The 57,671-nt window shown below is 44.3% G+C and carries 52 protein-coding genes (1 of these 52 running past the window's edge); 26 read left to right on the top strand and 26 right to left on the bottom strand.

The window, feature by feature from the left end:
* From AC27EZ_RS13875 to cmoA, 8 genes are all read right to left on the bottom strand, one after another.
* A protein-coding gene (locus AC27EZ_RS13875) for an MATE family efflux transporter (RefSeq protein ID WP_487135886.1) crosses the window boundary here: on the bottom strand, positions 1-363 show its 5' end (the start). 1,011 nt of this gene lie to the left of the window's left edge; 363 of the gene's 1,374 nt are visible here — the first part of the coding sequence; the start codon lies at positions 361-363; its stop codon lies off the left edge, out of view.
* Entirely contained in the window at positions 360-1,604 is a 1,245-nt protein-coding gene (moeA, locus tag AC27EZ_RS13870) for a molybdopterin molybdotransferase MoeA (protein WP_487135885.1), read from the bottom strand. Before moeA ends, AC27EZ_RS13875 begins: the two co-directional genes overlap by 4 nt.
* 191 nt (positions 1,605-1,795) lie before the next feature.
* Positions 1,796-3,550: a sugar phosphorylase gene (locus AC27EZ_RS13865; protein WP_487135884.1), complete on the bottom strand. Its 1,755-nt coding sequence runs from the start codon at positions 3,548-3,550 to the stop codon at positions 1,796-1,798.
* Between the two features lie 5 nt (positions 3,551-3,555).
* On the bottom strand, positions 3,556-4,779 hold the full coding sequence (locus AC27EZ_RS13860; protein WP_487135883.1) for a glycosyltransferase family protein: 1,224 nt from the start codon (positions 4,777-4,779) through the stop codon (positions 3,556-3,558).
* 12 nt (positions 4,780-4,791) lie between these two features.
* Positions 4,792-5,601, bottom strand: a complete 810-nt coding sequence (locus AC27EZ_RS13855) for an HAD-IIB family hydrolase (protein ID WP_487135882.1) — start codon at positions 5,599-5,601, stop codon at positions 4,792-4,794.
* Positions 5,601-6,470: a kinase gene (locus AC27EZ_RS13850; RefSeq protein WP_487135881.1), complete on the bottom strand. Its 870-nt coding sequence runs from the start codon at positions 6,468-6,470 to the stop codon at positions 5,601-5,603. The genes AC27EZ_RS13855 and AC27EZ_RS13850 overlap by 1 nt, the downstream gene beginning before the upstream one ends.
* 94 nt (positions 6,471-6,564) lie before the next feature.
* A complete protein-coding gene (cmoB, locus tag AC27EZ_RS13845) occupies positions 6,565-7,548 on the bottom strand; it encodes a tRNA 5-methoxyuridine(34)/uridine 5-oxyacetic acid(34) synthase CmoB (protein WP_487135880.1) in 984 nt (327 codons plus the stop codon).
* Positions 7,549-7,602: 54 nt separating this feature from the next.
* Positions 7,603-8,331, bottom strand: a complete 729-nt coding sequence (gene cmoA, locus AC27EZ_RS13840) for a carboxy-S-adenosyl-L-methionine synthase CmoA (RefSeq protein ID WP_487135879.1) — start codon at positions 8,329-8,331, stop codon at positions 7,603-7,605.
* 173 nt (positions 8,332-8,504) lie between these two features.
* On the opposite strand from cmoA, the gene AC27EZ_RS13835 reads away from it, so the two are divergent.
* A complete protein-coding gene (locus AC27EZ_RS13835; protein ID WP_487135878.1) occupies positions 8,505-9,140 on the top strand; it encodes a response regulator transcription factor in 636 nt (211 codons plus the stop codon).
* Between the two features lie 38 nt (positions 9,141-9,178).
* Here the strand turns inward: AC27EZ_RS13835 and AC27EZ_RS13830 are convergent, their stop codons facing one another.
* The 5 genes from AC27EZ_RS13830 to purM form a co-directional block, all read right to left on the bottom strand.
* Entirely contained in the window at positions 9,179-9,871 is a 693-nt protein-coding gene (locus tag AC27EZ_RS13830) for a CAP domain-containing protein (RefSeq protein WP_487135877.1), read from the bottom strand.
* Positions 9,855-12,317, bottom strand: coding sequence for an acyl-CoA dehydrogenase FadE (fadE, locus tag AC27EZ_RS13825; RefSeq protein ID WP_487135876.1), 2,463 nt, complete (start codon positions 12,315-12,317; stop codon positions 9,855-9,857). Before fadE ends, AC27EZ_RS13830 begins: the two co-directional genes overlap by 17 nt.
* Before the next feature lie 260 nt (positions 12,318-12,577).
* Complete coding sequence (locus tag AC27EZ_RS13820) at positions 12,578-13,333, bottom strand: DUF3108 domain-containing protein (RefSeq protein ID WP_487135875.1); 756 nt, start codon at positions 13,331-13,333, stop codon at positions 12,578-12,580.
* On the bottom strand, positions 13,293-13,943 hold the full coding sequence (gene purN / locus AC27EZ_RS13815) for a phosphoribosylglycinamide formyltransferase (RefSeq protein ID WP_487135874.1): 651 nt from the start codon (positions 13,941-13,943) through the stop codon (positions 13,293-13,295). Before purN ends, AC27EZ_RS13820 begins: the two co-directional genes overlap by 41 nt.
* A complete protein-coding gene (purM, locus tag AC27EZ_RS13810; RefSeq protein ID WP_421134552.1) occupies positions 13,940-14,980 on the bottom strand; it encodes a phosphoribosylformylglycinamidine cyclo-ligase in 1,041 nt (346 codons plus the stop codon). The genes purN and purM overlap by 4 nt, the downstream gene beginning before the upstream one ends.
* A 317-nt stretch (positions 14,981-15,297) precedes the next feature.
* Here purM and AC27EZ_RS13805 point away from each other — a divergent pair, with 317 nt between their 5' ends.
* Together AC27EZ_RS13805 and hda are read left to right on the top strand one after the other, a co-directional pair.
* Positions 15,298-16,554 (top strand): DUF2066 domain-containing protein, encoded by a 1,257-nt coding sequence (locus AC27EZ_RS13805; protein ID WP_487135873.1) that lies wholly within the window; start codon positions 15,298-15,300, stop codon positions 16,552-16,554.
* Between the two features lie 5 nt (positions 16,555-16,559).
* The gene (gene hda, locus AC27EZ_RS13800; protein ID WP_487135872.1) at positions 16,560-17,291 is read left to right on the top strand and encodes a DnaA regulatory inactivator Hda; all 732 of its coding nucleotides are present in this window, start codon (positions 16,560-16,562) and stop codon (positions 17,289-17,291) included.
* Between the two features lie 55 nt (positions 17,292-17,346).
* Here the strand turns inward: hda and AC27EZ_RS13795 are convergent, their stop codons facing one another.
* From AC27EZ_RS13795 to arsC, 4 genes are read right to left on the bottom strand one after another with little or no spacing between them, the layout of a single operon-like run.
* Positions 17,347-19,251: a hypothetical protein gene (locus AC27EZ_RS13795; protein WP_487135871.1), complete on the bottom strand. Its 1,905-nt coding sequence runs from the start codon at positions 19,249-19,251 to the stop codon at positions 17,347-17,349.
* Entirely contained in the window at positions 19,248-19,670 is a 423-nt protein-coding gene (locus tag AC27EZ_RS13790) for a DUF2069 domain-containing protein (protein WP_487135870.1), read from the bottom strand. Before AC27EZ_RS13790 ends, AC27EZ_RS13795 begins: the two co-directional genes overlap by 4 nt.
* Positions 19,671-19,679: 9 nt before the next feature.
* Positions 19,680-20,270, bottom strand: coding sequence for an NAD(P)H:quinone oxidoreductase (gene wrbA / locus AC27EZ_RS13785; protein ID WP_487135869.1), 591 nt, complete (start codon positions 20,268-20,270; stop codon positions 19,680-19,682).
* A complete protein-coding gene (arsC, locus tag AC27EZ_RS13780) occupies positions 20,270-20,623 on the bottom strand; it encodes an arsenate reductase (glutaredoxin) (RefSeq protein ID WP_487135868.1) in 354 nt (117 codons plus the stop codon). The genes wrbA and arsC overlap by 1 nt, the downstream gene beginning before the upstream one ends.
* A 223-nt stretch (positions 20,624-20,846) precedes the next feature.
* Here arsC and AC27EZ_RS13775 point away from each other — a divergent pair, with 223 nt between their 5' ends.
* Entirely contained in the window at positions 20,847-21,317 is a 471-nt protein-coding gene (locus tag AC27EZ_RS13775) for a TlpA family protein disulfide reductase (protein ID WP_487135867.1), read from the top strand.
* Between the two features lie 13 nt (positions 21,318-21,330).
* On the opposite strand, the gene bepA is transcribed toward AC27EZ_RS13775, so the two are convergent.
* Entirely contained in the window at positions 21,331-22,797 is a 1,467-nt protein-coding gene (gene bepA, locus AC27EZ_RS13770; RefSeq protein ID WP_487135866.1) for a beta-barrel assembly-enhancing protease, read from the bottom strand.
* Positions 22,798-23,061: 264 nt separating this feature from the next.
* Between bepA and AC27EZ_RS13765 the strand changes: the two genes are divergently transcribed.
* Complete coding sequence (locus AC27EZ_RS13765; RefSeq protein ID WP_487135865.1) at positions 23,062-24,132, top strand: AI-2E family transporter; 1,071 nt, start codon at positions 23,062-23,064, stop codon at positions 24,130-24,132.
* Between the two features lie 66 nt (positions 24,133-24,198).
* Here the strand turns inward: AC27EZ_RS13765 and bcp are convergent, their stop codons facing one another.
* Positions 24,199-24,669, bottom strand: coding sequence for a thioredoxin-dependent thiol peroxidase (gene bcp, locus AC27EZ_RS13760; protein ID WP_487135864.1), 471 nt, complete (start codon positions 24,667-24,669; stop codon positions 24,199-24,201).
* Positions 24,647-25,210 (bottom strand): glycine cleavage system transcriptional repressor, encoded by a 564-nt coding sequence (locus AC27EZ_RS13755; RefSeq protein ID WP_487135863.1) that lies wholly within the window; start codon positions 25,208-25,210, stop codon positions 24,647-24,649. The genes bcp and AC27EZ_RS13755 overlap by 23 nt, the downstream gene beginning before the upstream one ends.
* A 179-nt stretch (positions 25,211-25,389) precedes the next feature.
* On the opposite strand from AC27EZ_RS13755, the gene dapA reads away from it, so the two are divergent.
* The 4 genes from dapA (at position 25,390) to AC27EZ_RS13735 (ending at position 29,092) form a co-directional block, all read left to right on the top strand.
* Positions 25,390-26,274: a 4-hydroxy-tetrahydrodipicolinate synthase gene (gene dapA / locus AC27EZ_RS13750; protein WP_487135862.1), complete on the top strand. Its 885-nt coding sequence runs from the start codon at positions 25,390-25,392 to the stop codon at positions 26,272-26,274.
* Between the two features lie 12 nt (positions 26,275-26,286).
* Positions 26,287-27,390 carry an NlpB/DapX family lipoprotein gene (gene bamC, locus AC27EZ_RS13745; RefSeq protein ID WP_487135861.1) on the top strand — a complete coding sequence of 368 codons (1,104 nt, stop codon included), beginning with the start codon at positions 26,287-26,289 and terminating at the stop codon, positions 27,388-27,390.
* Between the two features lie 12 nt (positions 27,391-27,402).
* The gene (gene purC, locus AC27EZ_RS13740) at positions 27,403-28,116 is read left to right on the top strand and encodes a phosphoribosylaminoimidazolesuccinocarboxamide synthase (protein ID WP_487135860.1); all 714 of its coding nucleotides are present in this window, start codon (positions 27,403-27,405) and stop codon (positions 28,114-28,116) included.
* 82 nt (positions 28,117-28,198) lie between these two features.
* The gene (locus AC27EZ_RS13735; RefSeq protein WP_487135859.1) at positions 28,199-29,092 is read left to right on the top strand and encodes a DMT family transporter; all 894 of its coding nucleotides are present in this window, start codon (positions 28,199-28,201) and stop codon (positions 29,090-29,092) included.
* Between the two features lie 97 nt (positions 29,093-29,189).
* Here the strand turns inward: AC27EZ_RS13735 and AC27EZ_RS13730 are convergent, their stop codons facing one another.
* Complete coding sequence (locus AC27EZ_RS13730) at positions 29,190-30,287, bottom strand: NADH:flavin oxidoreductase (RefSeq protein WP_487135858.1); 1,098 nt, start codon at positions 30,285-30,287, stop codon at positions 29,190-29,192.
* A gap of 181 nt (positions 30,288-30,468) precedes the next feature.
* Here AC27EZ_RS13730 and AC27EZ_RS13725 point away from each other — a divergent pair, with 181 nt between their 5' ends.
* The gene (locus AC27EZ_RS13725; RefSeq protein WP_487135857.1) at positions 30,469-30,711 is read left to right on the top strand and encodes a DUF2164 domain-containing protein; all 243 of its coding nucleotides are present in this window, start codon (positions 30,469-30,471) and stop codon (positions 30,709-30,711) included.
* 48 nt (positions 30,712-30,759) lie between these two features.
* Here the strand turns inward: AC27EZ_RS13725 and yfaE are convergent, their stop codons facing one another.
* From yfaE to ubiG, 4 genes are all read right to left on the bottom strand, one after another.
* Entirely contained in the window at positions 30,760-31,032 is a 273-nt protein-coding gene (gene yfaE, locus AC27EZ_RS13720; RefSeq protein ID WP_487135856.1) for a class I ribonucleotide reductase maintenance protein YfaE, read from the bottom strand.
* A 12-nt stretch (positions 31,033-31,044) separates the two neighbouring features.
* The gene (gene nrdB, locus AC27EZ_RS13715; RefSeq protein ID WP_487135855.1) at positions 31,045-32,175 is read right to left on the bottom strand and encodes a class Ia ribonucleoside-diphosphate reductase subunit beta; all 1,131 of its coding nucleotides are present in this window, start codon (positions 32,173-32,175) and stop codon (positions 31,045-31,047) included.
* Positions 32,176-32,267: 92 nt separating this feature from the next.
* The gene (gene nrdA / locus AC27EZ_RS13710; protein WP_487135854.1) at positions 32,268-34,589 is read right to left on the bottom strand and encodes a class 1a ribonucleoside-diphosphate reductase subunit alpha; all 2,322 of its coding nucleotides are present in this window, start codon (positions 34,587-34,589) and stop codon (positions 32,268-32,270) included.
* Between the two features lie 504 nt (positions 34,590-35,093).
* Positions 35,094-35,798, bottom strand: coding sequence for a bifunctional 2-polyprenyl-6-hydroxyphenol methylase/3-demethylubiquinol 3-O-methyltransferase UbiG (gene ubiG, locus AC27EZ_RS13705; protein WP_487135973.1), 705 nt, complete (start codon positions 35,796-35,798; stop codon positions 35,094-35,096).
* 381 nt (positions 35,799-36,179) lie between these two features.
* On the opposite strand from ubiG, the gene gyrA reads away from it, so the two are divergent.
* The 10 genes from gyrA to pyrF all read left to right on the top strand — a co-directional run bounded on the left by gyrA (position 36,180) and on the right by pyrF (position 49,018).
* On the top strand, positions 36,180-38,873 hold the full coding sequence (gene gyrA / locus AC27EZ_RS13700; protein ID WP_487135853.1) for a DNA topoisomerase (ATP-hydrolyzing) subunit A: 2,694 nt from the start codon (positions 36,180-36,182) through the stop codon (positions 38,871-38,873).
* Between the two features lie 99 nt (positions 38,874-38,972).
* A complete protein-coding gene (gene serC, locus AC27EZ_RS13695; RefSeq protein WP_487135852.1) occupies positions 38,973-40,058 on the top strand; it encodes a 3-phosphoserine/phosphohydroxythreonine transaminase in 1,086 nt (361 codons plus the stop codon).
* Positions 40,059-40,062: 4 nt separating this feature from the next.
* Entirely contained in the window at positions 40,063-41,343 is a 1,281-nt protein-coding gene (gene aroA / locus AC27EZ_RS13690; RefSeq protein WP_487135851.1) for a 3-phosphoshikimate 1-carboxyvinyltransferase, read from the top strand.
* A gap of 150 nt (positions 41,344-41,493) precedes the next feature.
* Positions 41,494-42,165 carry a (d)CMP kinase gene (cmk, locus tag AC27EZ_RS13685; RefSeq protein ID WP_487135850.1) on the top strand — a complete coding sequence of 224 codons (672 nt, stop codon included), beginning with the start codon at positions 41,494-41,496 and terminating at the stop codon, positions 42,163-42,165.
* Positions 42,166-42,278: 113 nt separating this feature from the next.
* Complete coding sequence (rpsA, locus tag AC27EZ_RS13680; RefSeq protein ID WP_421134577.1) at positions 42,279-43,949, top strand: 30S ribosomal protein S1; 1,671 nt, start codon at positions 42,279-42,281, stop codon at positions 43,947-43,949.
* Between the two features lie 78 nt (positions 43,950-44,027).
* Positions 44,028-44,315 carry an integration host factor subunit beta gene (ihfB, locus tag AC27EZ_RS13675; RefSeq protein WP_421134578.1) on the top strand — a complete coding sequence of 96 codons (288 nt, stop codon included), beginning with the start codon at positions 44,028-44,030 and terminating at the stop codon, positions 44,313-44,315.
* A 143-nt stretch (positions 44,316-44,458) separates the two neighbouring features.
* Entirely contained in the window at positions 44,459-46,798 is a 2,340-nt protein-coding gene (locus AC27EZ_RS13670; protein ID WP_487135849.1) for a PilZ domain-containing protein, read from the top strand.
* 142 nt (positions 46,799-46,940) lie between these two features.
* Positions 46,941-47,141 (top strand): lipopolysaccharide assembly protein LapA domain-containing protein, encoded by a 201-nt coding sequence (locus AC27EZ_RS13665; protein ID WP_487135848.1) that lies wholly within the window; start codon positions 46,941-46,943, stop codon positions 47,139-47,141.
* Between the two features lie 4 nt (positions 47,142-47,145).
* On the top strand, positions 47,146-48,315 hold the full coding sequence (gene lapB, locus AC27EZ_RS13660; protein ID WP_487135847.1) for a lipopolysaccharide assembly protein LapB: 1,170 nt from the start codon (positions 47,146-47,148) through the stop codon (positions 48,313-48,315).
* 7 nt (positions 48,316-48,322) lie between these two features.
* Positions 48,323-49,018, top strand: a complete 696-nt coding sequence (gene pyrF, locus AC27EZ_RS13655; protein WP_487135846.1) for an orotidine-5'-phosphate decarboxylase — start codon at positions 48,323-48,325, stop codon at positions 49,016-49,018.
* Positions 49,019-49,097: 79 nt separating this feature from the next.
* Here pyrF and ald read toward each other — a convergent pair whose 3' ends face one another.
* Positions 49,098-50,231, bottom strand: a complete 1,134-nt coding sequence (ald, locus tag AC27EZ_RS13650) for an alanine dehydrogenase (RefSeq protein WP_487135845.1) — start codon at positions 50,229-50,231, stop codon at positions 49,098-49,100.
* Between the two features lie 148 nt (positions 50,232-50,379).
* Between ald and lrp the strand changes: the two genes are divergently transcribed.
* The 6 genes from lrp to serS all read left to right on the top strand — a co-directional run bounded on the left by lrp (position 50,380) and on the right by serS (position 57,543).
* A complete protein-coding gene (lrp, locus tag AC27EZ_RS13645) occupies positions 50,380-50,865 on the top strand; it encodes a leucine-responsive transcriptional regulator Lrp (RefSeq protein ID WP_487135844.1) in 486 nt (161 codons plus the stop codon).
* A gap of 250 nt (positions 50,866-51,115) precedes the next feature.
* The gene (locus AC27EZ_RS13640) at positions 51,116-53,830 is read left to right on the top strand and encodes a DNA translocase FtsK (RefSeq protein ID WP_487135843.1); all 2,715 of its coding nucleotides are present in this window, start codon (positions 51,116-51,118) and stop codon (positions 53,828-53,830) included.
* A 4-nt stretch (positions 53,831-53,834) separates the two neighbouring features.
* Complete coding sequence (gene lolA / locus AC27EZ_RS13635) at positions 53,835-54,545, top strand: outer membrane lipoprotein periplasmic chaperone LolA (protein WP_487135842.1); 711 nt, start codon at positions 53,835-53,837, stop codon at positions 54,543-54,545.
* A 5-nt stretch (positions 54,546-54,550) separates the two neighbouring features.
* On the top strand, positions 54,551-55,855 hold the full coding sequence (locus AC27EZ_RS13630; RefSeq protein WP_487135841.1) for a replication-associated recombination protein A: 1,305 nt from the start codon (positions 54,551-54,553) through the stop codon (positions 55,853-55,855).
* Between the two features lies 1 nt (position 55,856).
* The gene (gene crcB / locus AC27EZ_RS13625; RefSeq protein ID WP_487135972.1) at positions 55,857-56,240 is read left to right on the top strand and encodes a fluoride efflux transporter CrcB; all 384 of its coding nucleotides are present in this window, start codon (positions 55,857-55,859) and stop codon (positions 56,238-56,240) included.
* A 10-nt stretch (positions 56,241-56,250) separates the two neighbouring features.
* Positions 56,251-57,543: a serine--tRNA ligase gene (gene serS / locus AC27EZ_RS13620; RefSeq protein WP_487135840.1), complete on the top strand. Its 1,293-nt coding sequence runs from the start codon at positions 56,251-56,253 to the stop codon at positions 57,541-57,543.
* The last annotated feature ends 128 nt before the right edge of the window (positions 57,544-57,671 follow it).

Here is a 57,671-nt window from a genome sequence, read left to right as displayed (position 1 = left end):
TTCCATTGGAAAAATAGAGACAATAGACTCGGTAAACGGAAATAGAGCAGCGATAGCGATACCGACAAAAAACACGAGATAACCAGCTTGTTGACTGGCCTGAGCAATTGAACCAAATGATTTATTGCCATGAAGCCGAGAAATGATGGGAGGCAATGCTAGCGCTATCCCCTGAATAAAGCACAGTAAAGGGATAGTAATACTAAAACCTAAAGCGACTGCGGCCATATCGGTTGCACTATAGCGTCCTGCCATGATGGTATCGCTTACCCCCATTAACATCTGCGTAATCTGTGCGATAAGCAGCGGCCATGCAAGCTTAACGATGTTTTTGCCTTCTAGCAGGTATCGTTTGTTTTTCACGCTTGATATTCCATTATCGGGCTATGTAAATCAAAAGGCAGTACCGACACAGTTTCTCCTTGGGCAATCTCACTGATTTGTTCATGAATAACCATAAAACAGTTGGCAGCGGTGATAGAGGTCATCACCCCAGAACTTTGTATTGCTAATGGAGTAACAAATAAGTTGCCTGATGTATCTTGCTGCAGTGTTGCACGTTGGAAATCTCGTCTACCGGCTTTTCGCTTCAATTCACATGTTATTTTGGCATTGAGGGTAAGTGGAAATGTGATGTTTTTTTCACCCTGCATTTTTCTAACAATTGGCAACATCAAGAGCTTGGCGGTAACGAAGGCGGAGACGGGGTTGCCAGGTAAGCCACAAAATAGCGTATTGGCAATATGGCCTAGCGCAAACGGTTTGCCAGGTTTTATCGCAAGCTTCCAAAATGTAATGCTGCCAAGCTCTTCAATGATATCTTTAACAAAGTCGGCATCGCCTACTGATACACCGCCACTGCTCACCATAATGTCAACACGTTCGCTTGCATCACTAAACAATTGGCGTAATGTGGTCTCATCATCTTTTACAATACCAAAGTCTACGACATCAACGTTAAGTTGAGATAAGGTTGCTGATACCCCTAATCGGTTTGACTCAAAGATTTGCGTAGGTAAGCGTTGTGTACCCGGAGCGGCAAGTTCACTGCCTGTAGCCACCACGCCAACACGTACCTTCTTGAACACAGAAATCTCTGCTACGCCTTGTGAAGATAACAGCATTAAATGCTCTGGCCTAAGTCGCGTACCTGCGCTAATTAAACAATCGCCAACGGCAATATCATTAGCTTTTCGCCTAATGTTTTCACCGTCTTTTGGTAGATGGTTAATAAGCACTTTACCGTCTGTACTACTTGATGTGTTCTCTTTCATCACGACGGCATTCGCCCCGTCTGGTAACGGGGCGCCAGTCATAATTTTAATCGCACTGTGCGTCGTTAGTGTTTCGCTTGCATCCATCCCAGCCGTAATAGTCCCTTGAACAGAAAGGGTATTATTCGAGGGCATAGATTGTGTATTAACCGCAAAACCATCCATCGCTGAATTGTCCCAAGGAGGTACATCTTGTGTAGCGATAATGTCGTGAGCGCATATTCGACCATGGGCGTGAAGAATATCTACCTGTTCAGTTTTAGTAACGACAGGCGTAGCACGCATTGCGTTTTCAAGGGCAGCGTCTAATGATAGCCATTTGCTGGACATGTTATGCACTCGTTATGATTGAGAAAGTCGCGAATTATCACTTAAATAAAGCAATAAACCAATGGGTAAAAGACAAAAGTAAAAAGGGTAGTCGGTACGGTGTTTAAAATAAAAAGGCAGCGCAAACCTTCAACTGATTTCACTGCCTTCTTTATGTGTGAGTATTATGCTACTAACACCTTGGGGTGGGTTTATTCGAAGTCTTGATTGCTTATCCACATTACTTGATAAGGCGCAAGCTCCACAAAACCTTGCTCTATGCTTACTTCTTCACGTGTCACTAAGTCAATCCAATTGTCCGTTCCAATCAAATTGATATCGGACAGTAGAATAGATTGTGGTTCGTCTGAAATATTGCTGATGCAAAAAATACTTTGCTTACGATCGAGACTTTGACGCCAATACCCAAATACTTTTTCACCCAACTGTAACGTAAACTGTGTGGCGTTAGGATGAAAAGCGGGCTGTACTTTCCTAATGCGGATAAGTTGCGATACTCTTGTTAGCACTTTATGGTGCTGAGAGTAGGGTGAATCTAATAATGCTTCAAGCTCGCTCAAATCCCAACGTCTGCGATTAATTGAGCGATTCTGCCCCGTATTTGCCACTTTTTCGTAGTCGTTAGAGGTTCCTAATAGACTATGTATATAAATGCCAGGGATCCCCTCCATACCAAGCATAATGGCATGAGCACAAATGAACCTATCGGTTTGAAACTTATCAGGCCCCTTCACCGTGCCTTGCAGGGCATCGAATAGTGTAATGTTTATCTCATAGGGCTTTTGCTGACCATGCTCAGAGGCGCGCCATGAAATCTTTCCTCCGAAGTTTTGCATAGCATGAACGAGATCTGAAATCTCTTCGTCACTAAGTAACCCTTCTGCAGGCCTTAACCCAATACCATCATGAGAAGCAATAAAGTTGAAATACGCTGTCCCGTTTTGTGCAGGAGGCATGCTCATCATCCAGCTTTTCAAATAAGTGCAGTTGCCTGATACCAACGTATTCACCAACAATGGCGGTAACGAAAAGTTATATATAGCGTGAGCTTCATTAGCATTACCAAAATACGTGAGGTTTTCACGATTTGGAATGTTCGTCTCCGTGATAATAATAATCGACGGGTCGACATGCTCAATAAGCGTTCTTAGAAGCCTAATTACCTCGTGAGTCTCGGGCAAATTGATTGATGTAGTGCCAACAATTTTCCATAAGAATGCAACGGCATCAAGGCGGAAAAGTTTTGCGCCTTTATCGATATACAACTTAATTATTTCGACAAACGTCAACAGTACGTTGGGGTTTCTAAAGTCAAAATCGACCTGATCGTGACTAAAGGTACACCATACATGTTGTACCCCATTCGCCGTTGGCGTTTCACGTAGCAGCGGCGACACCCGAGGTCGGGTGACCATGCTTAAATCGTTGCTTGGGTCGCTGGTGAAGAAAAAGTCCTTTCCAGTGCCTTCTCCTTTGACAAAGTTATCGAACCAAATGCTGCGTGCAGAGCAATGGTTGATCACCAAGTCTGTCATCAATCCATAGTCTTTTGCGATAGCCTCAATATCATCCCATGTACCTAATGACTCGTTAACACTCGAATAGTCGATAACCGAGAAACCGTCATCTGAGCTGTAAGGAAAAAACGGCAAAATATGAACGTTATTAATCGTGTTCTTGCAATATTTATGAAGAAAACGATTGAGTGTAACTAAAGGACGCTCATCTTTTTCAATGACACTATCACCGTAGGTGATCATGACAATGTCATCCTGATCCCAATAGTTAAAGTGTGATTGAGGGTTGGCAATATCGCTAGGCTCTACGATACCTATCGCGTTCATCAGTGATGTGGCTATGTCAGATGTGCTGTCATTTAACGGCACATCGGCATAAATCATATCAAGATGGTGTGTGACTTTTTCGTGAAGCACTTGCCATGTCATGTTATTTACTCCATAAACTCTGCGGTATCAGCGTCAACGGCCTCCAACAAGCGATCTAGAATGTCTGGTACTGCGCTAGTTACGCGATTCCAACTTGGAATGAATGGGGTTTCCATTGGATTCGCTAAAAAGTTTTCACCTGCTTTCATTATATTACTTGCAAACATTTCTACTGCTTTTTCTTCGCTATGAATATCCAAGGTAAGTCCGTTCATTACGGCATCGTTGTGATACGTTTCAATGAAGTCTAGCGCAATACGGAAATAGGTAGCTTTAATCGAACGAAACATTTCGTTACTGAAGGTATAACCTTGTGTCGCAAGTTTCCTAAATATTGCCTTGGTGATATCGATAGACATCTTCGATAACCCACCTTCATCATTGTTCAATGATAAATCTTGATGTTTATGGTCATAGATATCACAGATGTCAGCTTGGCATAAACGGTTGTGAGAGTAGTTACGGTGCATTTCAGACAGTACGCCAATCTCTAAACCCCAATCACTAGGAATACGAATATCATTGAGCACATCTCGTCTAAATGAGAATTCACCTGCAAGCGGGTAGCGGAAGCTGTCCATAAACTCTAAGTACTCATTATCACCCATGATGCGTTTTAGCGCGCGAAGCAGTGGTGTCACTAAAAGTCGTGAAACACGGCCATTAATCTTGCCATTTGCAACACGGGCATAGAACCCCTTACAAAACTCATAATTAAATGATGGGTTCGCCACGGGGTAAATCAGTTTGGCCAGCAAATCTTTGTTGTACGTCACAATATCACAATCATGCAAAGCGACTGATTCTGCTCGGTTAGAAGCCAGTACATAGCCCATGCAATACCACACATTTCGACCTTTACCCAATTCTTTAGGCGCCAAACCTTGAGCCTGCAATTCATCATCGAGAGCTTTTAAGCGTGGGCCATCATTCCATAATACGCGATGATGTTGTGGGAGTTTCCCAAAGAATTTGAGCGCATGTTTGTACTGTTCTTGTGTCGCTCGGTCTAGACCAATAACAATTTCAGACAAATAAGGCACAGAGGTTAGTTCATTAACAATATGCGGTAGCGCATCGCCTTCTAATTCAGAAAACAGCGATGGTAAAATTAGCGCCATCGGGCGCTTTTGCGAAAAGCGGAGTAATTCGGCTTCTAGTTCCTCTGTTGGTCTGCGAGAAAGGTTATGTAATGTAGTAACCACACCGTTTTGATAAAAGTCAGCCATGTATCCTCCTGATCATAGGGAAAGCAATTGAGTAAGCATTTCGTTCCAGCCTTCAGGGCCGGGTAGGGTGCTGGTATAAACCTCTTCTTTTTTTACAGTAGGCGGAGGGTTTACCGGTGATAAAATTCTAACTGGCATATGCGCAGCTTCTAGCATTGCGATATCGTTCTTGCCGTCGCCCAAAGCAACGGTGGTCACGCGTTCGTTATGTTGTTTTTGATATTCATTAGCCAACCATGTAAGGGCTTGCCCTTTATCACAGTTACCTGAAACATGTATAAATCGGCCTCCTTCTAACGGGTAAGCACCACGCTGTTCAACGGCGTCAATGAAGGCGAGTTTCCTTTCAGTCGTACTTTTCCATAAAATCGGTTCGCCGAATTGGCGCTTGGCGGCAAGCGACGCAGACTGTTCATCTAATCCCGTACAAGCTTGAATCTCTTCAACGCTCATCTTTGAAAACTGGTCATACTCACCCGCAAAGTCTGAGTTAATTTTTTCTAGCAGCTTTATCCAATAATTTTTGTTTGAAATAAAAGCCTTACACCAATATCCATCAACCCATAGTGTGCCACTTGGTTTTTGCTTGAAAAAACCATGGGGAATATAAATAGCGGCGCCGTTTTCAACGATAAATGGGCCATGCAACCCAATCTTTTCTCGCAATGGCTGTAATTCTGCAAAGGTTTTGCTGGTAGTAGGAACAACCGGTATTTGTCTTTTTTCTAATGCGTCGAGCGCTGGTTTTGCCGCCTCAAATGAATAAGTGTGATGGTCTAACAGCGTGCCATCCATATCGGTAAAAACGAGCGTTTTCGTCATTACTTGTTTTCCTGATTGATTATTTGTCTATTGGTATCGAGGCTAAACACCGTATCACAACGCGCCGGCAAGTGTTGAAGCGCATGTTCAGTGAGCCGTTGATGGTGCGCAATAAACCGAGCAATGTCATCATCGCTCATGACATTATTGCCTGTTGTTCCCGCCGACTCAGCAAGCTTATGTTCTTGTTCTAATCGCCATTTATAAACACAATCGAAACTTGGAGCTTTAAGCATAATAGTGTAGTCAGCCAGATCAAATAATGTTTGATAACTGCCCCCTAATTCAGTATTTACAAAGCGACGCCAGACACTCAGTGGATCTTCGTCTTTTTCTAGACTGTTCACTGAACGAGCTAGCGCATCGTCTTTTTGAGGAGGTAATCCAACACACCATCCTTCAAGAATAATAATGTCAGGGGGACTGGTAACAACTGGCCATTGCTCGTGTGGGAGGGGGTCATCGAGCGCTTTTTCAAAGCGAGGTAAAGCCACATTGCCAGGCTCGTTCAACGCGTTCATCGTATCGAGTGCTAACGAGACATTGTGTGTACCGGGAACACCCCGCGTTTGAAGCAGCGGATGAACTTTGATTGCAAGCGCCCGTCTCTCTGACCGACTTAAATAGAAATCATCAATTGAAAGTGAGACGACCGACTTCTCATGTTCGCTCGAAAGGTAGGCACCCATGAAACTTGTAAGCGTAGACTTTCCAGAGCCCTGGCAGCCATTTATCGACACGACAAATGGCTTATTTGCATCCTCTTGGTGCGCTAGGACGCGTTCACACAACGGGATGAACCAATGTTGTGCAGTTTCTGCGTAGGCGCTTGGTAACTTATGCGTCTTAAGAAACCCGTGAATATCCATGCTGTCACCTTGTTGCGTACTGTTTTAGTACATTTTAACTGTTTAGGGTTACAACATTTATGCCAACATCTACAGTTACGGTGCCGGGAGTTAATTATCTGCGATTGGCAATAATTACGGCTCGTCTTGGTGCAGGGTAGCCCTCTATGGTTCGAGTAATATCTTCAGGCATGAGAAAATCTTTCAATGACTGGGTATCCATCCATTCCGTTGTCCGTTGCTCATCAAGTGTTGTATCGTTAACATCTACAACCCGAATATTTTCAAACCCTAGTCGTGAAAGCCAAACGGTAAGTGCATCGGTACTTGGTAGGAACCAAACATTGCGCATTTGTGCATAACGTTCACCAGCCATCAGTACCGTTGTTTCATCACCTTCCACAACCAGTGTTTCTAGCACCAGTTCACCGCCTTTGCGTAACTGATCTTTCAATTGTGTTAAGAACTGCATGGGGTCTTTTCTGTGATAGAGCACCCCCATAGAAAATACGGTATCAAAAGCGTTTAAAGGTTGCATTTCCTCTATGCCTAACGGCAAAAAGTGAATGTCTTCGTGGGGAATGAAATGCTTAATCGCTTGAAATTGAATAAGAAAAAGCTGTGTGGGATCGATGCCGAATACACGATTAGCTTGTTCACCTAACATACGCCACATGTGATAGCCGCTTCCACACCCTACATCAAGAACATTTCGTCCCTTCAACGGGCTAATATGGTCAACAACACGGTCCCATTTCCAATCAGAACGCCATTCGGTATCAATATGAATATCATGAATATAGAAAGGGCCCTTTCGCCAAGGCATAAATTGTCGGAGCAAACCGGCAATTTGTTTTTGTGTATACTCATTGATGTCCGACAAAGCACCCACTTTCACCGCATTTTCTATATCTACGGATGAAGGGGACGTTTCAGGAAGTTTAGCGAGTAGCTTGCACCATTTATCAAATTCGCCATGCTTTCGTGTCCGTTGCCAGCCATCAAGTTGCGCAGGGAGGGTTTGAAGCCAATGGCTGAGTGTTGTATCTAACAACGAACGGTAGCATTCGTTAAACCATGATTGTTCAGCTTTACTCATGTGATTTTCTTACTCGTTAAATGATTGTTGATTGCTTAGTAACTATTTCTGGTGTTACTTAATCGCTACCAACGAGGTAAAATTAAAGCACTTAAACCACATTACAACATCCGCAAATCCCACGTCTTTCAGTCGAGTTTCGTGTTCTGAAAACGTATCGGTTAGCATGACCTTTTCTAACGATGCACGTTTTTGACTTACCTCTAGTTCGCTATAGCCATTGTTACGTTTAAATTGATGGTGCAAGTCTATTAATAGCTCGTTACCGGTAATAGTAGGGTGCTTTATTTTTTCAGATATCACTAAAACACCGCCTTTATTCAATCCATTATAAATAGACTGAAGTAACGCTTTTCTATCTGATGGAGGAATGAACTGAAGCGTAAAGTTCATAATTACCATTGAGGCATTACTTATTTCAGTGTCTTGTGCATATTGTTGTAGTATTGTGACCGGGTTTGATAGTGCAAATGCTTGAACCATGCGTCTACAGCGGGTAACCATTGCCTCAGAACTATCAACACCAACAATGTTACATGGTATCTCTTGCGTAGCACGAGCAACAGACAAGCTCGCTGCACCCAGTGAACAGCCTAAATCAAAAATATTGCTGTTAGGTGTAGCGAAGGTCTTCGCTAACTCACCAATGGTATGCACGATAGTCTCATAGCCCGGAACTGAGCGTTGAATCATGTCAGGAAAAACATCTACTACTGACTCGTCAAACTTAAAGTCTGCGACTTTCGTTAGCGGCGTAGCGAAAATGTTGTCTTGCTTTTGCACAAATAATACTCAATTTCTGATTCAGAATGGTAATTTTACCGTTACTTGTGTAAATGCCAATGAAAAACGTTAAAAAATAACAATTAACTGACATTTTTTGATTAAAAGGGTTTTCCAATTTAACCTAAAGTATTAACCTATGAGCAGATGAAGAAAAGGAAGCAGTATTGCTGATGACAAAGATATTAGTTGCAGACGATCACCCATTATTTCGTGAAGCGTTAAGTGGTGCATTGGCACCTTACTTTGAAAATGCCCAAATATTAGAAGCAGGTACTCTTGAATCGGCTGTTTCTGCATTGAACGAACATGATGGTGTAGACCTCGTATTGCTTGATTTAAATATGCCTGGTTGTGAATATTTTAACGGCATAATTACGTTGCGAGAGCTGTTTCCTTCCATGCCTATTGCAGTGATTTCTGGCAGCGATACCATTGAGGTCGTAGCGCAAGTAATGAGCTTAGGTGCAGATGGTTTTATTCCGAAGGTAACGGCTACCAGAGAGGTAGCCCAAGCAATCGTTGATATTATTGGTGGTAAAAAATGGCTCCCTGAAGGGACGGATGAGCAACTTGATAAAGTCGATGACGAATTGAAGGTGTTGCTACAACGTTTTCGAGAGCTAACGCCCAAGCAAATCCAAGTGCTATCTTTTCTTCGTTCAGGTTTAATGAACAAGCAAATTGCTCATGAGATGAACGTCACCGAAGCGACAATCAAAGCACATATTAGCGCAATTCTTCGTAAGCTAGAGATTAACACCCGCACGCAAGCGGTGTTATTAATGGACAAGCTTCAGCTAAACTAATCGTAAAGCATGTTAGTAGATAAGCCGTAGACGTTAGTTTACGGCTTTTTTGTAGGTGTCAGTCTTATCTCACCGTCTTTTGTAACAATATCAAGCCCTTTGTCAGGGATCTCACTGTAAACGTTACCGGGCTCATCAGAAAGAAGCTTTGTAACATAAACAGCCCAATATTCAATATGAGGCGTTCTATAATCCTTAAAGAAGGCTACACCAATTTGGTCTTGTTCTCGATAAAAAGGAATTTCAGCCAGCAAATGCTGTCTATGATCCTTTGAAACTTTTAATGCATGCCAAACGCTTTTAGCGGTTCGATAACCACCTGCGAGCGCCTCAACCTGATTGCTCATCGCATTTCCGTAGTAATCTGGAAGCGTTAGTCCAGCGTCACGCAACCGGCTATTTGGACTTCCACCTAAAAAATGTGATACCAGCCCACGCTCTGCCATATCCTCGGCTTTTCGTTCTGCCACCTCTACCAACGTTGGGTTGCAAATAAGGGAAGGGCGTGTCTGCTTTGGGTCGTTGAATATTAACGATGCCAATGCTTTCGCCTCAGGTGTATTACCGCACACAAACGTGCTGTCTCTCTTCTCAGAAGCACCAACTTGCTTTGCTGGTTCAGCATTTATGCAACAAGCCGCTAATCCAAAAAAGAGGGCGGTATTCAGGGTAATAAAAAGGCCGCTAGCGCGGCCTTTTTTAGGAGGTATTGAATTAAGCAGCTTTGCCACCTTGTTTCTTCTTAGCGCTATTTGAGTTCACTTTAGCAATTAACTCTTCATGATCAAAGTCATCCACGTTAATTGTTCTCAAACGACCCGCTTCTGTCTTACGAAGAAGCGACGCTTCATCTTCGTCAATGATGCCATCTTTCAGCGCTTCATCTGCAAGCACGTCTAAGCGAGTAAAAGGTAGCTTCGCTTTTTTGTGTTTACAAATACGCTCAAATACCGGCTCACTAGCAAGAACGTCATCAAGGGTTTGCTCTAAATCGCCGAACAGGCTGCCATCTTCACGTGACAAGTATTGTCCGTAGCCTAGTCGGCTTCGAGCACTCGATGGCGTTTGAAGCATTTGTGCGATAGCATGCTCTGTTTTATCAGATGGCTTACCTACACGACGGCCAAACGGAATAACCATACCACGCAAAACAACCGCGATAGCTTTATTAGGGAAGTTCGCTAAAAAGTCATCTATGGCAGTCTCGATATCATGCAATGTGTTTTGCATCGCCCAATGAAGAAGCGGTAAATCTTCTCGTAAACGGCCGTCTTCGTCAAAACGCTTCAACGTAGTACTGCCCATGTACAAACCACTTAAAATATCGCCTAAACGCGCTGATAAGCGCTCACGACGTTTTAATTCTCCGCCCAGAACGCCCATAGATACATCGGTAAGCAATGCTAGGTTGGCACTGTAGCCTTGAAGCAGCTTGTAGTAACGAGACGTATCATCAGTGAAAGGGGCACTACTAAACGCGCCACCAGTCAATGAGAACCAAATACTACGGACAGTGTTAGAAACTGCAAAACCAATGTGACCAAATACGGCTTTATCAAAAGCGTGCAGTGCGTCTTTTTTGTCTTCAATCGATGCGGCTTGAATTTCTTGTAACACAAACGGGTGACAACGCATCGCGCCCTGGCCAAATATCATCATGTTACGGGTAAGAATATTCGCCCCTTCAACCGTAATGGAAATAGGCACACCCTGATAACCACGACCCAAATAGTTATTTGGCCCAAGCATAACCCCTTTACCGCCATGAATATCCATCGAATCGTTAATGATTTGACGCATTTTTTCAGTTAAGTGGTACTTACAAATTGCTGAAATAACGGAAGGTTTTTCACCCAAATCTACGCCTACGGTAGAAAAGCGAGTAACGCCATCCATTAGATAGGCGTTACCACCTATGCGCGCTAGCATTTCTTCCACACCTTCCATATGACCCACTGGCATGCGGAACTGACGACGAATACGTGCGTATGCGCCTGTCGCGAGCGACACGGATTTAGCACCGCCTGCCGCCGAAGATGGAAGCGTAATACAACGACCTACTGACAAGCATTCCATAAGCATGCGCCAGCCTTTTCCGGCCATAGACGGACCACCAATGATATAATCGATAGGAACGAAAATGTCAGTACCGTGAATAGGCCCGTTTTGGAACGGCGTATTTAAAGGGAAATGACGACGTCCAATCTCTAACCCCTTCGTATCTCGTGGGATAAGCGCACACGTGATACCTGGGTCCTTATTATCGCCCAATAAACCATCTGGATCTTGCAGTTTGAATGCCAGACCAATTACCGTGGCCACAGGCGCAAGAGTGATGTAGCGCTTGCTAAACGTAAGACGCATTCCTAGCACTTCTTCGCCGTTGAACTGGCCTTTACAAACAACGCCCACATCAGGGATTGCGCCAGCGTCAGAGCCAGCTTCAGGGCCAGTAAGGGCAAAGCAAGGTACCTCTTCACCTTTAGCAAGGCGAGGAAGGTAATAGTCTTGTTGCTCTTTAGTACCATAGTGTTGAAGAAGTTCACCAGGGCCTAATGAATTAGGTACACCAACAGTGCTCGACAATACTGCGCTTACACCGGCAAGTTTTTGAAGCACACGAGATTGCGCATATGCTGAAAATGCTAAACCCCCGTATTGTTTTTTGATAATCATGGCGAAGAACTTATGTTCTTTTAAGAATGCCCATATTTCTGGCGGTAAATCTTGATCTTGGTGATTAATTTGCCATTCATCAACCATAGAGCAGACTTCATCAACTGGGCCGTCAAGGAACGCTTGTTCTTCTGCGGTTAAACGCCCTTTAGGGATACGGTGTAATTTCTCCCAATCAGGTTTACCACTGAAAATATCGCCGTCCCACCATACCGTGCCAGCATCAATCGCTTCTTGCTCAGTGGTCGACATCTCTGGCATAACCTTACGGTAGAATGCCAAAAGCTTGGTGGTAATGTATTGCTTACGAACATTTGCCACAGCGAATGGTACTGTAAGGGCAAGGTAGACTACCCATCCAAATAAACCAATGTCGCCGAATAATGTGCCTAACACCATGACGCCGCCACCTAACATGACTGCTGTCATTAAACTGGTTCGTTGATAACTGGCAACGGCCAGTGCCAACACGACCAGTAAAAACCATATAAAATCTGCCATACATCACTCCTGAAAAGGCGTTTAAATAAAACGCAGGTCACCCCTAATTGTGGGCTAAAATCTACAAATAAGCCCACTTTGTGGCTCAGGTCTGACCAGCATCTGTAAAACTATTATTTAATGCAGCAAAGATCAAGATTTTTACATGAAATTTGCATTAATTTACAGCGTACACGTGTAACTATTAATTGATTGAAAACTATGAGAAAAGAGGGGAGGCAATACCGATCATTGTACCGCCTTCGCTGTTCATAACATGACTAGAGTGTGGTGTATTTCTTCAATCTGATATCGCCTTGCTCATCACCATCTTTGAACTGTTGCAAGCGAACTAACGCGTAATCGAGGGATGGCGCAAACCATGCGAAGGTTTCGCGGGTTTTGGAGGCTCTGATTAGTTTTACTTTTAACGCCTGAATGTCACCGTAGGGTAATGACACGACTTCTGAATCGACCACTTCTACGCCGTATTCGCGCTGTTGGCCGCGATAGTTGATAAAGCGGTAAGAGAATGTCGTTTCTCCTCTAGCAAGTTGTTGCGCGAGATCTAAACGGTAAATTTGATTGTCAAATTCGCCAGAATAAGTAAAGCGAGCCTCGTCACCAACCACGATATTTCCGTTATTACTCGTATCAAACGTGACGTCTAACGACTTGTCGGGACCGGTACCAGAGCGTGAGTAGTAATACTTTGATGGTATTACTTCACCTTCTTTCACAAAGAAAATAGAGTGTTCGGTACGTTTATCCGACAGAAAAAACTTAGACACTTTTGAGGAGTAATGCAGCGAATATTGATCATTACCCAAAGATGTCAAAGTGATTGATGCGCTCCCAACGTCATCCCCCCATTTGTAAGCGGTGTAAAGCGCTTCGTAGGGAGAGAGAAGGGACCCGCTGTCGACAGGCTCGTTGTCTTCTGAAAATGCTGTCATTGGCGCAACACAGAGTGTTAGCGCCACAAGAAATGAGCGTTTAGTCGTTCGCATAACCTGATTCAGGAAGCGTTTTGTCATCAAGTATTGCCTTATTATTTTGCATCTTCAACCTGCCTTCACTAAACCAGCGTAAAACAAGAGGATAGATACGACGTTCTTGTTCTTGAACACGTTCTGCGAGGTCTGATGGCACGTCATCTTCAAAGACCGGCACACGGCTTTGTATGATAACAGGGCCACCATCTAACTCTGGTGTGACAAAATGAACGCTTACGCCGTGTTCCTCGTCACCACTGTCAATTGCTCGCTGATGCGTATTCAACCCTTTGTACTTAGGCAACAAAGACGGGTGAATGTTCAGTAGTTTTCCAGAAAAACTATTCACAAATTCAGGGGTTAAGATGCGCATAAACCCAGCAAGCACAATACAGTCAACATCAAGTTTTTCAATCTCGGCCCGTAATGCTTTGTCATAGGCGTCACGATCGTCAAATGTATGATGGTCTAGCGTGATTGCTTTAATGCCCGCATTCTCGGCACGGGTTAATCCGTAGGCATTAGGGCGGTTGCTGATAACGGCCGTAATCGTTGCATGTAATCTACCGGCTTCGATATCGTCGATTATTGCTTGTAAATTACTGCCGTTACCAGAGATGAGAACACAGAGTTTTGTTACTGTATCTGTCACGCGATTATCTCAACTTGTTCTTCGCCGTCTTTCGCTTCAATGTGGCCAATCAACCATGCATTTTCGCCGTGTGCGTTCAGTATAGAGATGGCGTCATCGGCTTTATCTTCATCAACCACAATAACAAGGCCTACGCCGCAGTTGAACGTTCTATACATTTCATGTTTTGTTACGTTGCCAGACGCTTGAAGCCAGTTAAAAATAGCAGGCCACTGCCAGCTGTTTTCGTTTACCACGACTTTTGCGTCGTCTGGTAAGACGCGGGGGATGTTTTCCCAAAAGCCGCCGCCCGTAATATGAGAGATAGCACTAACCTTTACTTCTTCAAGCAGCGCGAGTACCGATTTTACATAAATTTTCGTAGGCTCAAGCAAGTGCTCGATGAGAGGCTTACCTTCAAGTAGTTCATTAACGTCGGCGCCACTTACTTCGATAATTTTTCGTACTAACGAGTAACCGTTAGAGTGAGGGCCTGATGAACCCAACGCGATAAGCTTTTGCCCAGGCTTTACCGTTGTGCCGTCAATAACATTGTCAGCTTCTACCACGCCAACACAGAAACCCGCGATATCATAATCACCACCGTGATACATACCCGGCATTTCAGCTGTTTCACCACCAATAAGTGCACAACCCGCTTGCTGACACCCTTCGCCTATTCCAGAAACCACCGATGCAGCTACGTCAATATCGAGTTTGCCGGTTGCATAGTAGTCTAAGAAGAAGAGCGGTTCCGCGCCTTGTACAATAAGGTCATTAACGCACATGGCGACAAGATCGATACCTACGCCATCGTGTCTATTTGCGTCCATAGCAACGCGCAGCTTAGTTCCCACTCCGTCAGTGCCTGATACAAGCAACGGCTTTTTGTATTTGCTTGGAAGCTCGCACAACGCGCCAAACCCGCCTAAATTGCCTTTCACTTCTGGTCGATGTGTTTTCTTTGTGACAGTTTTGATTCTTTCGACTAGCTGATTACCAGCATCGATATCAACGCCAGCATCTTTGTAACTAAGAGAGGTTTTATTTTCGCTCACGGTTGTGCCCTAGAACTAAGAGGTAGAAAAACGCGAATTCTACCAGTATGTCGCCACATGTCCAATTTTCAGCGCATTAAACAGGGTGAATAGTTCATGTTTTTTTGCTCCGGCGGCCTGTTTGACCCGTAACAGAATGTTATTCGCTTTATTTTTCACTTGTTGCTGAAAAAAACAGTAATATAGAGGACAATGGGTGAATGATGTGTTTTAAGCTTTCGTGCGCTAAAGGGGCATGTAATAGATTGATGATTATTAGAAAAGGACGACTTGCATTGATAAACGCTCGCAACATAATAAGCATGGTTATTTGTCTCATGGCATTAATAGGCCAATCGGCACAGGCCGTTGAGCGTTTTAGTACTAATGAAGCTAAGATCGCGGTTGATAATCAAACCCAAGCTACGCAAAAAACGGCGCTGAAAGCGGCGTTTAAACAAGTGTTGGTTAAAATGTCTGGCTTATCTACCGTTATTGATAATGAAGGAGTTCGTGCCGCACTTCGTAGTCCCGATGCTTACTTGCGTTCATATCGTTTCAGTTATGAAAACAATCAACCTTATTACATTGCAGAATTTGACCGTAAAAAGATCACTGCATTACTTCAAAAAGAACAGTTGCCGCTTTGGGGAGATAGACGTCCAGAAACCTTGATATGGCTTGCGGTTGAGGATGAAAACGAAGTAAGGACGATACTCGATGAGAGTACCCAAAACGAGATAATGCTCAGTTTGAGTGACACTGGTAGAATGCGAGGCGTACCCATTAGCGTACCCTTAATGGATTTGACCGATAGCGTTGCGATAAGTATCTACGACGTGTGGGGTCGATTTGTCGAGCCATTGTCTAGGGCGTCGTCGCGTTATCTTGTTGATAACATAATTGGCGCTAGACTCTACAGAAATGTCTTGGGCGATATACCGGATATTGAGTCTGGTGAAGTCACAACCGTAGATGCTGCAATCAGTGAGCAATCTGGGTTGGAAAATGAAAATATTCAAGATAGTTCTGTTGACGGCGGTACAAGCCAGTTGGATGGTATGGCGACTGATGCAGCACAAGGTGAGTTTAATAGCGGCAAAAACGAAACAGCTAAAATTGCACCATTTTCTATCGAGGAATTCAGTGACTACGCACAACGCGCCGAGGCCGGTGATTATGCGTTAGATTGGGTTTTTATCGGAAATGGTAAAGTCAGCTATGGCTCTATTTATGATAACGATCCCGCCATACTTGCAACCAGGCTTGTTGATGCCTATGGGAACTACTTATCATCGCTTTACGCCGTTGTCGCTGGCGCATCTAATGCGGAAAAAGTCTCAATATCTATTTCTGTTTCAAATATTAATTCGATAGCCAGTTACGCCAAAGCGACTGAATACCTCAACAGCCTGAGCGTAGTGGACAATGCAATGTTAACGTCTCAGTCCGGTTCAGTAGCAACATTTGATGTCACACTATTTGGCACAACGGAAGACCTATTAAACACGGTACGGCTTGATAAGTACCTGAAGCCCGTTACTGATGCTTATGGGCAGGTTGTCGATCAAAACACGTTTTATTGGAATCAATAGACACTATGCAATTGCCGCTTCCTATTACTTTACCGACTGATGAAACCTTTGATAGTTTCGTCGTTGGCGGTAACAGTGAAATAGTCGCGACACTCAAAAACGTATCGGCGCACCAAGATTGGCGTTCGTGCTTGCATTTGCAAAACCTCCAGGGGTTACAACTGCCTCTGATTACGCTTTTAGGTGGCGAGGGGATTGGTAAAAGCCATTTGTTGTTTGGGTTGTGCCACCAATTATCTGAACAGAACGTAAGTTACCTCTATCTTAACTTAAATGACCACCAGCAATGGTCACTTGCGATTTTCGATGGCTTAGAAAATGTGTCGGTTATTTGCTTGGATAACATACACGCGATAGCAGGCAAGGCGGATTGGGAAGAAGCACTATTTGACTTATTTAACCGTGTTATCGAGCGCCCAGGCGCGTTAGTCATCTGCAGCAGTCAATTAGGACCAGCCAGTCCCTTATTTTTATTACCTGACCTTAAGTCGCGCCTCGCGTGGGGTGTCATTTATCATATTCATTCGTTAGACGACGAGTCAAAGAAAGAGGCGGTACGATTAAGGGCGCAGCAACGTGGGCTCAAACTTTCTGAGCATGCTTTACAATTCTTACTGACCCATAGTGAGCGAGATTTAAGAAGCCTACTGGCGTTACTTGCACGTCTTGACACACGCTCGTTACAAGAAAAAAAGCGGCTTTCGGTGGCGATGGTCAAACGCGAATTATGCCTTTAAAACTAAAAAGCCATCGTGATGATGGCTTTTTTGTGCGGTAGCAAGGGCGTTGTTCCTACTGAAATTGGTGACGTTCTAGCTGTTTATGCTTTTCAATCAAGGCTGCTTTTACGCCATCAGGCATGTTAAGTGGTGCGCTATTCTCGTCCATCCCCAATACCAAGGTTTCAAACCAATCGCTATTTAACGGAAAGAGAGTAGGGCCGGGAAGTTGTGATTGAATTAATGGTACATTCAATGAAGGTAATACCCGACTCACCGCGTAATCCACTCTCATCACCGTATTATCATCACTGACTCTATTTCGTTGTCCCCATGTCACGGTGTAATCACGGCTGTTGATAGTATCACGGGTAAATACCGCAACATCCGAACTTACTCCGAGTCTATATAGCATCATAAAACGCTCGACTAATGTGGCGAAGTCCTCCCGTCTTGTGTAATAAGAATAAAAACTAACAGCGCCATCTTCTTCAAACCAATTGGCAACTTGTGAGGCAGTATAACTTTGCTGGGTAGCAGAGGCGGTATCACCTCCATATCTCACATCGGCGAGCGCGTGTAGCTGAGCAGACGTCAATGGTAAGGCATTTTCAAGCCCGTCAGACAGTTGTGCATTTCGATTTACAAAAGCCAGAGGAGAGTCTGAAGGAGATAGGCTACCCCACGTTGTGTAATCAAAAAAATCATTCGCATGGGCCAACTCGTGATACATCAACCACGTGAGTGCGGCTTCAACCCCTTCTTGTGTGCGCGTTACCCGTGATGCGGCTGAAAGGCCTGGCTGTGGAAAGTAGTATTCTCCTTCCTTAACGTAACGCCAGAACGATGAAAAATTAAGGGCGTTACCAAAACCGCTGCGGTAGTCTGGGCGCGTATTCAGCGTATCTCGCTCAGCTGGCGTACGCCAAAAGTTATTGGCATCTAGATAAATGGCACCGGTTACCGCCCAGTAAAATGAGGGCCTTACCTCATATGAAATCACTACTGCGGTGGTCGCTCGTAACAGTTTTCGCATGTCTTCACTGCTAGCCGATGTTTCTAAAAACGATTTAAATGCATCTCCCATCCACGGGTGGGAAACGTACGTCCTGTCCAATACATCATCAATAGATGGGTTCTCGGTGACCTGGCCTAGCAGCGGCAACGTTGCAAAACTGCAGCTTTGCGTAAGGACGTTATTATAAACACAGGACGAAAGTGCGTTAGCATAGGGACTATCGGCGCGGTATGGTTGCATGTGTGTCGTTACGGTTTCAACAACGCCGTTAGACGTATTGACAAAATAGGCGTCGGTGTCCACAGGCGTATCTTTAACGAGCACTTGGGCGGTATCAGATGCGGTTGTGCCATCTGAGTAGAAAAGTGTCGCTCGCATTTCTACTATACTGTCTGACGTAACACGGGGAGCCTGAAAAAATACGCTGTAAGAAAAGTCTCCGTCATCATAGGCAATGTCAGCAACAGTGGGCCCAGACACCTGCTCCCACGTAATGTCCGTCACGTCTTTCAATGTATTATTGTCTACGCGAAGCGATACTCTTCCGCCCTCACTCGTTTCGTGACCCAATCGCAAAATAGCTTGAGGTTGCTCTGAATCAGAAACGGTAAGGGTGGCGGAATCGCTTACTGATTGACCGTTATTAAGCGTTGCTTCCACCGTAATCGCGTATTCGCCAGCGTTATTAGCATCAAACCCAATTACTTGTGTATGTGAGGAGAGCGGCGATATCCCGCCTGAAACGGTCCATGAAATGTCAGTTATTCGCGTATTGACGGGAGCAGCAACCGCAAAGTCTACCGATTCGCCTGCTGAAACATTCGTTATGCCCTGTATTTCGAATGATGCTGGCGGTGTAGGTGTAGGTGTAGGGGAGGGAGTACCAGTGCTTTCACTTCCACCCCCGCCTCCACAGCCATAGAGTGTAAGAAGCGATACCGACAATAGCCATGGTTTCATTGTTTGTCTCCTTCGAAATACGCTTTTTCGTCTTGCATTTCATCTTTAAGTTTCCGCAACCCCAGCCCCAATTCTCGCCCCCGTTTTCTTGCAAACGCACTACAACCGACAAACATACCTGTACACAGTATAATTTCGATAATGGCATAAAAACGCTCTGCCGGAATTGCATAAGCAACGGTACACCCGTGAATTAAATAGAATAAAACAACAAAGTTAGCCCAAGCATGGGTGTAAGGCTTTCCTTGAATTACGCCTTTAAGCGGCAACACCAACGGAACAACATATATCAAGGTGATGAAAAGCGGTGAATAGGCGGTAGTCTTAGATAGAAAAAATTGCCACAACACAATCCATGCCAGTAGTAAAATATGGCAACTTAGTGCCAGGTATCTCACTGTTTTTGTATCTGATCCCATTTAAAACTCCTAATCGGGCAACGACGAAAGTGCTTCAGCCATTGTGGCAAGGCGTTTACCTTGCGCAATACACAGTACACGTTCATCGTTACTTAAGTCGGTTTGTTGGTTATGTGATACATGAGTAACTCCGTATGGCGTTCCGCCAGTGGTGGTAGTATGTAGCTCAGGCTCACTGTAAGGCAACCCGCAAAGCACCATGCCATGATGCAGTAAAGGAAGCATCATGGAAAGTAGCGTAGACTCCTGCCCACCGTGCATTGAAGAGGTTGAAGTAAACACGCACGCGGGTTTGTTAATAAGAGCGCCTTTTAACCACAACGAACTGGTTGAATCCAAAAAATGCTTCATTGGCGCAGCCATGTTTCCAAACCGAGTTGGACTACCTAGCGCAAGCCCACTACAATTTTTCAGTTCATCATGAGTCACCACTGAAGGTGCATTTTCAGCAGGCGCAAAACTGGTTCCACTGTCGTCTAGCTCCGCCACTGTCCGCACAATAGCCTCAAGCCCCTTAGCGGCGACGCCCTGAGCGATAGCATCCGCTATCTTTTTTGTGCTACCATGTTTACTGTAATAAAGCACAAGAATGGGTTTCATTATAAAATTTCCAATACCGATTCAGGTGGACGCCCTAGTCGCGCTTTGTCATCCTTTATGACAATGGGACGCTCGATAAGTTTTGGTATTTTAACCATGGCTTCAAATAACATTTGATCTGATACGGTGTTATCCATCAGCCCAGCCTCTTTAAACTCTTTGTCCTTTGTACGCATCATTTCCCGTACTGTATTAACATTAAGTTTTTTAAATACGTCTTTAAGCTCATCTTCAGTGAGCGGTGTTTTGAGATATTCAACAATGACAGGGGTTATCCCGTTTTCTTCGAGCAACGACAATGTCTGCCTGCTTTTAGAGCAACGAGGGTTATGAAGTAGTGTAATAGTAGTCATTATTTATCCAATAGTAGAATTGCAGTAGCGCATGCGCGGACTATTGCCTTTTTAAAACGAATTTTCAAGCGCTGTGCATGGTAAATGTAAATCACTTGCGATAATTGCGCTAAATAGGCATGTTATACATTATGGGTAGAGGCGTATAAAAGCGAGAATAGGTGGCTTATTGGTCATGGCACATTAAGCTCCCATTACTAAGTGACCAAAGGTAAATGTCGATATGCGAAAACTAGTGTTGTTATTGCTCTTTCTTGTACCGCTTGCGGTGGGCGTTTTGGTGTACCAGTCGCAACAATTTGATTTTGAAACAGTGGAGGGAAAAACACATTCGTGGTCTGATATGCGAGGGGAGTGGGTAGTCATCAACTACTTTGCTCCGTGGTGTGCACCGTGCCTTCGAGAAATGCCCGAACTTAATGCATTAGCCACTGCACTGCCTTCGAATACTCGCCTTTTTGCAATAAACTACGACAGATTATCACGGGAAGATTTAGCTGACCTCATTACTAAGTACGACATTAAGCTTGATGTTATTTTTGCGCAACAAGACACACTGCTACCGATAAGCAAGCCCGCTTATTTACCCGCGACCTTTATTATCGGCCCTGATGGTGAAATTAAGGAAACCATTATGGGAGAGGTAACAGAACAAGGCCTCAAGAACCGCTTGCGCGTGTTAAAAGAAACATAGCGTATGCCATGAACTACAACCGTTCTAGACGCTCTTCTTGGTCTCTAAACTGTTTGATACGGGCTCTTATACGCTGCTTCTGTAAGTGATCATCACCGGCAAAATTGTAAGCAAATTGCAGTTCATCAACCGCACGACTATAGGCCCCATAGAGGGCATAAACTTCCGCTTTACTCTGATGCATCTGAGAGAACCGTTTCGCTTTTTGATAGGCTTCACTCATCAACTGATGCGCAATTTGATAGTCCTTTCTTACTAAAAGAAAATCTTTAAGCAACGTAACTGCGTCGTCATACATGCCTGCGCTTATCATGGCGTTTGCTTGGTTAAGCGCTAATACTTGATTTCGAGGGCTATGCTCAATATGCGGCGCTAACATATCAATGGCTTTTTTAGGCTCGCCCGCTGCAATATAGATGTCAGTGGCGGCATCTAGATAAAATAGGTTACTGGGGTCGTTTTTAAGCAGATTGTTAACAATAATTTCCATTGCCTTATCGTTCTTGTCGTCACGCATATATGCTAAAGCTAAGCCATAAAGGGCCGCTTTCTCACTGCGTTTCACCTGCGCTGCTACCGCCGCTTCAAAATATTCTACCGCGTAATCGGGTTCAAACGAGTAGCGTGCCATGATCCTCGCTTTCGCTAATTCAAAGCGCTGACTAATAGGTAAATAACGACGTGGGTAATCTGCTGCTCGCGCTCTTGCGTCTGCAATACGAGTTTCAGTTAACGGGTGAGTTAACAACCGTGCTGGAGGACGCGATACCATGCGGTATTCCTCAGCCAGGGTAGAGAAGAAACCTGCCGCAGCGGTAGGGTCAAAGCCAGCTCTCGCTAACATCGCTATGCCGATGCGATCCGCTTCTTGTTCGTTTGTGCGGGTATAATCTATTTGCATTTGCGCGTTGGCTGCAGAACCGGCTTGCATAGCCGCGATACCCGCTTGAGGGTTAGCCATCGCAATAAGCACACCGCCAATTAGCGACGCAAGAGCCAAAGGAGATGAGCGTTGTTGAGCTTGCATGCGTCTGGCAATGTGGCGTTGTGTAACGTGAGAAATTTCATGGGCCAGAACAGAGGCCAGTTCACTTTCAGTGTTTGCTCGTCGCATTAGGCCAGCGTGCACACCTATGTGTCCACCGAAAAACGCAAAGGCATTAATGGCGTCGTTATTTACCCAGAAAAATTCAAAAGGAAATTTTGCGCTATCTGCATGAATAACTAACCGATTTCCTAAATCTTGAAGGTATTCATCAAGTACCGGATCGGCAATAAGCGGGCTTTGGCTGCGCATTTGACGCATAACGGCATCACCGACAATCATTTCTTTATCTAATGAAATTGCATCAGAGGCGACAACACCAATCTCTGGAAGGGTATTCTTATTGTCATATGTTACGCTTTGTGCAACCGCGGAGAGACTCGTGGTTACTAAAAAAGAAAACGCAGCAAGATGTACAGAAAATATATTTTTCATCTACCCGTATTTTTACTCTTTGCCATAATAGTTATTAGAGCATGAAAGTAACGAATGAGTTTCAATTATTTATCGTTAAATTATGCAGTTGGTCGAGGATATCAATGTTTCTGTTGTTTTTCACTCTGTCCAATTCAATGTAGATATTGATGCACTACACCTACCAGTACCTATTTCGTAAAATCCGAGAGGCATTATATTGCTATAACCTACACCTTTACTTATGATGCGTGTTCTATTTTCTTGTATTCCTTGGATGTTTTTATGATTAATGTGTTTGGTCGTTGGTACCAGCGCAAGTTTTCAGATCCCGATGCGGCGATGCTGCTTATTCTTATAATAATCACGACCACAGTGTTGTTATTGTGGGGCGAACTGATAATGCCGGTGCTCGTTGCAGCGGTTATTGCTTATCTCCTAGATTGGCCCGTAACGCGTTTGATAAAAATAGGTATTGGCCGAGGAATAGCATGCGGTGTGGTGTTACTTGGCTTTCTATCCTTAAGCATACTAACTCTAATTGGCCTTGTTCCTATCATATCGAAGCAAAGCGTTAATCTCATTCAAGAAACCCCACTCATTTGGCAAAAAGCACAAGACTGGATTTTAACGTTACCCGATAAGTATCCTGACTATGTTCAGGTTTATCAAATTCATCAGATGATGGAAGGGTTGAACGATAAATTGGTTGAAGTAGGGGAAACGCTCCTCACTGCATCATTTAGTAATATAGCGAACGTTGCCGCCTTACTCGTGTATGTTGTCCTCGTACCGTTAATGGTCTTTTTTATGTTGAAAGACAAGATGTTTTTCTTGGAGAGTATTTCTCGAGTATTACCAAAAGAGCGTCGACTTATTACTCAGGTTGGCCACGAGATGAATTCACAAGTCGCGAACTATATTCGCGGAAAGGTAATAGAAATCATTATTGTAGGCGTAGCAAGTTGTGTAACGTTTGCACTAATGGATTTACGCTACGCCATATTACTTGGGGTACTGGTTGGCATTTCAGTACTTATTCCGTATATCGGTGCCGCTGTTGTCACTATACCTGTCGCCGTTGTAGCGTTATTCCAGTTCGGGCTTACCCCAGAATTCTGGTACTTAATGACAGCGTACATGATTATCCAAGCCTTAGATGGAAACTTATTGGTACCGCTATTATTTTCTGAAGCAGTCAGTCTTCATCCGCTTTATATCATTATTGCAGTGCTGGTTTTTGGCGGTCTATGGGGCTTTTGGGGCGTTTTCTTTGCAATACCCCTTGCAACATTGGTAAAGGCTGTAGTGACCGCATGGTCTAGTAGTCCGATGGAACCCATAGAGAAAACGTAAAACAAAAAAGCCCCAATCGAGGGGCTTTTTTTATGTGCTACTACACCAAAAATTAAGGCGCGTAAATTAGGCGTTGCCGTTTATATAATCCAGCACGACTGTGTGGTGATCTTTGGTTTTGAATTTAGTGAAAACATGTTCGACCACGCCATTCTCATCAATAAGAAATGTAAGGCGGTGGATGCCGTCATATTCTTTGCCCATGAACTTTTTAGGCCCCCATACGCCAAACGCGTCAGCAACAGCATGATCTTCATCAGACAGTAGCGTAAAGTTGAGGCTTTCCTTGTCTACGAACTTAGGAAGGCGCTTAACGGCATCAGGGCTAATACCAATGACGTCTACATTTTTAGCGGCAAGTTCATCTTTAACATCTCTAAGCCCTTGGGCTTGAACGGTGCAGCCAGGTGTCATCGCTTTAGGGTAGAAATAAACTAATACTTTTTTACCGGCGTAATCAGCAAGCGATTTGGTCTCATCGTTTTGGTTTGAAAGTGAAAATTGTGGTGCTTTATCACCAGCCTGTAACGTTTTCATTTGCGTCCTTTTTGTGCGTGTCTATTACTTTGCCTGTTACGTTTAATGAAGCAAATAGCGCCATTAGTTCGGTCTCGAGTTTTTCGAAATCTTCCGACTCGGCCATATTAACAACAAACTTACAACGCATCGATTCTTTGGTCGACGTTGATGCCTTAAATGTTCGTTGACGAAATGCGCTTATGGACGCATTACGCTCAGCGAAAAAGCCAGTGACTGATTTAATCAGCCCTGCCGTATCCTCTCCGCTAAATTCAACATTAAACAGATGTTCTAAATTTTGCTTTTCGTGGTGGCTGGTACGCTTCATCATTGATAGAAGATCAAGCCGCTGACAGACAGACGGTAAAATACATTCCGCTTTAGTGATAGCGCTCTGACCGCCTTCGATAATCATAGTAAGAGAAAACTCTTTACCATATATCGCTTGACGGCTATCAAGAATATTGCACTGTGCTTCAGAAACCGTGCTTGCAAGTTCACTCAGAATCCCGCTTTTATCTGTACCTAAAATAGTCACGATAAGTTGATGTTGAGACATGCAGTTTCACAATAAAAAGTAACATGGCGCGATGTTAGCACAGAGTTTTTTCCCAAGTTAGTGCCTTTTTAACCACTTTCGTCACCTTATTCATAAAATCTTGTCATTTACCCCGCATGACTGCTTGTGTTTAAGCACTGAGATATTTAACATGTGCGCTCAGATTTTGCGGAGAGATTATGTTTACTGGCAGTTATGTAGCACTTGTCACGCCGATGTTCGAAAACGGCGATGTTGATTATAAGTCACTTGAAAAGCTAGTTCGCTTTCATATAGAGCAGGGAACCCACGGCATTGTCTCTGTTGGCACTACTGGCGAGTCGGCCACGCTACCATTCGATGAGCATGTCAACGTTGTAAGAGAAACGGTTGCGATGGTTTCTGGACACATTCCCGTTATCGCGGGCAGTGGAGCAAACTCGACCGCTGAAGCAATCTTCCTTACCAAACAACTTGGCGTACTGAACATTGATGGTTTTCTCAGTGTAGTGCCTTATTACAATAAACCTCAACAAGCGGGTATGGTGGCGCACTTTAACGCAATTGCCGATGCCAGTGACCTTCCAGTGGTTTTGTATAATGTTCCTGGCCGAACGGTTGCAGATATGCTTCCTGAAACGGTCGCTGAACTTTCTGCTCACAAAAACATTGTGGGTTTAAAAGATGCGACAGGTGATATCTCAAGGTTGAAGGCGACGCAGAAACTCGTTCCTAACGACTTCGTTCTGCTAAGCGGTGATGACGGCACAAGCTGTGAGTTCATGTGTGAGGGTGGGCATGGCGTAATATCTGTGACCGCAAACATTGTGCCTGGCGCAATTTCTAAAATGTGCGACGCCGCATTGCAAAAAGATTTTGTGGCATGTAGAGAGATAGATAAGTCTATTGAACTGCTCCACAGCACACTGTTTATAGAACCTAATCCAGTGATGCCGAAATGGGCATTATATAAAATGGGGCTGATGAATAGCGCCCAAATGCGACTACCGATGGTTTTACCGGAACTTGCGAGCCAAAAACATATCGAAGAACTATTACAAAAATACGCATTGATATCTGGTTAATAAGGAATGCAGATGAAAAAATCGCTGGCTATAGCAAGTTCATTGGCTGTAATTGTACTTGCGGGATGTTCGAGCCAAACTGATAGAAAGACAGCTTCAGGTAGTTACAAGTACTTAGAAACAAAAGAACAGGCCCCCTTAAAGGTTCCCGAAAGTTTAGATGCGCCTGCGTTTTCTCGTGAGTTTGCATTGCCGGAACTAGGCGACAATGCCGACCCTGAAATCGTAGGAAAGAAGATGGTTATTCAGTCGCCATCATTAGTGCTACCCATCGTTACCGGCTCAAGCGTACAAGAAGGGAAAAGCTCAGCAACAATTACCTTTGACCAAGTTGACGATAGCCAACCGTTGAGCCAAGCAATCTGGAATTCGTTATTGAGTTTCCTTGATGAGCAAGGCATCGGTGTAGACTCGTTTGATGCTGAAAGGCAAGTATTGATCACAGACTGGATGGTGATCACCAAAGAAATAGAAGGCCCTTGGTATAGCATGACGTCTTCTGAGAGCGAAATTGGTCGCCGCTTCGAATTTAGCCTAGAAGTGAAACCACATGGTAGAAGTGCAGCACTTACCGTAGATTTGAAAGACTATCTCGAAACCCAAGGTAACGACGTTATTGCTGAAGTGTCATCGATGAAAGAGCGTCGTGAAGAAGTTGACGTATTGAATCAAGTTATTGTTCATTACGAATACCAAGTGCAGCTTGCTAAAACGCGACGCGTTGCTCAAATTAGACAAGGCCTTCAGACTGAGATGGGGTTCAATGCCGATGGCGATGCCGCGTTTATCGTTGCGTCACAATATGACATTACTTGGCCTAGAATGCTGTTGGTACTGCGTAAACTTGGTTTTGATGTAAAAGATTTAGATAAGTCGAATGGCCTTTTGTTTGTAAGCTATAATGGGGCAGACAATAGTTGGTGGGATGGTCTGTTCTCAGGTAACGGCGACCTACTTAAGAAAGGCGACTATCGCTTGAAAGTTGAAGCTGCCGGCAGTGACCGTACTTCTGTTACTTTTATGAATAATGAAAGTGTACCTTTTGAAGCCAATCAAGTTTCCGACCTATACAGCACTTTTGCTGAGGTCATGTCAGAAGATAACCTTGATATTTAATTGAGACTGAGCATGGAAAAACGTGATGAGCTTTACCGCGGTAAAGCAAAAACAGTGTACTTTACTGATGATAGCGAAAAGCTGATCCTTCATTTTCGTAATGATACGTCAGCCTTTGATGGTGAAAAAATTGAGCAGCTCGATCGTAAAGGTGAGGTGAACAATAAGTTTAACCACTTCATTATGACTAAGCTTGAAGAGGCGGGTATCAAAACACAAGTAGAAGCGCTCGTGTCTGACACTGAGTCGCTTGTTAAAAAGCTTGATATGATCCCTGTTGAATGTGTGGTAAGAAATCTTGCTGCTGGCTCTCTTGTGCGCCGTTTAGGTGTAGAAGAAGGCCAAGCATTGACGCCGCCAGTGTTTGAGTTTTTCTTGAAGAACGACGCATTGCACGACCCAATGATTAACGATTATCACATCGCGTCATTCGGCTGGGCAACCGAAGAACAAATCGAACAAATGAAAGCGATCACCTTTAATGTGAATGCGGTGCTTAAAGCGTTATTTGATGAAGCGGGTATGTTATTGGTTGATTACAAACTAGAGTTTGGCGTCGACAATGCGGGTAACATCGTATTGGGTGATGAGTTTACACCCGACGGCTGTAGATTGTGGGATAAAGAAACCCGCAAGAAAATGGATAAAGACCGTTTTAGACAGGGTCTTGGTTCAGTGGTAGAGACGTATATTGAAGTGGCTCAACGTTTAGGTTTAGCGCTTTAATTTTATTACTTCACTACATGCGATAATTGAAAGAAAAGAGGACCATCGAAGGTCCTCTTTTTTTTGATAAAAGGATAGGTTAATGAATCGTTCACTCTTTCTTGTGAGCCTTGCCATGGTGGCGTTTGCCGCCAATTCTTTGTTGTGTAGAATGGCGCTTGTGAACACGAGTATAGACCCTGGTTTATTTACGATAGTCCGCTTAATGAGTGGCGCACTGTGTTTACTTATTCTGGTTACTATTACCAGGCAGCGAGTGTTGCCGTCGAATAATTCACCGACAAAAAGGCAATCTATTACGTCAATCATTACCACCCATGGCACGTTACGGGGAGGGTTATCACTGTTCGTTTACGCTATTACGTTCTCATACGCGTATGTGTCTTTAAGCACAGGCACGGGGGCGTTATTATTGTTTGGTGCGGTTCAGCTTACGATGATTGCTTACGGTCTACTTCATAAAGAACGTTTTACCTTGCTGCAGTGGACAGGGTTTGTTATTGCAGTTAGTGGTGTAGTGACACTGCTTCTCCCTAGTGCCTCTGCGCCTAACCCAGTAGCGGCCTTGTTAATGGTAATTGCTGGTATAGCGTGGGGGGCATACTCCATATTTGGTAGAAGGAGTGGTGCGCCTTTACTGTTGACGTTCGGAAACTTCGTATATTCAAGCTTACTGCTTATTCCGCTGGCGTGTTGGCTGTGGTTATCTGATGGGGTTAACTATGATAGTGCTGGCGTAATGTATGCGCTTATGTCGGGTATTTTAGCATCTGGTGCGGGTTATGCCGTTTGGTATAGTGCGCTTTCGCTTATTCGAGCGACTACCGCGGCAACGGTGCAGCTATCTGTACCCGTAATTGCTACGTTGATGGGCTGGGCCTTCCTAGCAGAACCACTAACATTACAAGTTATGCTCGCTTCTGCATTAACACTCGGTGGGATTAGTTTGGTTATTCGTTACGGTAAAAAAGCGTGAAAATTAATGAATACGGGCAACGCAGTCTTTATATTTAAAGAATGCGTTGCCCGTTATACCATGGCGCTCAATACAGCGTTTGGGGTTTATATTTGAATTAGCTTAACGTCGCGAGTGCGTCCGCAGAATACTCTTTCAGTTCATCCATACGCTGTTCTTCTATTTTACGTGGCCAATTTGGGTCTTGAAGAAGTGCTCTTCCTACGGCAACCAAATCAAATTCGCCTTGTTCTAGGCGCTCAACGAGGTCATCAATAGAGCGCATGTCTGAGCCTTTGCCCTGGAACGCGCCAAAGAAATCACTGTTTAGCCCAACAGAGCCGACGGTAATTGTTGGCTTTCCTGTAATTTTTTTGGTCCAGCCAGCAAGATTAAGCTCGCTGCCTTCAAATTCACTTTCCCAATAACGGCGTTGGGAGCAATGGAATATGTCTACACCCGCGTCGCTCAATGGGGTAAGGAATTGCTCAAGCTCTTGTGGTGAATGTGCTAGTCGAGCAGTATAGTCTTGCTGTTTCCACTGGGAGAAGCGCAATACAATAGGGAAGTCTGGTGAGGTCGCTGCACGAATAGCTTTAATAATTTCTACTGCAAAACGCCCACGGTTTTGCATGTTGCCGCCCCAGCTGTCGGTACGTTGGTTCGTTCCTTCCCAAAAGAATTGGTCAACTAAATAACCATGTGCACCGTGGATTTCTATGCCATCCATTCCTATTGCCTTGGCATCTGCCGCGGCCTGCGCAAATGCCGCGATAACGGCTTCAATATGCTCAACGGTCATAGGCTCAGCCCCTTGCTTGCCAGGCTTAAATAGTCCAGATGGGCCAGCGCTTGGCAATTCAGGGTAGGGCGCTTTTTCAGCAACTCTTGCCATGCCGACATGCCATAACTGAGGCATAATTTTACCGCCAGCACCGTGTACATCTTGGACCACTTTTTTCCAGCCGGCTAATGCATCTTCACCATGAAACTTAGGAATATTAGCGTCCATCGTCGCGACGTTGTCATTTACAGTGGTGCCTTCAGTAATGATCAGCCCGGTACCGCCTTCTGCGCGTCGTTTATAGTAGCCTGCAACATCGTCGGTCGGGATGCCATTAGGTGAAAACTGACGCGTCATAGGGGCCATAACAATACGGTTATCTAGTGTAAGGTTACTGCTGTTAAACTTTGAAAATAAGGTGGTTTTCGACATTGTAGTTCCATGTTTAATTACGAAATACGATGGCAAAATAGTAAGGCCAAACCTTATGAAGTCAATTTTCTATTAATGATAGTGATGCATAACCATTGATTGGGTGGCGTTATTCCCACCGCGCTGTAATAAGCAATGTGAATTTGATAGCGTTACTATAAATGTACCAAGGACAATAAGAATGCGTGAAATTATCTTTAATACCGATGAAAAAGCTAACCTAATCGAAAAACTTCAACACTATGTCGATAGAGAGTTAGGTATTGAATTAGGACAGTTCGATGGTGATTTTTTATTAGACTTCATCAGTCGTGAGATGGGCCCCCATTTCTATAATCAAGGAGTCCATGATGCTAGGGCGGTGTTTGATTCGCGTTTAGAAACAATAGATGAAGATTTGTATGGAATTTTAAAAGAAGTGTAGCGCAATAGGGTTATCGCTACGTTTCGGACATTTCAATTTAAGTATCGTTTATAGCGGTACTTTTATTTTTAGCGGACACTTAGCCACACAACAGCAGGGGAGTATTTCGTCATCGTCGATAAATGCAAGTGGATCGGTGGTATATTCAACTTCCCCATCGAGTAACTTAGTTCGACATGCACCACAAAACCCTTCTCTACAATGAAAATGGATATGGATATTTGCGGCTTCAAGCGCGCTAAGAAGGGTTTTTTCGGGTGAGGCCTGAATCGGGCCCACATCGACTACGTCGATGCGAAGCCCTTTACTGTCGTTCGTCATTGAGCAGTATAACTACAGCTCGAAATCGGCAAATTCATCTTCGCTTACAGCAGAATCAATCTGACCAACAAGGTACGAACTTATCTCAGATTCTTGAGGAGCAACTTGCACATTGTCTGAGTTAAGATAGTTGTTCATCCAAGGAAGAGGATTACTGCTAACATCAAACGGAGCGTCAAATCCTATGGCTGTCATGCGCTGATTCGCAATATATTCGACATACTGACAAAGAATTTCTTTGTTAAGCCCAATCATTGACCCATTTTGGAACAAATAGTCGGCCCATTGCTTTTCTTGCTCTACCGCATTTAGAAAAATATCACGGGCTTCGTCTTTACATTCTTCAGCAATCTGCGCCATCTCTGGGTCGTCCTTGCTCTTTGCCCACAGATTTAAAATGTGCTGTGTTGAAGAAAGGTGTAGGTTCTCATCACGCGCAATAAGGCGAATGATTTTTGAGTTGCCTTCCATTAGCTTACGCTCAGCAAATGCAAAGGTACATGCAAAAGACACGTAGAAGCGGATAGCTTCTAGCGCATTAACTGAATTCATACACAAGAACAGTTTTTTCTTAAGTTCATACATATTGATGGTATGCGCTACACCATCAATGGTGTGGATCCCTTCACCCTGAGTCTGCCATAGCTGAGTGGCAAAAATAAGGTCATCGTAGTATTTAGAAATATCAGCGGCTCTTCGCTTTATCTCGTCATTTACAACGATATCTTCAAAAATTTCACTTGGATCAGAGAAAAGGTTGCGCAATATGTGCGTGTAAGAGCGAGAGTGTATGGTCTCGTAAAACGACCATGTTTCAACCCACGTTTCTAATTCAGGTAATGAAATAATTGGCAAAAACGCGATGTTTGGACTGCGGCCTTGGACCGAGTCTAATAGCGTTTGATATTTCAGATTAGAGATAAAAATGTGCTTTTCAGGCTCAGTAAGCTTCTGAAAGTCAACGCGATCTCGTGTCACATCTACTTCTTCAGGGCGCCAGAAAAAGCTAATTTGTTTTTCAATAAGCTTCTCGAAAATAGCGTGCTTTTGTTGGTCATAACGAGCAACGTTAACGGGATTGCCGAAAAACATTGGCTCGACCAAAGGATTAGTGCTTTGCTGATTAAACGTAGTGTATTTCATGGTGACCTAACTGAAAACTTAATGATAAACGCGTTTATTAATTAGTGTTCTTGCTGCGATTTGTACTTGCGGAAAACCCGCTAGGGTGCGCGCTATATTTTGCACGCACCGCCAGCACAATCATCGTCTTCTTCTATGACGACTTCTTCTTGTCTAGGTAATGGAACATTTGCCTTTGCATCTAGCGCAGAAGTATCCGACGCTCCATCCCTGGTATTATGGTAATACAAGGTCTTTACGCCCAGCTTATAGGTGGTAAGCAAGTCTTTCAGAAGTAACTTCATCGGCACTTTGTTACCGTCATAGCGGCTTGGGTCATAATTGGTGTTTGCAGAAATCGTTTGATCGATAAACTTCTGCATAATACCTACTAGTTGAAGGTAACCGTCGTTAGACGGAATGTCCCATAACAACTCGTAGTTATCTTTTAACGTTTCGTATTCTGGAACAACCTGCTTCAGTACACCGTCTTTACTTGATTTAATGCTAATAAAGCCACGCGGCGGCTCAATACCATTTGTTGCATTTGATATTTGCGACGATGTCTCTGATGGCATAAGTGCCGATAGCGTAGAGTTACGCAAACCGTGTGTTTTTACTTCTTCGCGAAGGGCATCCCAATCGTAGTGAAGAGGTTCGTTGCAAACGCTATCAAGATCTTTCTTATAGCTGTCGATTGGCATAATGCCTTGAGAGTAGGTGGTCTCGTTAAATTTAGGACACGCGCCTTTCTCTTTCGCCAAATTGTTCGATGCTTTCAGAAGGTAATACTGCATAGCTTCAAATGTACGATGCACTAAGGCATTTGCACTATGATCTGAATACTTCACACCATTTTTGGCCAAGTAGTATGCAAAGTTTATAACACCTACACCCAATGTACGACGACCCATTGTGGCGTTATAAGCCGCAGGAACGGGATAGTCTTGGTAATCGAGTAAGTTATCAAGCGCACGTACCGCAAGGTCGGCTAATTCTTCGAATTCGTCTAGAGACTTAATTGCACCTAGGTTAAATGCAGAAAGCGTACAAAGCGCGATTTCGCCATTTTCATCGTTAACATGCTGCAAAGGCTTAGTTGGCAGCGCAATTTCAAGACAAAGGTTGCTTTGGCGAACAGGTGCTACTTCTGGGTTGAAAGGACTGTGCGTATTACAGTGATCAACGTTTTGAAGATAAATACGACCGGTACTTGCGCGCTCTTGCATGAACAAGCTGAACAATTCCATCGCTTTTATCTGCTTTTTACGAATACTGTCATCGTTTTCATACTTTACGTAGAGTTCTTCGAATTTTTCTTGATCAGCAAAGAATGCGTCATAAAGTCCAGGCACATCTGAGGGGCTAAACAATGAAATAACGCCATCTTTCATCATGCGCTGATACATCAGTTTGTTAAACTGCACGCCATAATCTAGGTGACGAACGCGGTTTTCTTCTACACCACGGTTATTCTTAAGCACTAATAACGATTCAACTTCCATATGCCATAGCGGATAAAACAACGTCGCTGCGCCACCACGAACACCGCCTTGAGAACAGCTTTTTACTGCTGTTTGGAAGTACTTGTAAAATGGGATACAACCGGTGTGGAATGCTTCACCACCACGGATAGGACTACCAAGCGCTCTGATACGGCCCGCATTTACGCCAATGCCCGCACGTTGGCTGACGTACTTAACGATTGCACTTGCTGACGCGTTAATAGAATCTAGGCTGTCACCTGTTTCAATCAATACACAAGAGCTGAACTGACGAGTAGGGGTACGTACGCCTGCCATAATAGGCGTTGGCAATGAAAGCTTGAAGGTTGATGCAGCATCGTAGAAACGACGAACGTAGCTCATGCGTACGTCTTTGTCGTAATTTGCGAATAAACACGCTGCAACAAGAATATAAAGGAACTGAGCGCTTTCATATATTTCGCCAGTTACACGGTTTTGAACGAGATACTTGCCTTCTAACTGTTTAACCGCCGCATAGCTAAAATTCATATCGCGCCAATGGTCGATATAAGTGTCCATCTCAGCAAATTCTTCCGGCGTATAGTCTTCTAGAAGATGGGCGTCGTATTTACCCATTTCTACCATCTTAGTCACGTGATCGAGTAATGCGGGCGGCTCAAATTGGCCATAGGCTTTTTTGCGAAGATGAAATATCGCAAGGCGCGCAGCGAGGTATTGGTAATCTGGCGCTTCTGTAGAGATAAGATCTGCCGCTGACTTTATAAGCGTTTCATGAATCTCACTGGTTTTAATACCGTCATAGAACTGAATTTGCGCTTTGATTTCGACTTGTGAAACGGAGACATTATTCAAGCCTTTTGCGGCCCACGTCACCACTTTGTGGATTTTCTCTAAATCGATGACTTCTTTTTCGCCGTTGCGTTTGCTGACGGATAGATTGTTATTCATTGCTACTGGCCGTTATTTGTTAGCGCTTAATGCGTGGGCTTTAGCCCTGTTCTATTTATAATAATTAGTATTGAGCAACGTATTAGCGTATTGCCACTCACTACTAACCAGACGATACCGCTATCCTAATAATGGACGTGATATCACCTAGGTAATCAAACGTGTATTTTTGTTCAACAGAGTGATCGCAACTTCATTAATGCGATCTTCACGATCACTAAAAAGTGCGCTGCGGATCATGCGTTGGACTCAGCACAAGATAGTGAGGTTTTGGTATTAATGCAACCCAATATCTGGTGCTTTATCGAGCACTTAAACTGGCATGAAATTTACGTTAGTGGAGACTAACTTTTTAGCTTTCTACAAACCTCTAACATCGCAATTGCAAGCACTATTGTAAAAAATTGTTTCTCTTTAAATTAATTTATTACAAGAATCTATTTTTTATAAAAACACGATATATAGTGCGTAAAATATCTACATAACCCTAGATGTAGTGTTAATTTATTCTGGCAGCACTGTATATAGTAGGTAATTTACGTCGACGTTTTTGTTAGAGAGATAGAAGCCTTGCGACATCGGGTCCATATGCAAGCCCGTCATATCTCGAGGAAGTAACCCAGCAGCATCGGTCATCCTAAGCAGTTCAGAAGGCTTTATAAAGCGAGAGTGATCATGGGTCCCTTTAGGGACTAACTTCAAGATATGTTCAGCGCCTACGATCCCCATTAAATATGACTTAATATTCCGATTTAATGTTGAAAAGAAAACTTTTCCACCAGGCTTTACAAGCGATGCACATGCTTTTACGACTGATGCAGGATCGGGAACATGTTCAAGCATTTCCATACACGTAACAACATCAAAGCTATTAGCATGAGACTCAGCGTAGGCTTCTGCGGTTATGCATTGATACTCTACATTTACGCCCGACTCTAATCCATGTAGTTTGGCAACGTCGAGTGACGCTTGTGCCATATCTAAACCGGTTACGTTCGCTCCGGCTTTTGCCATTGCTTCTGCTAAGATACCACCGCCGCAACCGATATCTAATGCGCGCTTGTCAAAAAGTCCTTCGCAGTGTTGGTTAATAAAGTCCAGACGAAGAGGGTTGATTTGATGAAGAGGCTTAAATTCTCCTTCTGGATCCCACCAGCGCGAGGCTAATTCTGAAAACTTTCCAATTTCTTGATGATCAACGTTTGTCATAGCACTTACCATTCCTGGACGAACTCGACGTAGACGTGCCGTGTTCATAATAATTATTCTACATACAAATAGGTAAACATTTGTACATTATGCGTATCTTTATGGCCTTTTAACATACCTGATATTTGTCATACTTTTCAGCATTTTTAGTCGTGCATGATAGGAAAAGTGTGTTGCTTGGATGAAAAATAATCGGTTAAGGTGTGTTACACAAAGAAGGGGAATTAAGCGCTACATAAATGTATCATCAAGTGATACACTCGCAAGAAGATTATGACCCCCATAATAACAATGCGCGCCTTGAAGCCGCTTCTACAGTTGTTGTAAAGTGACTTCGTTGGATAACGCAGAACAAACTAAGATAAAGGGATTAAGCAGTTTATGTCAGATAACGCTAAAGAAATCCTCCCCGTTAATATCGAGGAAGAGTTAAAGAACTCTTATCTTGATTACGCGATGAGCGTTATTGTCGGGCGAGCCTTGCCTGACGTTAGAGATGGTTTGAAGCCAGTGCATCGTCGCGTGTTGTTCGCGATGAATGAACTTAAAAATGATTTCAATAAGCCATATAAGAAATCAGCTCGTGTAGTTGGTGATGTTATTGGTAAATACCATCCTCATGGTGATTCAGCCGTATACGACACTATTGTTCGTATGGCCCAACCGTTCTCACTTCGTTACATGCTTGTAGATGGACAGGGTAACTTTGGTTCTGTTGATGGCGACTCAGCTGCTGCTATGCGTTACACCGAAGTACGTATGGCAAAGATTGCCCACGAACTACTAGCAGATCTAGATAAAGAAACCGTCGATTTTGTACCTAACTATGACGGCACAGAATTCATTCCAGAAGTACTTCCTACGAAAGTACCGAACCTATTGGTAAACGGTTCATCCGGTATTGCTGTTGGTATGGCAACAAATATTCCTCCCCATAATCTGACTGAAGTCATTAATGGTTGTGTTGCACTGATTAACGATCCATCAATCACGATTGACGATCTTATGACGTACATCCCGGGCCCGGATTTCCCTACCGCAGCAATGATAAGCGGTAGAAAAGGAATAGACGATGCTTATCGTACTGGCCGCGGTAAAATTTACATGCGCGCTAAAGCGGATATCGAAACCGATGCGAATGGTAAAGAAACCATCATCATCAATGAGATTCCGTATCAAGTAAACAAAGCACGTTTAATTGAGAAAATCGCTGAGCTTGTTAAAGAAAAACGTATCGAAGGCGTTTCGGCTTTACGCGATGAGTCTGATAAAGATGGAATGCGTATTGTCGTTGAGGTTAAACGCAATGAGTCTGCCGAAGTACTGCTAAACCATTTGTATGCAAACACCCAGCTTCAAACGGTGTTTGGTATCAACATGGTTGCGCTTGATAACGGCCAGCCAAAGGTTTTTAATCTTAAAGAAACCCTTGAAGCGTTTATTCTTCACCGTCGTGAAGTGGTTACCCGTCGTACCGTATTCGAGTTACGTAAAGCACGTGACCGCGCTCATATTCTTGAAGGCTTAGCGATTGCGCTTGCTAATATCGACCCAATCATTGAGTTGATTAAAGCGTCTCAAAGCCCTGCTGATGCGAAGAAATCGCTTGTCGCGCAGGGATGGGAACTCGGCGATGTATCGCAAATGCTAGAACGTGCTGGCGATGATGCAGCGAGACCAGACTGGCTTTTACCTGAGTTTGGTATTCGTGAAGGTAAATACTTCTTAACTGAGCAACAAGCACAAGCGATCCTAGACCTTCGTTTACACAAACTAACAGGTTTAGAGCACGAGAAGATCCTTGAAGAGTACAAGCAACTTCTAGAGGTTATTGCTGAATTACTTTACATCCTGAACAGCCCTGAGCGCTTGATGGAAGTTATTCAAGAAGAGTTAGAAAAAGTACGTGAAGAATTTGGTGACGAGCGTCGTACGGAAATTACTGCGGCAAGCCACGATATTGATATTGAAGATTTAATCGAACAAGAAGACGTTGTAGTCACCTTGTCTCGCGAAGGTTACGTTAAATATCAGAAACTGACCGATTATGAAGCGCAGCGAAGAGGCGGTCGCGGCAAATCAGCAACGAAGATGAAGGATGAAGATTTCATTGAAAAGCTGTTGGTGGCCAATACGCACGACCATATTCTGTGCTTCTCGACCCGAGGACGATTGTACTGGCTGAAAGTCTATCAATTGCCATTTGCTAGTCGTAATGCGCGTGGTCGACCCATCGTTAATATTCTTCCATTAGAAGATAATGAGCGCATTACAGCTATTCTTCCAATTAAAGAGTTTGAAGAAGGTAAGTACGTGTTGATGGCAACAGCGAACGGTACGGTCAAAAAGACAGATTTGAGTCTTTATTCACGTCCACGTTCAAGCGGTATTATTGCTGTTAACCTTAACGATGGCGACGAGCTTATTGGTGTCGATATTACTCACGGCGATGATGACATTATGTTGTTCTCTGACGCGGGTAAGGTGGTTCGTTTTAATGAAAAGCTTCGCGATAGCGAAACGGGCGAAGTTAAACGCGACCCAGAAACGGGTGAAGAGCTTCTAGCACTGAGACCTATGGGTAGAACGGCGACGGGTGTTCGCGGAATAAGGCTTCAGGACGGTCAAAAAGTCGTGTCGCTTATTGTTCCTAAAGGTGACGGCCCTGTCCTAACTGCAACCGAAAATGGTTTTGGTAAGCGTACACCGTTAGAAGATTACCCCGCTAAGAGCCGCGCAACACAAGGTGTTGTTTCAATCAAGGTATCTGAGCGTAACGGTAAAGTCGTTGGTGCTGTACAAGTAGATGATACTAATGAAATCATGCTTATCAGTGACCAAGGTACGTTAGTAAGAACGCGTGTGAGTGAAGTCTCGGTAGTTGGCCGAAATACTCAAGGCGTAAGACTAATTCGTACTGTTGAAGGTGAACATGTTGTTGGCCTGCAACGTATCGACGAAGTAGTTGACGTGCCAGAGTTAGATGAAGATGGAAATCCCATTTTATCTGACGAGGCCGTAGAGCTTGAAGAAAACACCGCACAAGACGGTGAAGATTCAGCGACAGAAGAGTAGGGATATCGCGCTTTAACGAGTGTTACTGCGCGTTATCAGTGTTCTTTCTAACAAGCGGCTTATGCCGCTTGTTACTTTTTACAGGTGTTGAAAAACGCAATGAAAGAGGTTTTTAACTTTAGTGCCGGCCCAGCTATGCTTCCAAAAGAAGTTATGCTTAAAGCACAGGGCGAGTTTACAAATTGGCGCGACTTAGGCTGCTCCGTGATGGAAGTGAGTCATCGTGGAAAAGATTTTATCGAAATTGCTGCGAAAGCAGAGCAGGATCTACGCGACCTATTATCAATCCCAGATAACTACCACGTTTTGTTTACTCATGGTGGTGGACGAGGTCAGTTTGCCGCTGTACCTCTTAACCTTTCATCGAAAGACGATAAAAGCTTACACCTTGTGAGCGGATCTTGGTCAGAAGGTGCGGTTACAGAAGCAAATAAATACAATAACGCTGTGGTAGTGGGAGAGGTATGTGAAAAAGACGGGATGCAGTTCGTTGAGCCGCCTTCAATCTCATCTATTGACCAATCTGCGGCGTATTATCATTTCTGTCCAAATGAGACCGTAGATGGCATTGCATTTGACTGGTTACCTGAGTCTGGAAAGGTACCTCTCGTATCGGACATGTCATCAACGATATTGTCGCAACCGCTTGATGTTGCCAAGCATGGTGTTATTTATGCTGGTGCGCAAAAAAACATTGGCCCTAGTGGTTTATCGGTTGTAATCGTACGAGACGATTTAGTGGGTCACGCTCGCACCGAGACACCGTCTATTTTCGATTATGCGCTTGCCGCTAAATCTGACTCGATGTACAACACGCCGCCAACGTTCTCGTGGTATCTCGCAGGTTTAGTGTTCGAGTGGTTAAAAGATATTGGTGGGGTTGAAGCGATGGCAAAGCGTAACGCTGAAAAAGCGTCGTTGTTGTATGCCGCTATCGATAATTCAGACTTCTATTCCAGCCAAGTACATCCAAGTAATCGTTCTAAAATGAATGTTCCATTTCATCTCGCAAACCCCAACCTTGATGGCCTGTTTTTAGAGCAGTCTCAAGCTGCTGGGTTACTCGCACTGAAAGGGCATCGCTCTGTCGGTGGCATGCGAGCAAGTATCTATAACGCGATGCCGGTAGAGGGCGTAATGGCGTTAGTAGAGTTTATGCGAGAATTTGAACGAGTAAATGGGTAATCACATGGAGCAGTTAACACTAGAACCGATTGAGAAAGTATCTGGCGAAGTCAACGTGCCAGGTTCAAAGAGTTTATCTAACCGTGCACTCCTTCTTGCTGCACTAGCAGAGGGTGAAACAGAACTTACTAATTTGCTAGATAGCGATGATATTTCTCATATGCTTAATGCGCTCACGAAACTTGGCGTGGCTTATCAGTTAAGTGACGATAAAACGCGGTGTGTTGTGCAAGGAAATAATGGCGCGTTCAGCGTAGCTGAGCCCGTTGAGCTTTTCTTGGGAAATGCAGGAACGGCGATGCGTCCTCTGTGCGCAGCATTAGCAGCGAGTGAGGTCGATACTGTACTTACAGGTGAACCTCGTATGGAAGAGCGCCCGATAGGCGACCTTGTTGATGCATTGCGCGAAGCCAATGCTGATATTACCTATTTGAAGAACGATGGTTTTCCTCCGATACAAATCAAAGGCTCGATATTGAATGGCACAGAAATGTCTGTTGATGGCAGTGTTTCTAGTCAATTCCTGACAGCATTACTTATGGCAGCGCCCTTGTTCACTGGAGACGTAGTCATCCGTATTAAAGGCGAATTGGTGTCGAAACCTTACATCGATATTACCCTCGATACGATGGCAAAGTTTGGCGTAACCGTAAGTAATGATAACTATCAAACGTTTACTATTTCGGGTGATGCAAAGTACGTGTCACCTGGGAAGTTTATGGTTGAAGGCGATGCGTCGTCTGCATCATATTTCTTGGCGGCGGGAGCCATTAAAGGCGGCACAGTACGTGTTACCGGTATTGGCAGAAACAGCATCCAGGGTGATATCCGTTTTGCTGATGTATTAGAAGCCATGGGAGCGACTATCACATGGAATGACGAATACGTCGAGGTAACAGGGGCACCGTTAAAAGGTATCGACATGGACATGAACCATATACCTGATGCTGCGATGACTATAGCGACCACTGCCTTGTTTGCCGAAGGCACGACAACCATGACAAACATTTATAATTGGCGAGTAAAAGAAACTGACCGTTTAAATGCGATGGCGACAGAGCTTCGAAAAGTTGGCGCTGAGGTTGAAGAGGGGCATGATTACATCAAGGTGTCACCTCCTAGTACTATTAAGCATGCACAGATTGATACTTATAATGATCACCGCATCGCAATGTGTTTTTCTCTTGTGGCACTAAGCGATACCCCAGTGACGATAAATGATCCGGGGTGTACGCGAAAAACCTTTCCTGACTATTTTACCCGGTTCGCTTCATTGTACCGTTAAGCACGTAAACGCACAGCATACGCTGTGCGTTTCCTATCATCGCTGTTTCTATATTTTGTTACACTAGAGGTTCATTTTACGGCATTGCTTATCTAGCCGTAACGCGTATAATTGCGCGCGTTTTTTATAGTAAATAATTTTGGAGCAGGTATGCATTCCACACCCGTAGTCACGGTTGACGGTCCTAGTGGTGCAGGTAAAGGTACGTTAAGTAGCCTTTTGGCAAAAAAGCTAGGGTGGCACTTTTTAGATAGCGGTGCAATTTACCGCGTACTAGCAGTAGCCACGCTTCACCATGATCTTCCGTGTGATGATGAAGAATGTGTTGTTCCGCTCGCAACTGGCCTTGATGTCAGTTTTGAGACAAACGAAGAAACGACACGAATAATTTTAGAAGGCGAAGATGTCACCGACGATATTCGTACAGAAGACGTTGGAAGCGTAGCATCTAAAGTCGCAGCATTACCTCGTGTTCGTGAAGCCTTATTGCGTCGCCAGCGTGCGTTTCAGCAACTTCCGGGCTTAGTTGCTGACGGGAGAGATATGGGAACGGTCGTCTTTCCAGACGCGCCTGTAAAACTTTTCCTCACCGCTAGCGCAGAGGCAAGAGCAGAACGCCGCTATAGCCAGTTGAAAGCAAAAGGTATGGATGTTAATATTGCGCGCCTTTTGACCGATATCAAAGCGAGAGATGAACGTGATACTCAACGTTCAGTTGCTCCATTAGTACCGGCTCAAGATGCAATAGTGATTGATTCGACGGACTTGGATATTGACCAAGTCTTTGAAAAAGCGATGAATATTATCTCGTCACGCTTATAAGCGTAGAGGGTATTCAGAGCAGTGCTACCACAGGGAGTGGCGGCTTTTACTAATAACCCCACGTTATCCGGATTTGAAGCGTGGATATCAACTTAAAAGTTTATTTGAACCTTATGACTGAAAATTTTGCACAACTTTTTGAAGAAAGCTTACAGGAACTAGAAACACGCCCTGGTTCGATTGTAAAAGGTACTGTTGTTTCTATCGACAAAGACATCGTTCTTGTTGACGCAGGCTTGAAATCAGAAAGTGCTATCCCAGCTGACCAATTTAAAAATGCTGAAGGCGAACTTGAAATCGCAATCGGTGACGAAGTAGACGTAGCGCTAGACGCCGTTGAAGATGGTTTCGGTGAGACAATCCTTTCTCGCGAAAAAGCGAAGCGTCACGAAGCGTGGGTTGAGCTGGAAAAAGCGTATGATGATAAAGTTACTATTAAAGGTATCATCAACGGTAAAGTTAAAGGCGGTTTCACTGTTGAAGTTAACAGTGTACGCGCGTTCCTTCCTGGTTCACTAGTTGACGTACGTCCAGTTCGTGATACTACTCACCTTGAAGGCAAAGAGCTTGAATTCAAAGTAATCAAGCTAGATGCTAAGCGTAACAACGTTGTTGTTTCTCGTCGTGCAGTTATCGAGGCAGAAAGCAGCGCAGAACGTGAATCACTTCTTGCTAACCTTGAAGAAGGCCACGAAATCAAAGGTATCGTTAAGAACCTAACTGATTACGGTGCATTCGTTGACCTTGGCGGCGTAGACGGTCTACTACACATCACTGACATGGCTTGGAAGCGCGTTAAGCACCCAAGTGAAATCGTGAACGTAGGTGACGAGATTAACGTTAAAGTACTTAAGTTCGACAAAGACAAGCAACGTGTTTCTCTTGGTATGAAGCAAATGGGCAACGATCCTTGGCAAGAAATTGCTTCTCGTTACCCAGAAGGCACAAGAATTTCTGGTCAGGTTACGAACCTTACTGATTACGGTTGCTTCGTTGAAATCGAAGACGGCGTTGAAGGTCTTGTTCACGTTTCTGAAATGGATTGGACTAACAAGAACATCCACCCATCTAAGGTTGTTAACCTAGGTGACACGGTAGACGTTATGGTTCTTGAAATCGACGAAGAGCGTCGTCGTATTTCTCTAGGTCTTAAGCAGTGCATCGATAACCCTTGGGAAACTTTCGCTAAGTCACACGAAAAAGGTGACAAAGTGTCTGGTAAGATCAAGTCAATCACTGACTTCGGTATCTTTATCGGCCTTGACGGTGGAATCGACGGTCTTGTTCACTTATCTGACATCAGCTGGAATAAATCTGGTGAAGATGCAGTTCGTGACTACAAGAAAGGCGACGAAATCTCTGCAGTTGTACTACAAGTCGACCCAGAGCGTGAGCGTATCTCACTAGGCGTTAAGCAGATCGAAGAAGACCCGTTCAACAAGTATCTGACAGATAACAAGAAAGGTGCTATCGTTGTAGGTACGGTTACTGCTGTTGACGCTAAAGGCGTTACAGTTAACCTATCTGAAGAAGTTGACGGTTACATTCGTGTTGCAGACTTGTCTGTTGACCGTATTGAAGACGCAACTGAAGCCGCTAACGTTGGTGATAGCATTGAAGCGAAATTTATGGGCGTAGACCGTAAAAACCGCACAGTTAACCTATCTGTTAAAGCGAAAGATCAGGCTGACGAGAAAGATGCAATCGAAAAAGTTAACCAGCAAGAAGACGCTGGTTTTGCTAACGCGATGGCAGAAGCATTCAAAGCCGCTAAAGGCGAGTAATGTTCTTTGTAGGGTGCATGTAATGTGCACCCAGTTCGCGATAGCTGTTTGAACAATATTACTGAGATCGAGGTTAGAATGACCAAGTCTGAATTAATTGAACGGCTCGCGGACCAAGCGCGTCACATTCCTGCGAAAGAACTTGAACTCGCGATTAAGGAGCTGCTCGAGCAAATGGCACAAACCCTACAAAAGGGCGAGCGCATAGAAATTCGAGGGTTTGGCAGTTTCTCATTACACTATCGCGCCCCGCGCGTTGGTCGTAACCCTAAAACGGGTGAGACGGTTGAGTTGGACGGAAAGTACGTCCCGCACTTTAAGCCAGGAAAAGAGCTTCGAGAACGTGTCGATGCTTCAATAGCATAATTTGAAAAAGCCGCACTTGTTGCGGCTTTTTTATTGCTGCTAGAAGGTTAAACTGCGCTTTCAGTCGTAAATTGTTGACCAAGTGAACAATTGCGGCTTATAGTAATCAGTGAGTTAGATAAGTATTGGTATATGGTTAACCAATGGCCGCTGGTGAAGAAGAATTAATAATAAAGCAGTATCAGCCACTTATTCGCGCTTTAATTCCTTACGAACAGCAAAATAGACTGCTTGAAGGGATTAATAAGTTTTCGAGTCGATTACCTAGTAGCGTGAGAAAAGTCGTAAAAGAAGAGGTCGTTCGACTTACTTCTCTCACAGACGCGCCTGCAGATAATTCAGCATTTGCTCAATTCCCCGTAATGAAGTTTAAGCACTTTGGTGTGCAGATGCGCCTTGATAAGGTTGGCGCTACCATTCTTAAAAGTGAAACCTCGCTTTATCAAGACCGTTACACCGTAGGTGTGTTCGAATCGGTAATGAATTCTGATTTTTATCAGACACAAATAAAGAAAGAGCAATTTAAAAAAATTGTTGATGCCTTTAAAGTTGAAAGCCAATCGTTTTCAGATATCGATTTTGGAAGTGATATCGCGGTCAGGCCCAACTTTTCTTTGTCATCGGTAGATTTTGAAAAAGGGCGAAGTTGTACTATTAGCTCTATGTCGTATGGCGCGTTTGCTTTAGAGACAAAGCGACCGCCTAATGCGAGTACTGGGGACGTGCTAACGTTTACACTGCCTGAAGTAAAAGGCCTAACTAAACAACCTACCGAGATAACGCTAGAACTCGATAGTATTAAATACAATAAACACCTTGGAAAATACGAAAGTGTTTTTACGATGCCGAGTGATATTGACCCTGCGTTGTCGGCTGCCATTAAGCGCTATATTGATGCAACGGCATATAAGCAGCCTCTACAACGTGACTTGGAAATCGAACGCGCGATGCAAGACCTAGAGCGCGATAGGATATTAGAAAATAGCCCTTGGCTACCTGTCTTCTTAAAGCCTAAAGGTAAAAGTCTTATTCCTCACATTGCGTTGTTCACCAAAGCAAACGTCGAGCATAATAATACTGACAAGGTTATTGCGAGCCTGCAAGACAAGCCATTGTTTGAACTATTATCGCAAGAGCTTCTTAAATTTAACGAAGCGTATGTGTTCAGTGGCACTATAAAAACAAAGAGTGGTGAAGTGCCTATTACCGCGACGCATCGGCAACTTATTGCGTTAGGTCAACTGAGTGCAATTATTTACCTTCTTGTCAAAAACGGTAACTTTACGTGCACGCAATGCCGACTCGATATGATTTCTACATCTGATAAAGAAAAAGCGTTCGCAATACACGATATCGATAGCAAAAATTTTGAAGACCTAGCCTCAATCAGTCATGTTGTATACTGCCGAGATGTGTCGTCTTATCTCACTAATTTAACGTTGGCAGGGAAGTGTGAGTTTAAGCCGCTGTCCAAAACATTGCGGGCGAGCGGAAAAAATTGGCGTATAGATTACGTGATGGAGGAAGACCTTGATAGGCGCAGTGAAACTCGCTATGTATTAGACAAACCTGCCACAATAAAGTTGGGGATGCTATCATCCATAGAAGCGCGCGTTGCCGATTTGTCGGCCAGTGGAATGCGTTTAATTGTTGCGCCTAATGTTGCGCTACAAGATGAGTTGCGTGTGACCATACCCGAGTTAAAAGTTAAAGGGGAACGTTATCGCGTAGTGAACTATGTACCAGAAACAGGCGTAGTAAGGCTGGCGCTGCTTGTTAACAAAAAAGCCAATAATGGTGTAAACGTTAACGCCATGGTTGAGGAAAATTCTGCCTATTTCAAACTTCGGGATATTGCTCGGATGCAGCGCGCTACACACCGGTTTATTTGGGAGCTCGCTGTTAGGCATATGCCTTCGCTGTCGGTATTGTGTGTCATGAATCGACATATTTTGGATAGATTAAAAACGGTCTACCAGAGCGAAGCGTCCGATGATCTCTATCCTTTTTCCAGGACACAAAATATAATTCCATTGCATGGTTTTTTTGCCGACAAGGCAGAGGCGAAGCCAAAGTCTCAAATGCTTGAATCAATGTTTAAGGGAGATCTCGCGAGAAGTCTTGTTGTTCACTGCGTGAGAAAAAGCGACAATCGCTTAGTATATATAAAAGAAAAAGACTTTTTATATTCAAAACTTAGGCTACAGATAAAGCAACAACTAGAGAGCGAAAAGATACAGGTTAGCGCCACTGATGTGTCGATAGTCCGATGCCATGGTGCGGTGACGCCATTGACGAAAAAGCGATTGGCACAACTTTCAAAAATAGACAAAACAATGTATGACAAGCTTGAAGTGATGCAGGCCGGCTACAGCCACTGTATTTTCGTGACTAATATGTCGTCTCTTCACCATGACTTAGTATTGGCAAATGTTATTGCAAAGGCTGACCTTAATGACAGTGAGGCACAGGCTCAAGGGTAACAATCAACACCGATTCCTTTTTCTTTTGGTGTAATCTAGTTCCGCATTTTGTTATTCTTCTACTATCATTTATTTATAGGGCTTGATATTGAAAGGGATCCTCACGTTTTTGTTTGTTCTATCCGTTCTCGGACTCGCGTTCGTGATAGGTTCTCAAAACGAATCACAAGTAACGGTAAATTACCTCATTGCACAAGCAAACGTTAGCGTTGCGACGTTAATCGCGATTTGTTTGTTTATTGGCATTACGTTAGGCGTACTCATTATGCTTGCAACATGGCTGCGTTTACGCGTTCAACTACTCGCTGCTAACGCGAAAATCAACCGCATACAAAAAGACTGATACTATGCTCGAACTGTTGTTCCTACTTTTGCCCGTTGCAGCCGGCTATGGCTGGATAATGGGGCGTAACAGCGTTCGACAGGCCCAGCGTAAGCAGTCAAGCATTCTTGCAAAGCATTATTATAAAGGGCTTAATTTTCTTCTTTCTGATCAACCTGATAAAGCGGTTGATACGCTTATCAAAATGATAAATGTAAATAGCGATACGGTTGAAACACACATCGCGATGGGGAGTTTTTTTAGACACCGTGGCGAAATAGACCGTGCAATCAAAGTTCATCAAAACCTCGTTAGCCGCGAAGAACTTCAACCCAGTCAACGAGAAAACGCGCTACGCGAACTTGGACACGACTATACACACGCCGGATTTTTAGAACGCGCGGAAAATGCGTTCTTACAACTTCTCAATAGTGAAAAGCATTATTTAGTCGCTCAACAACAACTTTTTAGTATTTATCAAACCACTAAAGAGTGGGAGAGAGCCATAGAGCTTGCAGAGCGTATGGTAAAATGTCATGGCGATAACGATGACGTTAGTGCGCGACTAGCTCACTTTTACTGCGAACAAGCGACCCTAGAGCTAAAACACGAGCGCCAAGGCGATGCATTAAACTTGTTACAAAAAGCGGTAAATGCAGATGAACATGCCGTTCGTCCATGGTTAATGCTCGGCGATATTGCGTTAGAGCAAGAGCGCTTTCACGACGCGGTTGCCTATTTTGTGCAAGTAGCAGAGCGTGATATTAATTGGTTTAGCGAAGCGGTACCCAGCCTAGAGAAGATAGCGGAAGAGACTGGTGATTGGGATAGTTTTGAAAAAACGTTAGAGGCACACTGGCAGGAGTGTGCTACCTCATATCTTGCGATGGTTGATGTGCTCGTCAAAAAAGGTGAGGTGCATCAGGCCGCAGACTATTTACTTGCCCAACTTAGAAAGCGTCCTACAATGCGTGGGTTTAAAACGCTCATGGGGCTTTATATCGATCAATTACACGACAGACACTCGGCGGAAAGTTTACAATTACTTGAAGAATTAGTTGAAAAGCAAATGATGCAGCGCCCCAAGTATCGCTGCCACAGTTGCGGTTTTTCAGGCCGGAAGCTTTATTGGCTGTGTCCATCATGTAAAAAGTGGGGCGTAGTAAAACCCATAAAAGGCTTAGACGGAGAATAAAACAGTTATGCAAGAGTCACAGGTTATTGTTGCGTTAGATTACGACAATAAAGAGAACGCATTAGCGTTTGTAGAACAGTTATCCCCCTCACTGTGTAAGCTTAAAGTGGGTAAGGAAATGTTCACACTGTTCGGCCCAGAGTTCGTAAAAATACTTGTTGCGAAAGGGTTTGATGTATTTTTAGACCTTAAGTTTCATGATATCCCGAACACGGTTGCCAAAGCGTGCAAGGCGGCTGCTGAATTAGGCGTATGGATGGTAAATGTTCATGCATCAGGCGGCGTGCCTATGATGAAAGCGGCAAAAGAAGCAATTGCATCGAGTGCACATCCTTCAACGAAACTTATTGCTGTTACTGTCCTAACCAGCATGGACGACGCACAATTGAGTGACGTCATTGATGGCGTAACGCCAGAGCAGCAAGTGCTTCGCTTAGCAGGGTTAACACAAAAAGCGGGACTAGACGGCATCGTTTGTTCAGCGCAAGAAGCAGAAGTGCTACGTTCATCTTTTGCACCTGAATTCTTGTTGGTTACACCAGGTATTCGCCCGGTTGGGAGTGATGCCGGCGATCAGAAGCGTGTGATGACACCAACACAAGCGATGAAGAGTGGAGTAAGCTATCTTGTGATGGGTAGACCGATTACTAAAGCCGAAGATCCTGTCGCGGTGCTCAATAGCGTAAATAGCGAAATACAGTGACAGTTACTTGAACGCAGGTAATTCGAAAAACCCAGCATTTGCTGGGCTTTTTTATATCAATTCGGTTATCGAAACGATGTTATGCGCCTTTTAGCGCTTCTTCTGCAGGTGTATACGTCAGATTCAACGACTCACCTAGCGCATCGACAACAGCTCTATATGTTACCTTACCTTCGTGTACGTTGAGTCCATTCAGTAGGTGTTTGTCTTGTAGCATTGCATTAACGGGGCCTTTGTTTGCCAAAGCTAAGCCGAAAGGCAGTGTCGCGTTGTTCAGGGCCATTGTAGAAGTTCTTGCCACACCACCAGGCATGTTAGCCACACAGTAATGAACAACATCATCGATTATATAGACAGGGTCTTGATGTGTAGTGGCTTTTGACGTTTCAAAGCACCCGCCTTGGTCGATTGCAACATCGACCAGTACCGAACCTGGTTTCATCGCCGCAATTTGTTCTCTGGTTAATAGCTTAGGTGCAGCGGCACCTGGAATAAGCACAGCACCAACAACAAGATCGGCCTTTGAAGAATAATGTTCAATAGCATCAACCGTTGAATACACCGTTTTTACTTGGCCAGCAAAAATGTCGTCAATCTGGCGTAAGCGCGGTAATGAGCGGTCTAGGATAGTCACATCTGCGCCTAGCCCTAATGCCATTTTGGCCGCATTAATACCAACTACACCACCACCGATAATAAGCACTTTGCCCGGTGCAACGCCCGGTACGCCGCCTAATAGCGTACCACTGCCGCCGTGCGCTTTTTCAAGATAATGCGCACCCGCTTGCACTGACATACGGCCAGCAACTTCACTCATTGGCGCAAGCAAAGGCAAACCGCCTCTGTCGTCTGTCACTGTTTCATAAGCAATGCATGTTGCACCAGATTCTACTAGTAACTTGGTTTGCAGGGGGTCAGGGGCAAGGTGTAAGTAGGTGTAAAGCGTTTGCCCTTTCCTCAGCATTTTACATTCGTTAGGCTGAGGTTCTTTTACCTTCACGATCATTTCTGCATCGGCAAATACTTTTTCAGCAGATGAAGCAATAGAAGCCCCAGCTTCTATATACATTTCGTCAGTAAAACCAATAGCAGTACCTGCGTTACTTTCAACTACTACGCTGTGGCCATTGTTCACAAATTCTTTTACTGCAGCGGGCGTAAGACCTACACGATACTCATGGTTTTTTATTTCTTTTGGTACACCGACTAACATGTCATTTCCTCATTTAAAGCGATACCCACTGCGGATAGCGCGGTAATTAATTGCGCGCAGTATACGTGAATCGAAAAAGAACTATGTGCTGAATTATTGAGTTTCTTGGTATATAATTTTTTAATACAATTTTGATGCGGAATTTTATATGTTAGTGAAAACGCCAAAGCACCTTGACCGAATAGACAGGAATATCCTTTATCACCTGCAAAAAAACGGGCGTATTTCAAATGTTGAATTGGCAAAAGAAGTAGGGCTAAGTGCAAGCCCATGCCTAGAGAGAGTAAAGCGTCTAGAGGGGCAGGGTTACATTAAAGGCTACCATGCGGTAGTCGATCCTGAAAAGCTAGGTGCCGCAATGTTGGTGTTTGTCGAAATTACATTAACCAAGACCTCGGTCGATATCTTTGAAGAATTTTCTGCTGCGGTGAGACAACATGACGATATTTTAGAATGTCATCTTGTTTCAGGTGATTTTGATTTTTTACTTAAGGCCCGTGTTGCAGACATGTCGAGTTATCGTCGGTTACTTGGTGACACATTACTCCGCCTTCCAGGCGTAAGTGAATCTCGTACTTATGTTGTGATGGAAGAGGTCAAAAGCACGACGTCACTCAGGATTAATATGAAGTAACGAAAGAATGGTTTAGGTATAGTAAACTGTGGTACGCTGTGGAAAAACACAGTATCTTTACTTGTGCGGTACTAGCTATTCTATTGTTCGAATTTTCAACGACTTATTGATAATAAGTTGGATAAAAATTTATCGCACAGCACAATATTGACATGTTAGTTAACAAGATTGAGCCTTTAGAAAAAGCAACCATGAATACAAAGCTCAACGTTACGTTTTCAGCAACGAATTTTATAAGTGATTTAGGGTTATGGCACGACTAACAGGAATCCAGCGAGCGTGGGAAGCAGGCATGATAGTAGCTTGCGTTTTCGCCTTTTTCTTATTGCTGGCATTGGTATCATTTCATCCGGGCGATCCGGGCTGGAGCCAGGCCGGCTTGCAGCTTGATGTGCATAATTGGGTAGGGGCGACGGGCGCGTGGGTTGCCGATTTACTGCTTTTCTCATTTGGCTTCATCGCCTACCTGCTGCCATTTTGTGCGGCTTTTTTAGGCTGGTTCTTATTTCAACACATCAAAGAACTGGATGAGTTTGACTACCTAACGATTGGCCTTCGAATTATTGGAGGTTTACTTATCACGTTAGGAGGCGCCGGCATATTGAGTTTGAATTTTAACGATATATATAATTTTTCAGCCGGCGGCTTTTTAGGCGATGTAATTAGTTCTGCGCTTGTACCGTATTTCAATATACCTGGCACTATTTTACTTCTGTTGTGCTTCTTTTGTACCGGTTTCACACTACTAACAGGCGTAAGCTGGCTTTCAATTATTGATTGGGTTGGAGCCGGCTCGCTCTGGGTGGGACATAAAACGATAACATTACCACAGCGGCTTTTGACATTTGAAATGCCGACGCTAGCGCTGCCTCAGCGAGCTCAGAAGGCAACGAGTAGCGAACTTGATATAACCAGTATGCGCGCTGAACCAGTGGCTTCTGATTATCAAAACGACACACCTGCCGACATAGCACCTACCTCAGATAAGTACTTTTCAAGCCCCTTAGAAGAGGATGATGAGACACCGATTATCTCGCGCCGTAATGAAGCGGGTGAAGAAATAAGTAGTCTGGAAGAAGATAATACAACAAAAAGCGCCAGCGCATTCTCGCTAGCAGCGATGCGTGCAGCAGTTAAAAATAAAATAAGCACTGAAAAGCCGGTCGAAAGTGTTGCCACTGATGATAGTAGAAGTAAAGAACAGAAAGAACCGGTAATTAACTTAGATGATGACGGTCTATTTGGCGATAACTTTGCTGATAAAGACGATATGCCTTATGCGTTGGACGAGAATAACACGGCACCAAACGCTGATAACCAACACGAAGATAGGTCGTCGTATAATACCGAACCCAGTATGAATAGCGAGGCATCATCAACCACGAGCCAAGCTGAAGTTAAGCCATTTACACCGGTTGTTATGGGCGCAAAACCGGTTAAATCGAGAGCAGGGCAGGGGGCTGAAGCGTTAACGCCTATGCCATCGTTCGACCTACTAGAGCGCGCTGATAAACACGAAAACCCGCTTACTCAAGAAGAAATAGACGCTATTTCTCGTTTAGTGGAAGAAAAGCTTGCCGATTTTAATATTGAAGCGGTTGTTGTGGGTGTGTATCCAGGGCCGGTGATCACACGTTTCGAGCTAGATTTAGCACCAGGCGTGAAAGTGAGCAAAATCACTGGATTGTCTAAAGACCTTGCTCGCGCCATGTCGGCAATTTCAGTTCGTGTCGTAGAAGTCATACCTGGAAAGTCTGTGATTGGACTTGAACTACCAAATAAAAAACGCGAAATGGTGCGGTTAAGTGAAGTTATTTCTTGTGATGCATTCCAATCACATAACTCGCCGTTAACCATGGTACTAGGTGCCGACATTTCAGGTAAGCCAGTTATTGTTGATCTTGCCAAAATGCCACATTTATTGGTTGCGGGTACGACAGGCTCGGGTAAGTCCGTTGGTGTAAACGTGATGATCCTAAGCTTGCTATACAAAAGCACGCCAGAAGATGTACGAATGATTATGATCGACCCCAAAATGTTAGAGTTGTCGGTATACGAAGGTATTCCGCACTTGCTCGCAGAGGTCGTGACCGATATGAAGGAAGCTGCCAACGCATTACGTTGGTGTGTCGGTGAGATGGAACGTCGTTATCGTCTAATGAGTGCTTTGGGTGTGCGGAACCTTAAGGGTTACAACGCAAAGGTCGCGGAAGCCATCGCCAACGGCACGCCAATAAAAGATCCACTGTGGAAGAGCGAAGAAAGTATGGACGCTCAAGCGCCCGATCTGGAAAAGTTGCCGGCTATTGTTGTGGTAGTCGATGAGTTTGCTGACATGATGATGATTGTGGGCAAGAAAGTTGAAGAGCTCATCGCCCGTATCGCACAAAAGGCGCGTGCTGCAGGTATCCATTTAATTCTTGCAACACAGCGTCCATCGGTAGACGTTATAACCGGTCTTATTAAAGCCAATATCCCTACCCGAATTGCGTTTCAAGTTTCAAGTAAAATTGACTCTCGTACTATCTTAGACCAACAAGGTGCTGAAGCGCTGCTAGGCATGGGCGATATGCTTTACCTTCCTCCAGGCAGCCCTGTTCCTACCCGTGTTCACGGCGCATTCGTTGACGACCACGAAGTACATGCCGTTGTCGCTGATTGGCAAAAACGTGGAGAGCCCGAATACATCGATGAAATCTTAAACGGTGAAGCCTCTGCAGAAGTACTGCTACCAGGTGAACAACCTGAAGGAGAAGATCAAGAGTATGATGCGTTTTACGATGAAGCGGTTGCGTTCGTTACTGAAACACGACGCGCAAGTGTATCCAGTGTTCAGCGCAAATTTAGAATTGGTTACAATCGTGCTGCAAGATTAGTTGAACAAATGGAAGCCAGTGGCGTCGTAAGTGCACAGGGGCACAACGGAAACCGTGAAGTACTTGCCCCGCCAGCTTCAAAGGATTAGTAGTATGATTACAAAATTGTTGGTTACAGTCAGTGCATGTCTAACGCTTGGTTTTTCGTCTGTCGCGTTGGCCGACACGAATGCGAATACAGAAAATAACGTCCCAGATAACTTGGCTCAACAGTCTGCCCCTGACAACGTGGTGGGCAAGGATACGCTTGCTGCGGCATCGCTCAAAATGCACCTTGAAAAAATGGAGCAGTATAAGGCCATGTTCAGTCAACGGGTGTTAGATGCCGAAGGCGATGTTGTGCACGAAGCTATGGGAACATTGACCATGGCCAGACCGAATAAACTGCGCTGGGAGACAACCTTCCCTGATGAAACATTACTGGTTGCTGATGGAAGCACGGTGTGGAATATCGACAGCTTTGTCGAACAAGTGACTGTAATAAGTCAGTCGCAGGCGATTCAAAATAATCCAATAGTTCTGCTCACGTCTGAAGATGACACTACTTGGAGTGATTTCATGATAGAAGCCATCAGTGATACTGATGCCACGTTTCTCATTAGACCCGTTATGAATGAAGGCAATATTCAATCACTAACGCTGTCTTTCAATGAAGTAGGGCTGTTAACATCGTTGACGATGCTTGATGCGCAACAACAAGTCAGCCAATTAACCTTCAACGATATCGACACGGTTTTCGATATTGATGACATGACCTTTATGCCAAACATTCCTGACACTTTCATTGTAGACGATCAGCGTTAATCTCTATGTCTGTAGACCGCTTTGCGCCACTTGCTGCTCGATTACGTCCTGTTTCAATTGATGAATACGCAGGCCAAGAGCATTTGTTCGCAGCGGGTAAACCGCTGCGTAAGATGTTAGAAGCTGGTCATTGCCATTCAATGATTTTATGGGGGCCACCAGGCACGGGCAAAACCACACTTGCCGAGCTAATTGCGCAATATACAAACGCCGAAGTTATCAAGCTTTCTGCAGTGACCTCTGGCGTAAAAGAAATACGCGCCGCGATGGAAAAGGCAGAAGAAAACAAGCGATATAATCAACGAACCTTACTGTTTGTTGATGAAGTCCATCGCTTTAATAAAAGTCAGCAAGATGCATTTTTACCTTTTGTTGAATCAGGTGTTGTAACGTTTATCGGCGCGACAACAGAGAACCCATCGTTTGAACTAAACAACGCATTGCTGTCCCGAACGCGCGTATATGTGTTGAAGCCTTTGTCTGACAGCGCGCTTGCGTCTTTAATTGATAGAGCGCTGAGCGATATAGAAAAAGGATTAGGTAATCAAACATTAACGATAGACGATGATGCGAAAGCTGCGCTCATTGGGCTATCGTCAGGTGACGGACGACGAGTGCTCACTTATTTAGAGCTATCAGCCGATTTTACCGCTACCACATCGATTTCCCTTCGCGACGTAGAGCAAGCGGTGGGTGAAAAAGTTGCTAGCTATGACAATAAGGGCGATACTTTTTACGATTTAATTTCTGCCTTTCATAAGTCGGTGAGGGGGTCTGATCCTGATGCTGCGTTATATTGGTATGCGCGGATCCTTCAGGGAGGCGGCGATGCCCTCTACGTAGGCCGGCGTTTACTAGCAATAGCGTCAGAAGACATCGGAAACGCTGATCCAAGAGCAATGCAATTGTGCCTCAATGCATGGGACACGTTTCACCGTGTCGGACCTGCAGAAGGTGAGCGTGCCATCGCGCAAGCAACCGTTTATTGTGCGTTGGCCGCCAAGAGCAATGCGGTTTATATGGCATTTAGTGATGCCAAAGCCTTAGCTAAGAAAACATCAGACGCACCGGTACCTAGCCACCTACGAAACGCGCCCACGTCGTTACTAAAAGACCTTGGTCATGGCGAGGGGTATCGTTATGCACACAACGAAGCCCATGCGTTTGCTGCTGGGGAAGTCTATTTTCCAAAAGGATTAGAAGGCACACGATTGTACGAACCCAACAATCGAGGCCTTGAAAAAGCGCTGAAAGCTAAGCGAGATTTTCTCGACGAGCTAAATGCAAACAGTAAAGATAAGAGGCCCTAATATGGCAAATGGTGTGTTGCTGTACTGTTATATTGCGCTTGGCGGAGCAATTGGTGCATGCTTGCGATATTTTTGTACAACTACGATAGATTCCTTGTTTGGAAAAAACATGCCATTTGGTACACTAACGGTGAACATTGTAGGTTCATTCGCGTTAGCATGCCTTTATGGCCTGATTGAGCGTCATGATATTTCCGATTCGCCTTACAGAGCGTTATTGGGAGTTGGGCTTCTTGGAGCGTTTACTACGTTTTCAACGTTTTCGATTGAAACGTTAACGTTGCTCGAGAACGGCTTATGGCACAAAGCATTAGCGAATGTATTTTTGAATGTCGGCGCATGCTTATTAGCAGCATGGCTGGCAATAGAATTAATGAAAGGATAATGAGAAACACATGTTAGATCCAAAGTGTTTGCGCGGAGACATAGAACAAACTGCTGAACGTTTAGCAGCCCGAGGTTTCGACTTGGATGTTGCGACGTTCAACTCCCTTGAGGAAAAAAGAAAAACACTGCAATCCAGAACACAGGATCTACAAAATGAGCGTAACGTTCGAAGTAAGTCCATTGGTAAAGCGAAAGCGCAAGGCGAAGATATCGCACCATTGCTTGCTGAAGTTGGCAAACTAGGTGACGAACTTGACGCTGCGAAAGCTGAGTTGAGTGTACTTCTAGACGAAATTAATGTGTTCTCTCAAGGCATACCTAATCTACCCGATGCATCGGTTCCTTTCGGTAAGAGCGAAGACGATAATGTCGAGATTTCTCGCTGGGGAACACCTCGAACGTTCGATTTCGATGTGAAAGATCATGTAGAGGTTGCTGAAGGTCTAAACAATGGTCTTGATTTCGCGTCAGCTAGCAAGCTTACTGGTAGCCGCTTTGTCGTAATGCGTGGCGGTATTGCACGGCTTAACCGTGCTATCGCACAGTTTATGTTAGATGTTCATACTGGTGAGCATGGGTACGAAGAAATGTACGTACCGTACTTGGTGAATGCGGATAGTCTGTACGGCACAGGGCAACTTCCAAAGTTTGGCGAAGATTTGTTTCACACCAAGCCAGCGACAGAGGAAGGACAAGGGCTATCTCTTATTCCTACGGCTGAAGTCCCGCTTACCAATATGGCGCGTGATGAAATTCTGGACGCCAAAATATTGCCAGTAAAAATGACGGCTCATACGCCGTGCTTCCGTTCAGAAGCAGGGTCTTATGGTCGTGATACTCGTGGCCTGATTCGTCAGCACCAATTTGATAAAGTAGAGCTTGTTCAGTTGGTTCAGCCAGAAGATAGTTTCGATGCATTAGAAGCGCTAACAGGGCACGCCGAAGTTATTTTACAGAAACTAGAGCTTCCTTATCGCAAAGTATTACTGTGTACTGGCGACATGGGCTTTGGTGCATGTAAAACGTACGATTTAGAGGTATGGCTACCTGCACAAAATACGTATCGTGAAATTTCATCTTGCTCAAACATGTTGGATTTCCAAGCACGTAGGATGCAAGCACGTTTTCGTAATCCGGAATCGAACAAACCAGAATTACTTCACACGTTAAATGGTTCGGGTTTAGCAGTCGGCAGAACATTGGTAGCGATTTTAGAAAATAATCAGCAGGAAGATGGAAGTGTAACCATTCCAGAGGCGCTAGTGCCTTACATGGGTGGCCAAACGGTGATTAACCCATAGCACGTACATAGTACTTACCTGTCAGCAACATTAAAAAAGCAGCCTCTTGGCTAATGCCGATCAGTTAAGAAATATTTTAGCGATCGGTTGACCGATCTTTTATAGATGTGAAAATCCGATGAGCATTT

It is taken from the genome of Alteromonas sp. 4NH20-0056 (assembly GCF_057539655.1).
This window is presented reverse-complemented; position numbering and strand designations above follow the sequence as displayed.

Coding starts and splice junctions, on each gene's coding strand:
- AC27EZ_RS13775 (WP_487135867.1), top strand. CDS start 20,847: ATGCGAAAACTAGTGTTGTTATTGCTCTTTCTTGTACCGCTTGCGGTG.
- ihfB (WP_421134578.1), top strand. CDS start 44,028: ATGACCAAGTCTGAATTAATTGAACGGCTCGCGGACCAAGCGCGTCAC.
- AC27EZ_RS13640 (WP_487135843.1), top strand. CDS start 51,116: ATGGCACGACTAACAGGAATCCAGCGAGCGTGGGAAGCAGGCATGATA.
- AC27EZ_RS13865 (WP_487135884.1), bottom strand. CDS start 3,550: ATGACATGGCAAGTGCTTCACGAAAAAGTCACACACCATCTTGATATG.
- ald (WP_487135845.1), bottom strand. CDS start 50,231: ATGTTAGTCGGTGTACCAAAAGAAATAAAAAACCATGAGTATCGTGTA.
- AC27EZ_RS13860 (WP_487135883.1), bottom strand. CDS start 4,779: ATGGCTGACTTTTATCAAAACGGTGTGGTTACTACATTACATAACCTT.
- hda (WP_487135872.1), top strand. CDS start 16,560: ATGCAATTGCCGCTTCCTATTACTTTACCGACTGATGAAACCTTTGAT.
- cmoB (WP_487135880.1), bottom strand. CDS start 7,548: ATGAGTAAAGCTGAACAATCATGGTTTAACGAATGCTACCGTTCGTTG.
- gyrA (WP_487135853.1), top strand. CDS start 36,180: ATGTCAGATAACGCTAAAGAAATCCTCCCCGTTAATATCGAGGAAGAG.
- AC27EZ_RS13805 (WP_487135873.1), top strand. CDS start 15,298: ATGGCATTAATAGGCCAATCGGCACAGGCCGTTGAGCGTTTTAGTACT.
- AC27EZ_RS13630 (WP_487135841.1), top strand. CDS start 54,551: ATGTCTGTAGACCGCTTTGCGCCACTTGCTGCTCGATTACGTCCTGTT.
- crcB (WP_487135972.1), top strand. CDS start 55,857: ATGGCAAATGGTGTGTTGCTGTACTGTTATATTGCGCTTGGCGGAGCA.
- rpsA (WP_421134577.1), top strand. CDS start 42,279: ATGACTGAAAATTTTGCACAACTTTTTGAAGAAAGCTTACAGGAACTA.
- moeA (WP_487135885.1), bottom strand. CDS start 1,604: ATGTCCAGCAAATGGCTATCATTAGACGCTGCCCTTGAAAACGCAATG.
- serC (WP_487135852.1), top strand. CDS start 38,973: ATGAAAGAGGTTTTTAACTTTAGTGCCGGCCCAGCTATGCTTCCAAAA.
- AC27EZ_RS13670 (WP_487135849.1), top strand. CDS start 44,459: ATGGCCGCTGGTGAAGAAGAATTAATAATAAAGCAGTATCAGCCACTT.
- purC (WP_487135860.1), top strand. CDS start 27,403: ATGGAAAAACGTGATGAGCTTTACCGCGGTAAAGCAAAAACAGTGTAC.
- AC27EZ_RS13820 (WP_487135875.1), bottom strand. CDS start 13,333: ATGACAAAACGCTTCCTGAATCAGGTTATGCGAACGACTAAACGCTCA.
- AC27EZ_RS13790 (WP_487135870.1), bottom strand. CDS start 19,670: ATGGGATCAGATACAAAAACAGTGAGATACCTGGCACTAAGTTGCCAT.
- aroA (WP_487135851.1), top strand. CDS start 40,063: ATGGAGCAGTTAACACTAGAACCGATTGAGAAAGTATCTGGCGAAGTC.
- AC27EZ_RS13735 (WP_487135859.1), top strand. CDS start 28,199: ATGAATCGTTCACTCTTTCTTGTGAGCCTTGCCATGGTGGCGTTTGCC.
- lolA (WP_487135842.1), top strand. CDS start 53,835: ATGATTACAAAATTGTTGGTTACAGTCAGTGCATGTCTAACGCTTGGT.
- lapB (WP_487135847.1), top strand. CDS start 47,146: ATGCTCGAACTGTTGTTCCTACTTTTGCCCGTTGCAGCCGGCTATGGC.
- nrdA (WP_487135854.1), bottom strand. CDS start 34,589: ATGAATAACAATCTATCCGTCAGCAAACGCAACGGCGAAAAAGAAGTC.
- nrdB (WP_487135855.1), bottom strand. CDS start 32,175: ATGAAATACACTACGTTTAATCAGCAAAGCACTAATCCTTTGGTCGAG.
- ubiG (WP_487135973.1), bottom strand. CDS start 35,798: ATGACAAACGTTGATCATCAAGAAATTGGAAAGTTTTCAGAATTAGCC.
- wrbA (WP_487135869.1), bottom strand. CDS start 20,270: ATGAAACCCATTCTTGTGCTTTATTACAGTAAACATGGTAGCACAAAA.
- bcp (WP_487135864.1), bottom strand. CDS start 24,669: ATGAAAACGTTACAGGCTGGTGATAAAGCACCACAATTTTCACTTTCA.
- dapA (WP_487135862.1), top strand. CDS start 25,390: ATGTTTACTGGCAGTTATGTAGCACTTGTCACGCCGATGTTCGAAAAC.
- AC27EZ_RS13730 (WP_487135858.1), bottom strand. CDS start 30,287: ATGTCGAAAACCACCTTATTTTCAAAGTTTAACAGCAGTAACCTTACA.
- yfaE (WP_487135856.1), bottom strand. CDS start 31,032: ATGACGAACGACAGTAAAGGGCTTCGCATCGACGTAGTCGATGTGGGC.
- AC27EZ_RS13755 (WP_487135863.1), bottom strand. CDS start 25,210: ATGTCTCAACATCAACTTATCGTGACTATTTTAGGTACAGATAAAAGC.
- bamC (WP_487135861.1), top strand. CDS start 26,287: ATGAAAAAATCGCTGGCTATAGCAAGTTCATTGGCTGTAATTGTACTT.
- lrp (WP_487135844.1), top strand. CDS start 50,380: ATGTTAGTGAAAACGCCAAAGCACCTTGACCGAATAGACAGGAATATC.
- arsC (WP_487135868.1), bottom strand. CDS start 20,623: ATGACTACTATTACACTACTTCATAACCCTCGTTGCTCTAAAAGCAGG.
- pyrF (WP_487135846.1), top strand. CDS start 48,323: ATGCAAGAGTCACAGGTTATTGTTGCGTTAGATTACGACAATAAAGAG.
- AC27EZ_RS13855 (WP_487135882.1), bottom strand. CDS start 5,601: ATGACGAAAACGCTCGTTTTTACCGATATGGATGGCACGCTGTTAGAC.
- AC27EZ_RS13765 (WP_487135865.1), top strand. CDS start 23,062: ATGATTAATGTGTTTGGTCGTTGGTACCAGCGCAAGTTTTCAGATCCC.
- fadE (WP_487135876.1), bottom strand. CDS start 12,317: ATGGCAGATTTTATATGGTTTTTACTGGTCGTGTTGGCACTGGCCGTT.
- AC27EZ_RS13850 (WP_487135881.1), bottom strand. CDS start 6,470: ATGGATATTCACGGGTTTCTTAAGACGCATAAGTTACCAAGCGCCTAC.
- bepA (WP_487135866.1), bottom strand. CDS start 22,797: ATGAAAAATATATTTTCTGTACATCTTGCTGCGTTTTCTTTTTTAGTA.
- serS (WP_487135840.1), top strand. CDS start 56,251: ATGTTAGATCCAAAGTGTTTGCGCGGAGACATAGAACAAACTGCTGAA.
- AC27EZ_RS13835 (WP_487135878.1), top strand. CDS start 8,505: ATGACAAAGATATTAGTTGCAGACGATCACCCATTATTTCGTGAAGCG.
- cmk (WP_487135850.1), top strand. CDS start 41,494: ATGCATTCCACACCCGTAGTCACGGTTGACGGTCCTAGTGGTGCAGGT.
- AC27EZ_RS13795 (WP_487135871.1), bottom strand. CDS start 19,251: ATGAAACCATGGCTATTGTCGGTATCGCTTCTTACACTCTATGGCTGT.
- AC27EZ_RS13725 (WP_487135857.1), top strand. CDS start 30,469: ATGCGTGAAATTATCTTTAATACCGATGAAAAAGCTAACCTAATCGAA.